We start from the raw sequence: 56508 nt of genomic DNA, 5'->3' as shown, positions 1-56508 counted from the left end.
CCAGGACCGTCGGGTGCGTCCGCGCGAACTCCTCCAGGGTCACGTTGCCGTCGGTGGTCTCGAACGGCAGCCACGGCAGCACGACGCGCAGCAGCTCGTCGTCGTACCGGGCCAGGGCCTTGACCGCGAGGTGGTGGGTGTCGATGAAGCGGTGGAGCAGGGCCGGATCGCTGGCGGCGAGCCCGGTGAGCCAGTCGCGTATCCGGTCCCCCAGGGCGTCCCGCACGGCGGACAGGGTGCCGTCCTCGTACAGCGCCTCCCGCGAGGCGGTGGGCCGCAGGCTGGTCGTGTCGACCACGCAGCGCACGAAGAACGCCCACTCGGGCAGGAGTTCGGGTGCCTTGTCGGTGAGCAGCATGCCCTTGAGGTGGACCCGGTGCCCCGCGCGCTGCGCCGGGCTCACCGCCGTCGGCAGCACGTACGCGACCCCGCGCAGACCGGCCGCCGGGAGGTCCAGCTCGATGCTGTCGAGCGGGGTGAAGTCGAACAGGTCGCGGCAGTACGCGGTGAGGGCCTCGCGGCGCGCCAGCGGGGAGCGGTGGCTCCGCTCCCACGGCGGCGCCTCGTCGATCCGGTGCGCCTCGCCCCGGGAGCCGACGACGGTGACCTCGTGCCGCAGGAGCCCGCCGTAGTGCCGGGCCAGCCGGACGACCTGCTCCGGGCTCGTCCACTCGGCGTTGTCGGCGCGCGGGACGAGCCGGACGGTGGTGCCCGGCGCGGGCGCCTCCGCGGCGGGCAGGTTCCGGATGGTGTAGCGGCCGTCGGAGTGGCCGCGCCACTCCACGGCGGGCGCCGACGGGTCCGCAGCGGACCGGCTGACCACCGTGATCTCGTCGGCCACGACGAAGCAGGCGAGCAGACCGATGCCGAACTGGCCGATGAACTCCCCGCGCGCGGCGTCGAGTCCGGCGCCGTCCAGGACGCCCTCGGCGGTCCGCTTGGAGCTGCGCCCGATGGTGGCGAGGAACCGGTGGACGTCCGCCTCGGTCAGGCCGACGCCGGTGTCCGTGACGGTGAGCGTGTCACCCGTGCGCACGGTGATGGTGCCGGGCGCGGCGGGGTCGAGCGCCTGCCGGGCGGTGATGGCGTCCACGGCGTTCTGGAGCAGTTCGCGCAGGTAGACGCGGGGGCTGGAGTAGAGGTGGTGGGAGAGCAGGTCGACCAGGCCGCGCAGATCGACCTGGAAGGTGTGCGCCGACTCGGAAGGAGGCACTGGGGAAGTCCTTCGGTGAACACGCCCGTGCCGACGGGCGGGAGGAGGGGACGGGGGTACGGAGGGGACAGGGGGGAGCGGAGGGAGGGACCGCGCCGCGCGCCGCCCGCCCGCCGGTTCAGCGTCCGGCGGCCGAACGCCGCTCGCGGTAGGCCGCGACGGGGTCGGAGCCGTTCAGGTAGGACCAGGGGAACTCGGTGACGCGCCCCCCGGTGGCGCGGAAGCACTCCCGCGCGGCCTCGCGGTCCCCGGCGAGCGAGAAGGCCATGGCGAAGCTGTTGAGCACCTGGAGCCGGCCGCTCCGGCGGACGGAGTCCGGGTGCCGGTAGGAGTGGTCCGCGGCCTCGTGCAGGGACGCCACCACGTCGGGCCGGCGGATGTAGGCGGCGTCCGGTCCCGGGTCGAGGGAGAGCCATTCCTCCAGGTGCGCGACCGCGACGAGCTGGCCGAGGAGCGTCCCGGCGGGCGCGCCGAACGCCGACGCGCGCGCGAAGGCGTGCATCTCCTCGTGCGAACCGCCCCACTTCTCGCAGACCTGCTGCAACTGCTGCTGGTGCGCCTCCAGGTGGTGCGGGGCGCGCCGCACCGTCGCCTCGAACCGGCGCCGTGCGACCTCCGGCCCGACCTCCAGGCCGCGCCCGCTGACCTGGAGGCAGTACCAGGGCGAGGCCCATCCCGGTTCGCGCTCCGCCGCCTCGTACAGATGGCGTTCGGCCGTGCGCAGCCGCGCGTGGAAGGTCTCGAACCGCTCCCGCGAGACGTCCTTGGCGCGGGCCCCGGTCCGGGCCTCCCAGCCCCAGCTGACGTGGCGGAGGCCCGCCACGAGCCGGGGCAGCGCCGCCTCCGGCTCCGCTTCGACCACCCCGGTGATCCACTCCTCCACGCCGGCGGTGTCGCAGACCGCCCACAGGAGGTCCGTCCGGCCCTCGCTCTCGGGGCGCGCTTCGAGCACCTCCCGCACGGTGGCCCAGTCCGCCGCCGCGGCCGCCTCGCGGGCGCGGGCCGCCTCGGGGCCGCCTTCGTCCTTCTCCAGCCGCGCGACGGGCCGTCCCGCCCTCTTCCCCAGCGCGAGCCCCCATTCACGGAGCAACGCCATGTCCCCACCCCTTGCCGTGTGCGAACGGGGCGGCCGGTGATCGTCCGCCCCGTGGGGGTAGTGACTATCACGCGGGTATGACAATCGCACATCCGTTTCCCCCCGGGCCCGGGACGCCCGCCGCCCCCGGTCACCCCCTCCGTCACCGGCCGCCCGGCGACCCCTCTCCGTGCGGGGTCTTGCGCGGGACCCCCGCCCTCTCTACTCTCCGCCGTTGGTTAGGAAATATTCCTAACCAACATCCCTGAAGAGAAAGGGAGTTGCCATGCGTCGACGAAGCGCCTCGCTTCTCGGGCTCGCGGGTCTGCTGGCGTTGCCCCTGACGGTCCTGCCGCAGGCGCGGGCCGCCGACGGCCCGGTGTCCACCGGAAAGCCGGTGACGGCCTCGTCCGTCGAGACCCCGGCCTTCGGCGCCGGGCTCGCGGTGGACGGGAACACGGCCACCCGCTGGGCGAGCCTCGAAGGGGTCGACCCGCAGTGGATACGTGTCGACCTCGGGGCCGAGCACACGATCTCCCGCGTGAAGCTCACCTGGGAGGCCGCGTACGCCAAGGCGTACCGCGTCCAGACCTCGGCCGACGGGTCGACCTGGACCGACGTCTACTCCACCGGCACCGGCGACGGAGCGGTCGACGACCTGACGGTCTCCGGCAAGGGCCGGTACGTCCGGATGTACGGGACCGGGCGGGGCACCCCGTACGGCTACTCCCTCTGGGAGTTCGAGGTGTTCGGCACGCCGTCCTCCGGGGGCGGCGGCGGTGGCACGGCCGTCCCCTTCGGCAGCCACCTCAGGCCGTACACCGCCGGCACGCTGAAGCCCTCCGGCTCGCAGGCCGTGCTCGACCAGAAGGTCGTCGACTACTACAACAAGTGGAAGGCCGCCTTCGTCCGGCAGAACTGCGGCAACGGCTGGTACCAGGTGTACTCGCCCGACGCCGACCACCCGTACGTCGCCGAGGCCCAGGGGTACGGCATGGTCGTGACCGCCACCATGGCGGGCGCCGACCCGGACGCGCGGAAGATCTTCGACGGACTCGTCAAGTGGAAGATCGACCACCCGTCCTCCGTCAACCCGGACCTGCTCGCGGCGGAACAGAACGAGGACTGCGTGAGCGTCTCCGGCGGCGACGGCGCCACCGACGGCGACATGGACGTGGCCTACGGCCTGCTCCTGGCCGACAAGCAGTGGGGCAGCGCCGGCACGTACGACTACAAGGCCCTCGCGCTCAAGCACATCGCCGCGATCAAGAAGGACGAGCTCAACCCGGCGACCAGGCTCCTCAAGCTGGGCGACTGGAGCAGCTCCGGCGACCAGTACTACTACGTCTCCCGCACCTCGGACTGGATGGCCGACCACTTCCGCGCCTTCCGCACGGCCACGGGCGACACCACCTGGGACGCCGTGCGCACCGCGCACCAGACCCAGATCGCCCGTCTCCAGTCCACGTACGCCTCCGGCACCGGGCTCCTGCCCGACTTCGTCGTCAACACCGACACCACGCCCAAGCCCGCCCCGGGCAAGGTCCTGGAGCACGACAACGACGGCTTCTACTGGTGGAACGCCTGCCGCACGCCGTGGCGCATCGGGGACGACGCGGTGACCAGCGGGGACGCCACGTCCCTCGCGGCGGCGCGGAAGCTCAACGGCTGGATCAAGGCGAAGACCGGCGGCGACCCGAACAGGATCGGCATCGGCTACAAGCTCAACGGCACCCAGATCTCCTCCGGCGGCGAGGCCGCCTTCTTCGCCCCGTTCGCCGTGGCGGCGATGACCGACCCGGGAAGCCAGGCCTGGCTGGACGCCCTGTGGAGCAAGATGCTGAACACCCCCGTCGACACGAGCAGTTACTTCTCGGCGAGCATCCAGCTTCAGGTCATGATCACGGCCTCGGGCAACCACTGGGTCCCGTAGGACGCGGGCCGGGAACACGGCGAGGGGGTGGGCCCCGGCACCGGCCGGGGCCCACCCCCTCGCCCCCCGCGGGTCAGACGAGCACCACCGGCCTGCCGCTGAGCTCCACGCCCGCCGCCCGCAGCTCGTCGAGCGCGCGCTCGGTGGTGGCCTCCGTGACCCCGACCGTGTGGTCGAGGAGGACGCGCACGGCGAAGCCCGCCCGGACGCCGCCGAGAGCGGTGGCCTTCACGCAGTGGTCCGTGCCGATCCCGACGACGTCGACGGCGTCGACCGCGCGGGCGCGCAGCCATTCGTCCAGCGGCGTGCCGCTCTCGGTGGCCCCCTCGAAACCGCTCTTGGAGGCGGAGTGGGCCCCCTTGAAGAAGACCTCCTCCACGGCGCCGGAGGCGACGACGGGCGCGAAGTCCGGGTGGAACTCGGCCCCCTCGGTTCCGGCGACGCAGTGGACGGGGAAGGAGTCCTCGAAGTCGGGCTCGTCCGAGAAGTGGTCGCCCGGGTCGACGTGGTGGTCCCGCGTGGCGACGACGTGCGCGTACCGGCCGTCCGTGCTCCGGATCAGCTCGGCGATGGCGGCGGCCCGGTCGGCCCCGCCCCTCACGGGGAGGACGCCGCCCTCGCACAAGTCCTTCTGTACATCGACGACGATCAGGGCACGGCGCACGGGAGCGGCCTTTCCTCAGGGGGTGGAAGAAGTCGCTCCATGATCGCGTCCCCGCCGGTCGCGGTGCGAGGCGCGCGCCCGCTGTTCACCCGATGGGGATCATGGAAAGGGGTGCCCGTCCGGAGGACCGTTCCGCCGCACTCCGGAGGGGGCCGCCCGGCGCCGCCCGCCACGGCCGGCGCCGGGCCGTGACCGGCCGCCCCACCCGTGACGGAGGTGGTGTGGTTGGAGGTCAGTGGTCCGTGGGGTTGTCGGTGAGGAGGGCGGTTTTGAGGTCTTTGAGGATGCGGGTGAGGAGGCGGGAGACTTGCATTTGGGAGAGGCCGATGCGTTGGCCGATTTCGGCTTGGGTGAGTTCTTCGCCGAAGCGGAGTTGGAGGATGTGGCGGTCGCGGGGGTGGAGGTGTTGGAGGAGGGGTTGGAGTGAGGTGAGGGTTTCGATGAGTTCGTAGGCGGGTTCGGTGGTGGCGAGGTGGTGGGGTTGGGTGGTGGGGGTGGTGTCGTGGTCGGTGGTGGGGGTGTCGAGGGAGCGGGTGGTGTAGCCGTGGGCGGCGAGTTGGCCTTGGGTGATTTCTTCTTCGGTGAGGTGGAGGTGGTGGGCGAGTTCGGTGCGGGTGGGGCGTCGGCCGAGGTGTTGTTCGAGGTGGTCGGTGGTTTTGGCGAGGTCGATGCGTAGTTCCTGGAGGCGTCGGGGGACGCGGACGGCCCAGCTGGTGTCGCGGAAGAAGCGTTTCATTTCGCCGGTGATGGTGGGCAGGGCGAAGGCGGAGAAGTCGGTGTTGCGGTGGGGGTCGTAGCGGTTGATGGCTTTGATGAGGCCGATGGTGCCGACTTGGATGATGTCTTCGGTGGGTTCGGCGCGGTTGCGGAAGCGGCGGGCAGCGAATTTGACGAGGCTGAGGTTGAGTTCGACCAGGGTGTTGCGGACGTAGGCGTGTTCGGGGGTGCCTTCGTCGAGTTGGTTCAGTCGGGTGAGGAGGGCGGCGGAGAGGGGTTGGGCGTCGTCGGTGGAGATGGTGGTGGGGCGGGTGAGTTCGGGCAGGCCGGCCAGCGCCGCCCGACGCACCGCGGCCCCCGGAGCCGCCGGAGCGTCGCTCGCGGTGGTCGATCGGACTCTGACGGTGGACATGAGACTCCTTCGACGATGCGGGGGACCCGTGCGGCTCCCGTGGAGGGGCACGGCCCGGGTCCGTCGGTCGGGCGTCCTGGACCAGGATGCCCGCTCACCCATGGTTTGGCACGATTTACGGGGGAAGCCGAACAGCAGGACGGACCCGTCCGGACCGAGAGGAGCGAACGATGCCGCGTGGATCGAGCCCCAAGCGGGAACGGCAGTACGAACACATCAAGGAGAGCGCCCGGGACCGGGGCGAGAGCGAGAAGCGCGCCGAGGAGATCGCCGCGCGCACGGTCAACAAGGAGCGGGCCCGCGCGGGCGAGTCGAAGACCGCGAGCAGGAGCTCGACGCAGGACATGTCCTCGTCGCGCCGCGGCGGCAAGCGCTCGCACAGCGGCGCGCAGGGCCCGACCTACGACCAGCTCTACGCCGAGGCCAAGCGCCGCAACGTGCACGGCCGCTCGTCCATGGACAAGGCGGAGCTGAAGCGGGCCCTGGGGGAGTGACGGCCCCCGCCCGGGGGAGCACCGCGCCGGGCCGGGAGGAGACGCGCCCGCACCCCGCTTCCGGCCCGGACGGCGGGGGCGGGCGGACCCGGCCGTGAACACGGCCGGTCCCCGGTCCGTATCCGCCGGTCCCCGGCCCGTACCGCCGGTCCCCGGCCCGTACCGCCGGACGGCGCCCCGTACCCGCCGGACCGCGCCCAGGACGTCCGGACCGCGTACCGGACGTCCTGGGCGCCGTCCGGTACGGCGGGGTGCCGTCCGGCCGGGCGGGGCGCCGGGCCGACCGCCCCCGGGCCCCCGGGGCGACGGACGGCGACGGCCCTTCACCGGGGTGCGGGCCCGGCCTCCACGATCCCGCGCGCGATGCCGAGGTCCACCAGGTCGCGCGGCCGCAGCCGGAGCTGGTCGGCGGTCGTGGCCGCCTCCCCGGGGGCGCGCTTGAGGATGGCCGCAGCGGCCTCGGGCGCGATGACCGAGAAGTACGCGTCCGGCGTGACCCAGGTGTTCCCCGGTGCGGCGAGGGCCAGCGCGCCCCCCGACCCGCCCTCCCCGACGAGCAGGGAGGTCACCGGGGTGCGCGCGGAGGCGACGGCGGCGAACAGGTCCGCGATCGCGCTCCCCGCGCCCTCCCGCTCCGCCGCCGGGTCGTTGGCGGCGCCGGGGGTGTCCACGAGGGTGAGGACCGGCAGGCCCAGCCGGCCGGCGAGCCGTACGAGCCGGGCGGCCGTGCGGAAACCGGCCGGCCGGGTCGCCGTGCCGCACTGCGCGGCGTAGGCGGCGGTGCGGCCGTCGGGGAGCCGCCCGAAGCCGCACCGCACGCCCGGATCGACCCCGCCGCAGCGGTCGCCGGAGATCTCCTCGCGGAGCGTGAAGTGGGCGTCGAGGTACGCGCCGGCCCGGGGCCGCCCGGGGTGCCGGGCCCGGGCCACGGCCTCCCGCCCGCTCGCGGAGGGAGGCGCGCCGGGGTCCCCGAGCGCGTACGGCGGCGGGACCGGCCCTTCGGCGGGACGGGTGAGCAGGGAGAGCCAGCGCCCCAGAGTGGCGCGCAGCGCCTCCGGGGGCACGACCGCGTCGACGTGGCCGTGGGCGAACTGCGCCTCGGCCGTGTACGCGGCCGGGTCCGCGTCCGGCGGGCGCACCCGGGACCCGGCGAAGCCGACCTGGGCGCCGGGCAGGGCGAGGACCACGTCGGAGCCGGCGCCGAGCGTGGCCCAGCCGCCGCCGGTCGTCGGATCGCGCAGGACGGCGATCTGCGGCAGTCCGGCGGCCCGGGTGAGCGCCGACTCGCGGGCCAGGTGCTGGAGCTGGAGGAGGGCCCGCATGCCCTCGTGCATCCGGCTGCCCCCGGTGGCCGGGAGGACGACCACGGGCAGCCGCCGCTCGCGCGCCAGGGCGTGGGCCGCGACGACCCGCGCCCCGGTCCGCTCGCCCAGGGAACCGCCGAGGAACCGGAACTCGAAGGAGATCACGACCACCGGCACCCCGCCCACCGCGCCCGTGCCGCAGACCACCGACTCGGTCTCGCCGGTACGGGCGGCGGCGCGGGCGTGCGCGGCCGAGTAGCCGGGCCAGCCGATCGGCCCGTCACCGGTCAGGGGCCCCTCGGAGAAGGGGAGTTCGGTGAACTCGTCGGTGGCGAGGGCGATCGCCCCGCGTGCCGTCGTCGGGTCGGTCATGAGGCCTCACAGCCGGTCGCCGGTGCATGCGTACGGGTGGATCAGCGGTGCGCCCCACCGTACCGCCCGGCCCCGGCCGCGCTCAGGCCAGGACACCGCTCCCGTGCGGGGCGTACAGGTCCAGGAGCCGGACCCGGTTCACCTGGAGGCGGTGCGCCAGGACCGAACCCATCCAGAACAGGACCGCGGAACCGAACTCCAGGTCCGAGCGGCACAGGGAACGGACGGCCGGGGCGTCGAACTCGAACGCCCGCACCGGCGTCATCGCCTCCGCCCCCGACTGGCACAGGTACGGCGGGAACATCCAGGAGACGCCGACCAGCTCGCCGTGGCGCAGGGTCTCGATCACGGGGGCCCCGCGCCCCGGCACCTTCGCGTCGAGCGTCACCGCCCCCGTCTTCACGATCCAGAAGCGGTCGGCGCGCTGCTGCTCCTCGAACAGACGGTGACCGGACTCGAAGAACACGTCCTCGGCGAAGGCCATCAGGCGCTCCCGGTGCTCCGGGGGCAGCGAGCTGACCTTGGGCGCGGCACTGCTCATGGCAGACCCTCCTCGCACACTCGGCTCCCACCCCCAGTGTCCGCCAGGCGGCCGCCGTGCGCAGATCTCCCCCTCCCCGCCGGGGAGGACGGGCCCGGGAGCCGCGCCGGAGGGCCGCCGGTGGCGCCGGAGGGCCGCCACGGACGCCGGCGGGGCCCGCGGCACCGGCCGGACCGTCCGCGCGACCGTCCCGCGCGCCACCGGCGGCACCGGTCCCACCGCCGGACCCCGGCCCCGGCCGCCGTGACGCCCACGGCGGCCGGGGGTGGTCACGGCGGTCGCGGACGATCACGGCGGTCGCGGACGGTCGCGGGCACCGCCGGGAACCCGCCGTCGTGAACGCGTAACGAAGCGGCTCCGCCCGCCCGTTCGGCGGAACCATGGGGGAGACTGTCCCCGTGCGTGGACATCTGCCGGACGAGAACCCCGGTTTCGTGGGACGCCGCGCGGAACTGGAGCGCGTGTCCGCCGCGTTGGCGGGGCACCGCCTCGTCACCGTGACCGGCGCCGGGGGCGTCGGGAAGACCCGGCTCGCGCTGCGCGCCGCGCACCGCGCCGCCGGCCGGTACCCGGACGGGGCCTGGTGGGCCGACCTCGGCCGGCTCGACGGCGAACGGCTGCTCGTGGCGCTCGTCGCCGACTCCGTGGACCTCGCCGACCACACCCCCGGCACGGACACCACCGGTCTCCGCCGCCGCCTCGCCGACGACCGGCTGCTGCTCGTCCTGGACTCCTGCGAACACCTGGCCGGACCCTGCGGACGGCTCGTCGCCGAACTCCTCGCCGCCGCGCCCGGGCTCACCGTCCTCGTCACCGGCCGCCGTCCCCTCGGCCTCGCGGGGGAGGAGGTGATCGTCCTCGACCCGCTGCCGCCCGCCGGGCGCGACGCCCTGGACCTGCTCCGCCGGGCCGCGGGGGAGGAGCTTCCCGCCGCCGGACCCGCCGGGGAGATCTGCGTACGCCTGGAGGGCATCCCGCTCGCCCTGGAGCTGGCCGCCGCGCAGATCCGCCTCCGGGGCGCCGAAGCGGTGCGCGACCGGCTCGGCTCCCGGTTCGACGCCCCGCCCGGGGCCCGCTTCGACCTGCTCGCCCACACCGAGCGGGTCTGGCCGGGCCGCCACCAGACGCTGCGCGCCGCCATCGGCTGGAGCCACGAGCTGTGCACCCCGCCCGAACGCCTCCTCTGGGCCCGGCTCTCCGTCTTCCGGGGCCCCTTCGACCTGGCCTCCGCGACCGCCGTGTGCGCGGGCGGGCCGCTGGACCGCGCGACCCTGCCGGAGGCGCTCGACGGGCTCGTCCGCTCCTCCGTGGTCGGTCCGCCCGACGCCGGCGGACGCCACCGGATGCTCGACACGATCCGCGCGTACGGGGCGACCTGGCTGGACCGCACCGGAGGCACCGGAACCGTCGCCGACCGTCACGCCGCCCACTTCCGGGGCCTGGCCCGCCGGGCCGGGACCGAGTGGCACGGTGCCCGCCGGCTCCGTTGGCACCGGGCCGTCGACGCCCACCACGCCGACCTGCGCACCGCCCTCGACCGGCTGCTGCGCACGGACCCGGACGCGGCCCTCGACCTCGTCGGCTCCGTCGCCTTCGCCTGGTCCTGCCGGGGCCGCCTCCGCGAGGCCCGCGACGGCCTCGAACAGGCCCTGCTCCTCAGCGGGGCCCGTGGCCGCGTCCGGGCCCGCGCCCTGTGGGCGCTCGGCGTCACCCTGGTCCTCCAGGGCGAGTCGGGCCCCGCCCAGGACGCCGCCGAGCGGTGCGCGCGCGAGGCCCGGTACGCCGAGTGCGCGGAGCCGGCCGGGACCGGGGCGGGGCGGGACCGGCCCGGTGACCTCACCCTCGACGCCGCCGCCCTCGCCGGCCTCCTCGCCCTCACCACGGGCCGGCCCAAGGCCGCGTACGTCGTCGTGGGTCACGTCCTCGACGACGCGGGCGGCGGACCGGGCGAATCCGCCGCCCGGCTCCGCTGCCACCTCGTGCGGGTCTTCGCCCTCACCGGCCTCGGCCGGCTCGCCGAGGCCCGGGAGCGGGCGCTCGCCCTGCACGCCCTGTGCGAGGAGCTGGACGAGCACGAGACCCGCACCGCCCTGGAGTACCAGCTCGCCCTCACCGGCCTCCTGGAGGGCGACCCCGAAGCGGCCGCCGGGCACGCCCGCGCCATGCTCGAAGGCACCCGCCGCCTCGGCGCGAGCCTCGGCGTCGCCCTCGGTCTCGACGTCCTGGCCACCGCACTCGCGGCGGCCGGCGAGAGCGAGCGCGCGGCGGACGTCTCCGGGACCGGGGAGGCGTACTGGCGCTCCACCGGCCGGCCCCGGCGCGGACTGCCCGGCCTGCGGGCCCTGCACGAGAAGTACACCGAGACGGTCCGCGCGTCGATCGGCGGACCGGCCTACGAGGAGATCTTCGTCCGCGCCCTCACGGGCCCCCCGCAGGACGGGCTCGACCGGGCCCTGCGCGGCCACCGGCACGTTTGAACCCGCCGGCCGGGGACAGCCGGACCACGGGTCCGGCGTACGGCACCGGCCACCGCGACCGCGCTCCGTCCCGCCCGGCCGGAACGGGCCGCGGGGGACCGGCCGGACCGGGCGGCGCGAGGCGGCGTCCCGGCGTCCCGGTGCGTAGAGTCGACCCCTGTACAGCCGCCGTACCGGCCCGTGCGACCCGCGCGGGGCCCGCACGGCGGACCGGCGCACCCCACCGGTGCGCCGCCGACCGATCCCGACGAGGAGACTTCACGTGACCGACCCGGTGTCCACCGCCCTCCAGCAGCAGATCGCCCGGACCCTCCAGGTCTCCGGGTCCTTCGACCCGGCGGCGGAGATCGAGCGCCGGGTGGCCTTCCTCACCGAGCAGCTCACCTCCAACGGACTGCGCGCCCTCGTGCTCGGCATCAGCGGCGGCGTCGACTCCACCACGGCGGGCCGGCTCTGCCAGCTCGCCGTGGAACGTGCCCGCGCCGCCGGCCACGACGCCACCTTCTACGCGATGCGCCTGCCGTACGGCGCCCAGGCCGACGAGAAGGACGCGCAGGCCGCCCTCGACTTCATCCGCCCCGACAAGGTCCTCACCGTGGACGTGAAGCCGGCGAGCGACGCGGCCCTGGAGGCCTGCGTCGCCGCCGACGTGGCCTTCCGCGACGCCCACCACCGGGACTTCGTCCAGGGCAACATCAAGGCCCGGCAGCGGATGATCGCCCAGTACGCCGTCGCCGGCGCCCACAACGGCCTCGTCGTCGGCACCGACCAGGCGGCCGAGGCCGTCTCCGGCTTCTTCACCAAGTTCGGCGACGGCGCCGCCGACGTCGTCCCGCTGACCGGCCTGACCAAGCGGCGCGTCCGCGCCGTGGCGGCCGAGCTGGGCGCCCCGGACGAGCTGGTGCGCAAGGTCCCCACGGCCGACCTGGAGACCCTCGACCCGGGCAAGCCCGACGAGGAGGCGCTGGGCGTCACGTACGACGAGATCGACGACTTCCTGGAGGGCAAGCCGATCGGGCAGCAGGCCTTCGACACGATCGTCCGCCGCTACGAACTCACCGAGCACAAGCGGCAGCTGCCCATCGCTCCCTGAGCGGTGCGCGGGGAGGGGCGGAGGCCGTCCGGACACCGGACGCCGCCCCTCCCGGGCCCGCCGCCCGTGACGACATCCGGGGCGGGCCGCCCCGCGCGGGACGTGACGCGGAACCACGTCCGCGAAGAAGGCCCTGTGGCGCACCGACGCCAGGGCTCCTCCGGCACGGCCGATTTCCAGCCCGCTGAACAGCGTCTCCCGTCATGACCCTTGCGGGACGGTCCGGAGCCCTGCTATCCATCCGTTAGGAAGGTTTCCTTCCAGTCTCGGAGACGCCTTCTCGCGTCCAGCCCCTCGTTCGTCGTTCCGTGGAGACCCCCATGACTTCCGCACGAACCGTACGACTCCGCTCCCGCCGCCTCGGCGTCGCCGGCACCGCCCTCGGCGCCCTGCTGTTCGGCGTCACCGCCGCCCCGCCCGCCGTGAACGCCGCCCCCGCCCCCACGGCCCCCTCGCCCTCCCGGGCCGCCGCCACCCCGGCCTCGGTCAACGGCCAGCTCGAGGTCTGCGGCACCAAACTGTGCAACCAGCACGGCAAGCCGATCCAGCTGCGCGGCATGTCCTCGCACGGCACCCAGTGGTACAGCCAGTGCCTGACGGGCGGCTCCCTCGACGCCCTCGCCAAGGACTGGAAGGCCGACGTCCTGCGCGTCTCCACGTACGTCCAGGAGGAGGGCTACGAGACCGACCCGCGCAAGTACACCGACCTCGCCCACTCCCTCATCGAGCAGGCCACCGCCCGCGGGATGTACGTGATCGTGGACTGGCACATGCTCGACCCGGGCGACCCGCACCACAACCTCTCCCGCGCCAAGACCTTCTTCACCGAGATCGCCAAGCGCCACGCGGGCAAGACCAACCTGCTGTACGAGATCGCCAACGAGCCCAGCGGCGTCTCCTGGTCCAGGATCAAGAGCTACGCCGAGCAGATCATCCCCGTCATCCGCGCCAAGGACCCCGAGGCCCCCGTCCTCGTCGGCACGCGCGCGTGGTCCTCGTTCGGCGTCTCGGAGGGCGCGACCGAGTCGGAGGTCGTCTCCAAGCCGGTGAACGCGTCCAACATCATGTACACCTTCCACTTCTACGCGTACTCGCACCGGGACGAGTACCTGAAGACCCTCTCCCGCGCCGCCGACAAACTGCCGGTCTTCGTCACCGAGTTCGGCACCCAGAACTACGCCGGCGAGGGCAGCAACGACTTCGCCATGTCGCAGAAGTACCTCGACCTGATGGCGGCCAAGAAGATCAGCTGGGTCAACTGGAACTTCTCCGACGACGAGCGCAGCGGCGCGGTCTTCAAGACCGGCACCTGCGACAAGGGCGGCCCCTGGACCGGCACCACCTCCCTCAAGCCCGCCGGCGTCTGGATCCGCGACCGGATCAGGACGGCGGACGACTTCCCGACCTCCTGACACCCCGACCCCCGACCCCCGACCCCTGACACCCCGACCCACCCGGCCGGCCGGTCCGCACCGGCCGGCCGGTCCCGGTGCGCATCCGCCCCGCGCCCCCGCGCCCGGCGGGCGCGCACCGGCCCGCCGCCTACGGGTAGCCGATCTCCGCGAGGTCCCCGGCCAGGTCCGCGAGGGCGACCTCCGGGTTCAGCGACGCCACGAGCTCCCGGTCCAGCGGTTCCAGGGCGTACACCCGGCGCACCGCCTCCAGGTCCACGGGGACCTCGTAGTACTCCTCGGCGAAGCGCCGGAACGCCTCCGGCGAGGGATCGAGCAGCAGGGGGAACAGGGTCGCCGCCCCGTCGGGATCGGCGCGGCCGGCGGGGAAGTCGATCGCGCCGTGGTGCCACCGGTCGTCCGCCGCCTCCCGCCACAGGCAGACCGTCACCGCCGGCACGCCGTCCTCGTCGGCGAACGCCGGATCCTCCACGAAGCGCCGGAAGACCTCCGGTACGCCGTCGAGCACCCCCGGCCAGGGCTCGCCGTCGTGGACGTACGGACTCATCGGCGCCTCGTGGGCGAAGCCGCGGACGCAGACCCCGGAGGCGGAGAACAGGACGGCGTACTCGTCCCCCGAGCCGTCGCGCATCGAGGCCATCTCCTCATCCTCGCCCCAGCCCGCGTCGAAGGAGTGGTGACGGCCCTCCCAGTCCGGACTGAGGACGGCGTCGAGGAGGGCGAGCGAACGGCACAGGTCCCGCAGACGGGCGGGAGAAGGGAGCCGGCGGGCCAGGTCACGGACGGTCATGCCCCCATCCAAGCGGACGCCTCCGACAACGGGACCGCCGACGGCCGGACACGAAAGTCCAAGGGGTGCGCGCGCATCGTGCGTGGCGCACCCCGGCGGGCGGCGGTAGAACTCGCTCCGGGGCCCCGAGGGCCCCCGCGAGGAGAGGACCCGGACATGAGCACCCACGCCGAAGCGGAGATCGCCGCACAGCCCGACTGCTGGCGCCGCGCCGCCGAGGCCGCCGGCCGGCACGCCGGCCTGCTGCCGGCCCCGGGCGAGCGCGTCGCGGTCGTCGGCTGCGGCACCTCCTACTTCATGGCCCGCGCCTACGCCGCCCTGCGCGAGTCCCTCGGTGCGGGCGAGACCGACGCCTTCCCCGCCTCCGACGGGACTCCCCTCGGACGCGGCTACGACCGGATCGTGGCCCTGACCCGTTCGGGCACCACCACGGAGGTCGTGGACCTCCTGGCCCGCGCCGCCGGCCGCGTCCCGGCCCTCGTCCTCACCGGCTCCCTCGGCAGCCCGGCGGGACGGCTCGCCGACCGGGTCCTCGACCTCGGCTTCGCCGACGAACGCTCCCTCCTGCAGACCCGGTTCGCCACCACCGCCCTGCAGCTCCTGCGCGCCGGACTCGGCGTGGACCTCGCCCCCGCGATCGCGGACGCCGAACTCGTCCTGTACGAACGGCTGCCCGCCCTCTGGGAGCGGCGCGGCCAGTTCACCTTCCTCGGCACCGGCTGGACCGCGGGCCTCGCCGACGACGCCGCCCTCAAGCTGCGCGAGGCGGCCCGCGCCTGGACCGAGTCGTACACGGCGATGGAGTACCGCCACGGACCGATCAGCGTCAGCGACCGGAGCAGCCTGGTCTGGTGCCTCGGCCCCGCCCCCTCGGGGCTGCGCGACGAGGTGGAGTCCACCGGCGCCCTGTTCGCCGCCGACGCGATCGACCCGGTCGCGGCCCTCGTCCGGGCCCAGCGGCTCGCGGTCGCCCTCGCCGCCCGGCGCGGCCTCAACCCCGACCGGCCCCGGCACGTCTCGCGTTCGGTGATCCTCGCCGGTGCGTTCCGCCCCGCGGTCCCGGAGGCGGCCCGTATCCTGCGCCCATGACCGGAACGGACACCGTCGGCCTCGCGGAGATGCCCGGCGACTGGCGGCGCGCGCTCGCCGTCGTCGCCCACCCCGACGACCTGGAGTACGGCTGCGCGGCCGCCGTCGCCGCCTGGACGGACGCCGGGAAGGAGGTCGTCTACGTCCTCGCCACCCGGGGCGAGGCCGGGATCGACACCCTCGCCCCGGACGTCTGCGGCCCCCTGCGCGAACGGGAGCAGCGCGACAGCGCCGCCGTCGTCGGCGTGGACACCGTCGAGTTCCTCGGCCACCGCGACGGCGTGATCGCGTACGGGACGGAGCTGCGTCGCGACATCGCGGCCGCGATCCGCCGGCACCGGCCCGAACTCGTCGTCACGCTCAACCACCGCGACACCTGGGGCGGGGGACCGGGCGCCCCGTGGAACACCCCCGACCACCTGGCCGTCGGCCGCGCCACCCTCGACGCGGCGGCCGACGCGGGCAACCGCTGGATCTTCCCCGAGCTGCGGGAACGGGGCCTGGAGCCGTGGGACGGCGTCCGCTGGGTCGCGGTCGCCGCGTCCGCCACCCCGACCCACGCGGTCGACGCGGGCCCGGGCCTCGAACGCGCGGTCCGCTCGCTCCTCTGCCACCGCACCTACATCGAGGCCCTGACGGACCGGGACCCGGAGGAGTACGTCCGGTCCTTCCTCGCCGGGGCGACGGGCCGGGCCTCCGGACGCTTCGGCGGCCGTCCCGCCGTCGCCTTCGAGCTGTTCCCGCGCTGAGAGGGGCGCCGGGGGCGTACGGCTCAGCCGTGCGCCCCGCCGTCCGCGGCCGCCTCCAGGTCGCCGAGCAGCAGTTCGGTGTTGATCGTGACGCCCGCCCGGTAGCCGGCGCTCACCGCGTTGACCACCTGCTCCTGCGGGCCCGTCACGTTCCCCGCGGCCCACACGCCGGGTACGCTCGTCCGGCCCGTCCCGTCCACCGCGACGAACGCGCCGAACGGCGTGTCGTTCATCTCCGCCCCCAGTTGCCGCAGGACGCCGTCCCGGGCCGCGAGGCGCGTCGCCCCGACGAAGACCACGGAGCGGGGGACGAACCGGCCGTCGGCGAGCCGGACCCCGGTCAGCCGGTCGTCCTCCACCGCGAGTCCGGCGACCTCGCCGGTCACGACCTCCACCCCCGCCGCGTCGAGCAGCGCCGCGTCCCGTTCGGAGAGCCCGTCGGCGGTGTGCAGGAAGAGGGTCACGTCCGGGGACCAGTGGGAGACCATCAGCGCCTGGTGGGCCGGCATCGCCGGATGGGCGATCACCCCGAACGGGCGGTCGCGGACCTCCCAGCCGTGGCAGTACGGGCAGTGCAGCACGTCCCGGCCCCACCGCTCGGCCACCCCGTCGATCTCCGGCAGTTCGTCGACGAGCCCGGTCGTCACCACGAGCCGCCGCGCCCCGACGGCCGTGCCGTCCGCGAGGGACACGGTGAAACCGTCCCGCCCGTCCGGCTCCGTGCCGGTCACCCGGCCGGACCGCCACTCCACCCCGTACGCGGCGATCTCCTCCCGGCCCGCCGCCAGGTACGCGGCGGGGTCCATCCCGTCCCGGGACAGCACGCCCTGCATGTGCGAGGTGGGGGCGTTGCGGGGCTCGCCCGCGTCGACCACCAGGGTGCGCCGCCGCGACCGGCCCAGGACCAGGGCCGCGCTGAGCCCGGCCGCGCCGCCTCCGACGACCACCACGTCGTACCGCTCGTCCGTCTTCGTCGTGTGTGCGTTCATGGGACCGAGATTCGCCCCGGCACCGCAATGGACGCAAGAAAACTTGCCGGTTCTGCAACACTGGACCCATGACCGAAGACGACCGCATCGACGCCGTACTGAACGAGGTCGGCCCCCGGCTCCGCCGCGTCCGCCGCGAGCGGGGGGTGACCCTGGCCGAACTCTCCGCCGCCACCGGCATCTCCGTGAGCACCCTCTCCCGGCTGGAGTCCGGACAGCGCAGGCCCAGCCTCGAACTGCTCCTGCCGCTCGCCCGCGCCCACCAGGTCCCGCTGGACGAACTGGTCGGCGCGCCGCCCGTGGGGGACCCCCGGGTCAAGTCCAGACCGATCGTGCGGCACGGGCGCACGATGTACCCGCTGACCCGGCAGCCCGGCGGGCTCCAGGCGTACAAGGTGATCCAGGAGAAGCCGTACGAGGCGCCGGAGGGCCGGGTGCACGAGGGGTACGAGTGGCTGTACGTGCTCTCGGGCAGGCTCCGGCTCCACCTCGGCGGGCAGGAGGTCGTCCTGGGGGCGGGGGAGGCGGCCGAGTTCGACACGCGCGTCCCGCACTGGTTCGGGCCGACCGCCGACGGGCCGGTGGAGTTCCTGAGCCTGTTCGGGCCGCAGGGGGAGCGCATGCACGTCAGGGCCCGCCCCAAGAAGTCCGGCCGATCCGTTCCCCGGGGGCAAGCGACCGCTTAGTATGCACCCGACCGCTCGGTACGGAGGAGGCTTCCGGATGCAGGCATGGCGTGTGTACGAGAACGGTGAACCGGGCGCGGTGATGCGCCGCGAGGAAGTGGAGCCGCCCGAGCCCGGCGACGGCCAGGTCCTCCTGAGGGTCCGCGCCGCGAACGTCAACTTCCCCGACGCGCTGCTCTGCCGGGGCCACTACCAGGTGCGCCCCCCGCTGCCCTTCACCCCCGGCGTGGAGGTCTGCGCCGAGACCGGGGACGGACGCAGGGTCGTCACCACCGCCGCCCTCCCGCACGGCGGCTTCGCGGAGTACGCCCTCGCCGACGCCGCCGGGCTGCTCCCCGCCCCCGAGTCGCTCGACGACGCCGAGGCCGCCGCCCTCCACATCGGCTACCAGACCGGCTGGTTCGGCCTGCACCGCCGCGCCGCCCTGAAGGAGGGCGAGACCCTCCTCGTCCACGCGGCGGCGGGCGGTGTCGGCAGCGCGGCCGTCCAGCTCGGCAAGGCGGCCGGCGCCACCGTCATCGGCGTCGTCGGCGGACCCGGGAAGGCCGCCGTCGCCCGCGCCCTCGGCTGCGACGTGGTGATCGACCGGCGGTCCGAGGACGTCGTCGCCGCCGTCAAGGCCGCCACCGGCGGCCGGGGCGCCGACGTGATCTACGACCCCGTCGGCGGCGACGCCTACCGGCAGTCCGCGAAGTGCGTCGCCTTCGAGGGCCGGATCGTGGTCGTCGGCTTCGCGAGCGGCACCGTCCCCGAGCCCGCCCTCAACCACGCCCTGGTGAAGAACTATTCGGTCCTCGGCCTCCACTGGGGCCTGTACGCGGCGAAGGACCCCGCCTCGATCGGCCGCTGCCACGAGATCCTCACCGCCTACGCCGCCAAGGGCCTGATCAAGCCGCTCGTCGGGGAGCGCGTCCCCTTCGCGGGCGCCGCCGACGCCGTCCAGCGCGTCGCCGACGGCACCACCACCGGCCGCCTGGTCGTCCTCCCGGAAGGGGCCCGCGCGTGACCGGCCCGCACCCGGCCCCGCCCGGCGCCGGCGAACTCCGCGCGCTCACCCGCGCGTTCCTCGACGAGCACCCGCCCGCCACCACCGGCCGCACCGACTTCCTGCGCGCACGCTTCGACGCCGGACTCGCCTGGGTGCACTACCCCGTGGGCCTCGGCGGACTCGGCGCGCCCCGCGCCCTCCAGGCCGTCGTGGACGCCGAACTCGCCGCCGCGGGTGCCCCCGACAACGACCCGCGCCGCATCGGCATCGGCCTCGGCATGGCCGCCCCCACCCTCCTGGCGTACGGCTCCGAGGAGGTCAGGCACCGTTTCCTCAAGCCGCTGTGGGTCGGCGAGGAGGTGTGGTGCCAGCTCTTCAGCGAACCCGGCGCCGGTTCCGACCTCGCCGCCCTCGGCACCCGGGCCGTCCGGGACGACGGGGGCGACTGGGTGGTCGACGGGCAGAAGGTGTGGACCTCCAGCGCCCACACCGCCCGCTGGGGCATCCTCATCGCCCGCACCGACCCGGACGCCCCCAAGCACCGGGGCATCACCTACTTCGTCTGCGACATGACCGACCCCGGGGTGGAGGTCCGGCCGCTGCGGCAGATCACCGGCGAGGCTGAGTTCAACGAGGTCTTCCTCACCGGCGTCCGCATCCCCGACGCCCACCGCCTCGGCGAGGTCGGGGACGGCTGGCGGGTCGCGCGGACCACCCTCATGAACGAGCGGGTCTCCATCGGCGGAGCCCGCCTCCCCCGCGAGGGCGGCATGATCGGGAAGGCCGCCGCCACCTGGCGCGAGCGCCCCGGACTGCGCACCCACGCACTGCACCGGCGCCTCCTCGGCCTCTGGACGGACGCCGAGGTGGCCCGGCTCACGGGGGAACGGCTCCGCCAGCAGCTCGCCGCCGGCGAGCCGGGACCCGAGGGCAGCGCGACGAAGCTCGCCTTCGCCCGGCTCAACCAGGAGATCAGCGGCCTGGAGGTCGAACTCCTCGGCGACGAAGGACTGCTGTACGGGGAGTGGGCCATGCGCCGCCCCGACCTCGTCGACTTCACCGGCCGCGACGCCGGCTACCGCTACCTGCGGTCCAAGGGCAACTCGATCGAGGGAGGCACCAGCGAGGTGCTCCTCAACATCGTGGCCGAACGGGTCCTCGGCCTGCCGCCGGAGCCCCGCGACGACAAGGACGTCCCCTGGAAGGACCTCGCGCGATGACGGACCGGCTGGACCTCCTCTACTCCGACACCGAGGACGACCTGCGGGCGGCCGTCCGCGCCCTGCTCGCCGACCGGGCCGGCCACGCGGTCCTGCTCGGCCGGATCGAGACGGACGACCCGTACGTCCCCGGCCTCTGGACGTCCCTGGCGTCCGGCATCGGGGCCGCGGGCCTCCTCGTCCCCGAGCGGTTCGGCGGCCAGGGCGCGAGCCACCGCGAGGCCGCCGTGGTCCTGGAGGAACTGGGCCGCGCGGTCACCCCCGTCCCCTACCTCACCGGCGCCGTGACGGCCGCCGAGACCCTGCTCGCGCTCGCGGAGGAGAGCGGCCCGGCCGCCGAACTCCTCGCCGCCGTCGCGGGCGGCCGCACGGTCGCGGTCCCCGCCGTCCCCCTGTCGACCGCGCCGTACGACCCCGTCCCGCCGCACGGTCCCGCCGTGCCGGCCGTCGCCGACGCCGTCGCGGCCGACGTCTTCCTGGTCCCGCGCGCCGACGGGCTGTACGCCGTGCCCGCCGACGCGGTGGCGGTCGAGCCGCAGACCCCGCTCGACCTCACCCGCCCGCTCGCCCGGGTCACCGCGGAACCCGGCACCGGCACCCTGCTCGCCGGGCCCGGGGCGGCCCGCGCGGCCCTCCGGCGCGGACTGCTCGCGGGCGCCGGGCTGCTGGCCTCCGAACAGCTCGGCCTCGCCGAACGGTGCCTGGAGGAGACCGTGCGGTACACCCGCGAGCGTCACCAGTTCAACCGGCCCGTCGGCTCCTTCCAGGCGCTGAAGCACCGCATGGCCCGGCTCTGGCTGGACGTCGTGGGAGCCAGGGCGGCGGCCCGCGCCGCCGCGGACGCCCTCGCCACGGGCCGCCCGGACGCCCCGCTCACCGTGGCCGTCGCCCAGGCGTACTGCTCCGGGGTCGCCGTCCGCGCGGCCGAGGAGTGCGTCCAGCTCCACGGCGGGATCGGCATGACCTGGGAGCACCCCGCCCACCTGGCGCTGAAGCGCGCCAAGTCCGATCAGGCCGCGTTCGGCGCAGTGGGCCGGCACCAGGACGAGATCGCCGCCCTGGCGGACCTCCCGGCGCCCGTGTGAGCTTCCCGAGGGCCCCTCACCCGGCAGGCGGGTGGGGGGCCCGCTTGTGCCCGCCCCGCATGCGTACTGTTTAATTGCGACCTGTTCGCAAAAGCAGTTGATCTTCAAAAGGGGTGTGGACGGAATGACCGCCCGATCCATCCGCGGCGTGGTGGCCGCGACGGCGGCGGGGGCCCTCGCCCTCACCGCCGCGGCCTGCTCCCCTCCCGGCTCCACCACCGCCGGGGGAGCCGGACCCAAGGATTCCGCGGTCGTCGGCATCGCCTACGAGCCCGACAGCCTCAGCCCCCTCCTCGGCTACGGCAAGGACGGCAACGCGAAGATATTCGACGGCCTCCTCGCCTTCGACGCCGACATGAGGCTCAGGCCGGCCCTCGCCCGCGAACTGCCCCGCGTCAGCGACGACGGCCTCACGTACACCTACGCCCTCCGCAAGGGCGTCACCTTCAGCGACGGCGCCCCCTTCACCGCGAAGGACGTCGTCTTCACGTACCGGACGATCCTCGACCCGAAGACGAACAACCCCTCCCGCGCCGAACTCGACGCCCTCAAGAGCGTCGACGCGGTCGGCGACGACACCGTCGTCTTCCGGCTCAAGTACCCCTACGCGCCCTTCGCCGAGCGCACCGTCCACGCCATCGCCCCCGAGCACGTCGCCGCGAAGCAGGACGTCAACACCGGCGCCTTCACCACCAGGCCGATCGGCACCGGCCCGTACGTCCTCACCGGCTGGTCCAAGGGCGAGAAGCTGAGCTTCACGGCCAACCCGACCTACTGGAACGGCGCGCCGGAGGTCAAGAAGTTCACCATGGCGATCATCAAGGACGACGACGTCCGCGCCACCCGGCTGCGCGCCGGCGACCTCGACGGCGCCATCCTGCCGCCCAACCTCGCCGCCGGCTTCAAGGCCGACAAGAACCGGAAGACCTGGACGGCGAAGACCTACGACTACCGCACGGTCACCCTCCCCACCCACAACCCGGTGACCGGCGACACCGCCGTCCGCCGCGCCCTCGACCTCGCCGTCGACCGGCAGGCCATGGTCGACAAGATCCTCGAAGGCGCCGGAAAGCCCGCCTACGGGCCCGTCCCCACCGACAGCCCCTGGTTCACCAAGGGCACCGAGCGCCGCCACGACCTCGCCGGGGCCCGGAAGATCCTCGACGAGGCCGGCTGGAAGCCCGGCCCCGACGGCGTCCGCGTCAGGAACGGCGTCCGCGCCGCCTTCCCGCTCTGGTACCTCTCCGGGGACAAGCTCCGCCAGGACCACGCCCTCGCCTACGCCTCCGACGCCAAGAAGGCCGGCATCGACGTCACGACCCAGGCCGGCACCTGGGAGGTCATCGAGCCCCGGATGAAGACCGATGCCGTCCTCGCCGGCGGCGGCTCGCCCGGCGACCCCGACTTCGACCAGTACCTCCTCCTGAAGTCCTCCCTCGCCGGCGACGGCTTCAACAACATGGCTTGGTACGACAACAAGACCGTCGACCGCGCCCTGGAGGACGGCCGCCGCACGAACGACCCCGCCGGACGCCGCGCCGCCTACGACACCGTCCAGCGCGAACTGGTGAAGAACCCCGGCTACACCTTCCTCACCCACATCGACCACCTCTACGTCCTGAACGACTCCTGGGACGGTCCGAGCACCCAGACCGAGCCGCACGACCACGGCCTCGCCGCCGGCCCCTGGTGGAACGTCGAGACCTGGAAGCCCCGCGACACCGGAGCGGCGAAGAAGTGAAGCGCCGCCTTCCCTGGGGGGCCATGGCGCGGATGACGGGACGGCGCGCCCTGGCCGCCGTCCCCGTCCTGCTCGCCGTCACCTTCGCGGTGTTCGCCGTGGCCGAGGCGTCCCCCTTCGACCCCGTCAAGGCGTACGCCGGCACCGCCGGACTCACCGCCTCGCAGGAGAACCTCGACCAGCTCCGCGCCAACCTCGGCGCCGACCGCCCCCTGCTGTCCCGCTGGTGGGAATGGCTCACCTCCGCCCTCACCGGCGATCTCGGCGACTCCGCCGTCATGCGCCGCCCCGTCGCGGAGGTCATCACCGAACGCCTCGGCTGGTCCGTCCTCCTCGCCGCCACCGCCTTCGCCGTCGCCATCGTCCTCGGCACCCTCCTGGGCGTGCTCGCCGGACGCCGCCGCGGCGGCCTCCTCGACCGGGCGGTCAGCTCCGCCGCGTACACCCTGGAAGCCGCCCCCGCCTTCTGGCTCGGCCTCCTCGCCATCTGGTTCTTCGCCCTGAAGCTGGGCGCCCTGCCCGCCGGCGGACTCACCGACACCGCCAGCGACACCGTCACCCCCGGCCAGGTCGCCCACCACCTCGTGCTGCCCGCGCTCGTCCTCGGGACCTCCCAGCTCCCGTGGTTCTTCCTGTACGTCCGCCAGGGCGTCGGCGACGCCCTCGAAGAGGACCCCGTGCGCGGCGCCCGCGCCCGCGGCCTGCGCGAACGCACCGTCCTCACCGGCCACGCCCTCCGTTCCGGAATGCTTCCCGTGCTCACCCTCGTCGGCTCCCGCGTCCCCGAACTGATCACCGGAGCCCTGCTCGTGGAGACCGTCTTCAGCTGGCCCGGCATCGCGGCCGCCACCGTCACGGCCGCCACCTCCGTGGACTTCCCGCTCCTCGCGGCGCTCACCGTCCTCGCCACCGCCGCCGTCCTCCTCGGCAACCTCCTCTCCGACCTGCTGTACGGCCTGGCCGACCCCCGGGTGGGCTTCGATGGCTGACCCGCGCACCCACCGCCTGCGGCTGTGGACCTCCGCCGTCACCGTCGCGGCCGTCCTCCTCGCCGTGCTCCTCGTGCCCCCGCTCGTCCAGCTCGACGAGCAGGCCGTCGACCTCTCCCGCAAGCTCCTCCCGCCGACCTGGGACCACCCCTTCGGCACCGACGACCTCGGCCGCGACCTCCTCCTGCGCTGCGTCTACGGACTGCGGGTCTCGCTCCTCGTCGGACTGGTCGCCGCGCTCGTCGCCACCGTCATCGGCACCGCCGTGGGAGCCGCCGCCGGCGCGCTCGGCGGCTGGGCCGACCGCGCCCTCATGCGGCTCGTGGACACCTTCTCCTCCGTGCCGCACCTGCTCCTCGGCATCTTCGTAGTCGCCCTCTTCCGGCCCGGCGTCTGGCCCGTCATCGTCTCCGTCGCCGTCACCCACTGGCTCTCCACCGCCCGGATCGTGCGCTCCGAGGTCCTCTCCCTGCGCACCCGGCCCTTCGTGGACGCCGCCGTCTCCGGCGGCGCCACCCGGTGGCGCGTCGCCGTCCGGCACCTGCTGCCCGCCGTCCTGCCCCAGGCCGGCCTCGCCGCCGTCCTGATGGTCCCGCACGCCATGTGGCACGAGTCCGCCCTCTCCTTCCTCGGCCTCGGCCTCCCCAGCCACCAGGCCAGCCTCGGCAACCTGGTGCAGAACGCGCGCTCCTCGCTCCTCGCCGGGTCCTGGTGGCCCACCCTCTTCCCCGGCCTCCTCCTCATCGTGCCGACCCTCGCCATCGCCGGACTCGCGGGCGTGTGGCGCGACCGGCTCAACCCGCGCCGCCGATCGGAGCTGATGCTGTGAGCGCCCCGAACCTCCCGGCGCGCCGGGTCCTGCGCGCCCTCGACGCCGTCACCGCCGAGCGGGCGGAGGACGCCGTCCTCAGCGTCCGCGACCTCACCGTCCGCTTCCGGCTGCGCGGCGGACGCACCGTCGCCGCCGTCACCGGCGCCGGCTTCGACCTCGCGGCGGGGGAGTGCCTCGCCCTCGTCGGCGAGAGCGGCTGCGGCAAGTCCGTCCTCGCCTCCGCCCTCCTCGGCCTGCTCCCGGGCAACGCCGAGGCCTCCGGCACGGCCCTGCTCGCGAGCCCCGACGGCGGAGACGGCACCGACCTGATCACCGCCGGCGAGAAGACCCTCGCCCGCACCGTACGGGGCCGCCGCGTCGGCCTCGTACCGCAGAGCCCCGCCGCCCACCTCACCCCCGTCCGCACCGTGCGGTCCCAGCTGGAGGAGACCGTCCGGGCCCTCACCGGCACCTCCCGCCGCGACCGGCGCGAGGCCGCCGAGGCCGCCGCCGGACGGGCCGCCTTCCCCGCCGACCACCTCGACCGGTACCCCCACGAGCTCTCCGGCGGCCTCGCCCAGCGCGCCGCGACCGCCCTCGCCCTCATCGGCGACGCCCGGCTGCTGCTCGCCGACGAGCCCACCACCGGCCTCGACCGCGACCTGGTCGACCGGACCGTGGACGAACTGCGCCGCCACGCCGACGACGGCCGCGCCCTCCTCCTCATCACCCACGACCTGGCCGCCGCCGCGCGCATCGCGGACCGCGTCGCCGTCATGTACGCGGGCCGGATCGTCGAGATCGCCCCCGCCCACCGCTTCTTCGGCCCCGCCGGCCCCCGCCACCCCTACGCCCGGGGCCTCCTCGACGCCCTGCCCGACCGGGCCTTCACCCCCATTCCCGGCATGCCCCCGGAGCTGTCCGCGCTGCCCGAGGGGTGCGCCTTCGCCCCGCGCTGCCCCCGCGCCACCGGCCTCTGCGCCACCCTCCCCGAGCCCGTGGCCGGGGTGGCCTGCCACCACCCGGAGCACCCCCGTGCTTGAACTCGACGCCGTCACCGCCGGATACGACCGCCGTTCCCCCGTCTTCCGGGGAGCCTCCCTCACCGTCGCCCCGGGGGAGTCCGTGGGCCTCCTCGGCCCCAGCGGCTGCGGCAAGTCCACCCTCGCCCGGGTCGCCGCCCTCCTCCACCGTCCCGACGCGGGCCGCCTCGTCCTCGACGGCACCGAGGTGCGGGCCTGGCGCCACCGCGCCCCGCGCGAGCTGCGCACCGCCGTCGGCGTCGTCTTCCAGCAGCCCCGCACCGCCGCCGACCCCCGGCTCACCCTCGCCGACCTCGTCGTGGAACCGCTGCGCGCCACCGGCCGCCGCGCCGAGGCCCCCGAGCGCCTGGCCGCGCTCGCCCCGGCCGTCGGCCTCACCCCCGACCTGCTCGTCCGCCGCCCCCACGAGGTCAGCGACGGCCAGCTCCAGCGCGCCTGCCTCGCCCGCGCGCTGTGCCTGCGCCCCCGCTGGCTGATCTGCGACGAGATGACCGCCATGCTCGACGCCTCCACCACGGCCGCCCTGGTCGCCGCCGTCGACGCCTACCGCGCGGAGACCGGCGCCGGCCTCCTCGCCGTGGGCCACGACCGCGTCCTCCTGAACCGCTGGTGCGACCGCACGGTGGACTGGAGGGAATGCCTGCCCCCCGGGGGGAACCCGTGACCGCCCCGTGGGCCCCGGCCCCCACCGGCGACCCCCTCGACGGACTGCGCGCCGCGCTCATGGACGCTCCCTGCGGGTACGAGCCCACGAGCGGGTACGAGGACCACTGCTGGCTCCTCCACACCCTTCACGACGGACCGGTGCGCCTCCGCTGGGACGAGGTCCTCGCCCGGTCCGGCCGACGCCTCGCCGACTGGCCGGGGCCGCCCTCGTACCTCGTCTTCGAGGGCGTCGCGGGAGCCGGTGCACTCGACGGCCCGGAACCGGCCGAGATGGACCGCGCCTGTCTCGCCCGCCTCGTGCACCACCTCGTACGGCACAGCCCCCGGGGCCCCCGCACACCGTGCGGCGCGGCGCAGGCACCCGTGGAGAACCCTCCCGGCGAAGACCTCGCGGCCCGGCGCGGGCGCCTCGGCGACGCCCTCGCCCACTACGACGCCTGCAACGGCCCCGGGGCCGTGCTGGAACGCCGCTTCCCCGCCACCTGGTGGGCGGCGGACGGACGCTGGTTCGTGCTCACCAGCTGGGACCTGAGCGCCACCCGGGTCCTCGGCCCCGCCGCGCTCGTCGCCGATCTGCTCGCCGACCCGGAGCTCGACGCCGTGCGCCGCCCGGGCATCGCGGAATCGCACGGCCTCACGGGCTGATCCGCCCGCACGTCCGGGCAGGCCCCGGCCGCACGGGCCGGGCGGGCGGCGCGGGAGTCCCCGGTCGCGCGGTCCGGTCCGTCCGGCCGAGGCTCCGCCCCGATCTCACCCGTATGGCCGCCCCGCCATACGCCCGGATGAAGCGCTCATTCCGCAACACTGTCCGCCGAAAGCCGCAATTCCGGTGCGGCGTCGGAGGGACGTGAAGGCGATGGCCGTTTCCATTTCTGTTGTGCTGCTCCTGCTGATCCTGGCCGTGATCTTCCTGCGGAACGGCGGGCTCAAGCTCTCGCACGCGATCGTCTGCGCCCTGCTCGGATTCTTCCTCGCCGGCACCAGCATGGCGCCCACCATCCACGACGGCGTCGCCGCCACCGCCGACGTGGTCTCCGGCCTCAGGCCGTGACCTCCGGGCGCGGGCCGGGTCACTCCATCTCGGGCACGTCGCCCGTCGTGGTCCCCGGGTCGATCACGGCGAAGGGGGCGCCCTGCGGGTCCAGGATCGCCGCGAACCGGCCGAACGGGCTGTCCATCGGGCCGAAGACCGTGCGCCCGGACAGGCGCTCCGCCGCCTCGACGGCCCTGTCGCAGTCGTCGACGGCGAAGTAGACCTGGACGTACGGGGGGACCTCCGGAGGGAAGTCCCCGGCCGGCATCACCATCCGGCCGAGCACCGGTCCGCCCCCCAGATCGAAGACCCGGTAGTCCACGTGGTCGTCCTTCATCTTCTTCGAGCCGTAGCCGAAGACGGCCGGGAAGAAGGCGTCGGACTTCTCCGGCTCCCGGGTGAACACCTCCGCCCAGATGTACGAGCCGGGCTCGCCCTCCCGCTCGAAGCCCTGGTGCGTCCCCGACTGCCAGACGCCGAACACGACGCCCGACGGGTCCCGCGCGATGCACATCGAGCCGAACTCCCCGACCCGCATCGGCTCCATCAGGACGGTGCCGCCCGCCTCCCTGATCCGCTCCGCCGTGGCGGCGACGTCCGGCGAGGAGAGGTAGAGGCACCAGGCCGACCGCGGCGGGGTGTCCTGGCCGGGCATCGGCGGCACGACGGCCGCGACCGCCTTTCCGTCCTTGTAGGCCTGCGTGTAGTTGCCGAACTCCGTGGACGCCTCGGCGAAGGTCCAGCCGAGCACGTCGCCGTAGAACGCCTTGGCGCCCTCGGCGTCGGTGAACATCGCGTCGGTCCAGACCGGCGTGCCTTCGGGTCGTGAGGCCATGACGCTGACTCTTTTCCGGTCGATGACGGGCTTCCTGGAAACCACGCTAGCCAGAGCCGTCACGTCCCGCTCGGCGGCGCGGAAAGCTGCGATCATGGACGGATGGAAACGGTCGCGGGGGACGGGACGATCGCCGTCCGGCGGGGGCGGGTCACCCTGTCGGACCGGCGCACGGAGCGGAGCTGGACGGTGGAGGTCGGGCCGTACGCCCTGGCCGCCGCCCCCGTCACGCGGGAGCTGTACGAGCGGGTCACGGGGGAGCGGCCGGGCGCCGCGCACGGCGACCGGCTCCCCGTGGAGGGGGTCTCCTGGAGTGACGCGGTCCGCTTCTGCGACGCCCTCTCGGCCCGCGAGGGCCTCACCCCCGCCTACCGGACGCGGGCCGGGGACGGGGAGGGCGCGGACGGGACCGCGTGGGACCGGACCGCCGACGGTTACCGGCTGCCCACCGAGGCCGAGTGGGAGTACGCCTGCCGGGCCGGCACCACGGGGGCGCGGTACGGCCCGCTCGACGAGATCGCCTGGTACCGGGGGAACTCCGGGGAACGCCTCCGCGCGGTGGGCGGCCGGCGCCCCAACGCCTGGGGCTTCCACGACATGCTGGGCAACGTCTGGGAGTGGTGCTGGGACCTGTACGACCCCGAGGTCTACGGCGGCTACCGGGTGCTGCGCGGCGGCGGCTGGTTCGACGAGCACTGGAGCTGCCGCGCCTCGGTGCGCCGGCGCAGCCACCCCGCCCTCCGCATCGACGACGTCGGCTTCCGCGTGGCCCGCACCCTGCCGGGCTGAGCCGCCGGGCGTCAGCCGGGCAGCCGGCCCAGGGCGTACCGGTGGAACGGGCCGCCCGGGATCGGGAGGTCCGGCCGCCACATCCGCAGCACCTGCGCCGAGGGCAGGAACAGCGCCTCCGGCAGCCGGTCCGGGTCCGTCCACTCCCAGCGCTCGATCTTGTCGGGCTCGGTCACGGCCGGCACCCCGCCGAAGACGCGCAGGGCCGTGGCCGCGGTCAGCCGGGTCATCCGGCCGGAGGTGACCGAGTCCAGGATCAGCCCGAGGACCTCGACGTCGGCGGCGTCCGCCACGAGCGACGTCTCCTCGGCCAGCTCGCGGACCGCCGCGCCCTCCACGGACTCACCCGGTTCGACCTGGCCGCCGGGCAGCTCCCACACCCCGGAGCGGTGGAGGCCGAGGAGGACCCGGCCGTCCGCGTCCACGACGACGACACCGGCCCCGAGGGAGGCCCTGGCGGCCGGCGGCCGGACGTTGCGTTCCGCCGCCGCGGCCTGCTCCGCGCTGGTCATGGGGTTCCTTCCGACGGAGGCCGCCCGCCCGTCACGCCCGGAGGGCGGGAGAGGACGGGGGAACGGGGGAGGGGACGAGGGGAACGGGGCCGGTCAGTCCTCCTGCGTGCGCCGCGCCCGCTCCTCGTCGCGCTCCTTGATCCGGAGCGCCTCCTTGCGGACCTCCGCCTGGGTGGCGCGCTCCTTGCGCAGCCACTCCGGGAACTCCTCCTTGAGCGCGTCGATCTGCGCCGTGGTGAGCGGCTCGGTGATGCCGCCGCGAGCGAGGCCGGCGATGGAGACGCCCAGCTTCGACGCGACCACCGGGCGCGGGTGCGGGCCGTTCTTCCGCAGCTCCTGGAGCCAGGCGGGCGGGTTGGCCTGGAGCTCGTTCAGCTCGGTGCGCGAGACGACACCCTCCTGGAACTCCGCGGGTGTGGCCTCGAGGTACACACCCAGCTTCTTCGCCGCGGTCGCGGGCTTCATCGTCTGGGTGTTCTGGTGCGACGTCATGCGTCAAGGGTATCGAGCGTGCGGACGACCTCCGACCACGGCGGCTACCGGTAGCCTGGCGGGGTGACAGGCTCGGACGCTTCTCCCTCGGACTCCTCCCCGGACCGCTCCCCGGATTCCCCCGCGGACCCCTCCCCGGGCTCACCCTCGTTCCGGCTCGCGTACGTGCCGGGCGTCACCCCCTCGAAGTGGGTGCGGGTCTGGAACGAGCGCCTGCCCGACGTGCCGCTGTCCCTCCTCTCCGTGACCCCCGCCGAGGCCTTCGGCGCGCTCCGGGGGGGCGCGGCCGACGCGGGACTCGTCCGGCTGCCCGTCGACGGGGACGACCTCAGCGCGATCCCGCTCTACACGGAGACGTCGGTCGTCGTGATCCCCCGGGACCACCTGTTCGCGGCGGCCGAGGAGGTCGCGGCGGAGGACCTCGCCGAAGAGCTCGTCCTGCACCCCCTCGACGACACCCTCGGCTGGGAGCGCCCGCCGGGCCGCCCGGCGTTCGAGCGCCCCGCGACCACCGCCGACGCGATCGAACTCGTCGCGGCCGGGGTGGGCCTGCTCGTCGTCCCCCAGTCGCTCGCCCGCCTGCACCACCGCAAGGACCTCACGTACCGGACGCTCACCGGCGTTCCCCAGTCCCGCGTGGCCCTGTCGTGGCCGGCCGCCGACGAGGCCCCCGACCTGGTGGAGGAGTTCATCGGGATCGTGCGCGGCCGGACGGTGAACAGCACCCGGGGCCGCCGCGCCGAGGCGAAGAAGGGCCTGAAGGAGCAGAAGCCGGCCAGGGCGGGGAAGCCCGCCTCCTCCGGGAAGTCCGCCGGGGCCCGCACCCCGGGGCGGTCCGCGGCCCGCAAGGGCGGCGGCGCCGGGGGCTCCGCGCGCGGGGGCCGGAGCGGGAAGCCCCGCCGCAGGTCCTGACCCCTCTTCCGGGGGCGGGCGGCGCGTCCACCGGGTGAGCTTTTCCGCGTCACCGCGTCACCGCGTCACCGCGTCACCGCGTCACCCTCTCCCCGAGTGCCCGAGTGCCCGAGTGCCCGAGTGCCCGAGTGCCCGCTCCCCGTCTCACCGCGTCCGCCGGGCCGGTCCTCCCGGCCCGGCGGACGCGGCCGGGAAGGCCTTCCGGTTCCGCGTACCGGCCGGGAACCGCCCCGGGTGCTCAGACCGGCCGGCGCCGGCCGGTCCTCGCCGCCGCGACCAGTTCCGGCACCGTGGCGAGCTTGACCCGGGGGCGGCCCGTCTCCCGGCCCCGCGCCCGCTCGGTCCGGTCGATGGCCGCGAGGCCGCGCGCGTCGACGAGACCCGCGCTGCGGCTCCGGGCCAGCCGGCGGAACTCCGCGGCCGTGCCCGTCGGCTTCGGCAGCGCGCCGGCCACCGCGTCCGCGAGCAGCGTCCCGACCGTCTCCTCCGCGCAGACGCGGTTGGCCCCGATGCCGCCCGAGGGCCCGCGCTTGATCCAGCCGACGACGTAGCCGCCGGGCAGGCCGGTGATCCGGCCGGCCTCGTGCGGCACGGTGCCGGCGGCCTCGTCGAACGGAAGCCCCGGGATCGGCACGCCCCGGTGGCCGACGGCCCGGACGAGGAGCCCCGCCCCGATCTCCGTGCCGGACTCCGTCCCCTCCTCCGTCACGCGGACCGCCCGGACCGCGTCGGTGCCGAGCGCCTCGACCGGCGCGGAGTGGAAGCGCAGGACGATCCGGCGCCGGTCCGGCGCGGGCGGCCGCGTCCAGTCCACCGTCTCGCGGGCCGCGTCCCGCAGGAGCGCGGCCTTCTCCCCGGGGGCCGCCGCGTCGATCGCCGCGCCGGTGCGCGGGTCCCGGTCGTCCACGACCAGGTCCACGCCCGGGAGGTGCTTCAGGGCGAGCAGCTCGGAGGCCGTGTACGCGGCCTCCCCGGGGCCCCGGCGGCCGAGCAGCACCACCTCGCGGGCCCGGGTGCCGCTCAGCGCGGCGAGGGCGTGGTCGGCGATGTCCGTACCGGCGAGGGCGGCCGGGTCCATGAGCAGGACGCGGGCGACGTCGAGCGCCACGTTGCCGTTGCCGACCACGACGACGCGCTCGGCGGAGAGCGGGACGGCGTCCGCGCCGGTCTCCGGGTGCGCGTTGTACCAGGAGACGACGGTGGTCGCCGGGACGCTGCCCGGCAGGTCCTCGCCGGGGATGCCGAGCCGCCGGTCGGAGGGCGCGCCCACCGCGTAGATCACCGCGTCGTGGTGGGCGGCCAGTTCCCCGGCGGTGACGTCCCGGCCGACCTCCAGGCCCAGCCGCACGCGGACGCGGGGGTGGGAGTGGAAGCGGGCGAAGGACTCCCCGACGCCCTTGGTCGCCGGGTGGTCGGGCGCCACGCCGTAGCGGACGAGCCCGCCGGCCACCGGCAGCCGGTCGATCAGCGTCACCTCGGCGTTGGTGTGCAGGAGCAGGTCCTCGGCGGCGTACATGCCGGCCGGTCCCGTGCCGACGACCGCGATCCGCAGCGGCGCGAAGTCGGACGGGAGCGAGCGCGGGAAGGAGGGCTCGCCCCAGGGGTGGAAGTTCGGCGAGGCCACGGCCGGCGGGTCCGCGCGGTCCGCGTAGTACGCGGCGTTGATCGCCTCGTACTCCCGCAGCCGTCCGGTCAGCCGGTCCGCGGGGAAGATCGCGTCGGCCGGGCAGGCGTCGGCGCAGGCGCCGCAGTCGATGCAGGCCCGGGGGTCGATGTACAGCATCTCCGTGGTGCCGAAGTCCGGTTCCCCGGGCGTCGGGTGGATGCAGTTGACCGGACAGACGGCGACGCAGGTGGCGTCGTTGCAGCAGGTCTGGGTGATCGCGTAGGTCATCTCGTCGACTCGGCTCGGGGTGCGGGTGCGGGATCAGATCAGGTGGGCGCGCTTGTAGACGAAGAGCGCGGGCCGGGTGAGCAGGCGCGCCGAGGCCAGGAACTCCATGAGTCCGGCGCAGCTGGAGCGCAGCTGGGACTTGTAGTGCTCGTTGGCCGCGGCCTCGCGGCGGGCGCGCTCCGGGTCCAGGCCGGCCTGCGCGTACACGTCGGGGCTGACCATGCTGGTCACGATGTAGTACGAGGCGATGGCGACGACCAGGGCGTGGAAGTGGCGGCGGGCCGTGCTCGCCCGCGTGAGGCGGCGGCGCGTCTCGTCCCGGGCGAACTTCATGTGGCGGGACTCCTCCACGACGTGGATGTTGCTGATGGTGCGGACGAAGGGGACGACCCGCTCGTCGCGCATCCAGTCGCGCTGCATCACGTCGAGGACCTCCTCGGCGACGAGGATCGCGGCGTACGCGGCTTCGCCGAAGCCCACGGTCTTGAAGGCGCGGCCCAGTTCGAGGACCGCGCGGCGCGGGCGGTAGGCGGGGGCGCCGAGCTTCGCGGAGCCGCGGCCGAACATGATGGAGTGGCGGCACTCGTCCGCGATCTCGGTCAGGGCCCACTGGAACCGGGGGTCGGTGGGGTCCTTCGCGTACATGTCGCGCAGCACCATCTGCTGCAGGATCATCTCGAACCAGATGCCGGTGCTGGCGACCGAGGCGGCCTCCTGCCGGGTCAGCTCCTTGCGCTGGGCGTCGGTCATCTCGTTCCAGTACGCCGTGCCGTAGAGGCTGTTCCACTCCGGGCTCTGGCCGTGGAAGTCCTTGTCGAGGGGGGTGTCCCAGTCCACCTCGACGGCGGGGTCGTACGAGAGCCTGGCGGAGGACCGGAGCAGCCGCTCGGCGACGTCCGAGTCCGGGACGCCCCTGTCCTCGGCCCCGTCGTGGCTGTCCGGGCGAACGGTGCTGCTTGCCATGGTGCGGCTCCTTGGGTCGCTGTCGACTCGGAGACTTGTTAGACGTCCCGTCTAGCAAGCTTGTTAGACGGAACGTATAGCAAGCGGCCGGGGTAGGCCAGACCCGCGCGGGGACTTGTTTCCGGGACGTTCCCGGCGTACGCGCGCGAGCGCTCCGGCGCCGGGCACGCGAACGGGGCCGGAGCCCGGTCGGCTCCGGCCCCGTCCCGGGGGCGCGTCCTGTCAGAAGGTCAGGTTCCAGGCGTCGATCCTGCCCGTGTCCTGACTCGCGTTGTCGCTCACGCGGAGCTTCCAGACCCCGTTCGCCACCTCGGACGAGGCGTTGACGGTGTACGTCCGGGCGATGTTGTCCGTACCGCTGCCGGTCCGGTTGTGCAGTGTGTAGACGCTGCCGTCCGGGGCCACCAGATCGACCTTCAGGTCACCGATGTAGGTGTGCTTGACGTCCACGCCCACCGTGAGCGCGGCCGGCGCGTTGCCCGTCACGCCGGTGACCGTGATCGGGCTCTCGACCGTGGTGTTGTCGGGGACCGCGACGTCCGCGGTGTTCTCGAAGTACGTTCCGGCCGGCGGGGTCGAGCCGCCGACGGCCTTGAGGGCGTCGACCGCGCCCTCGCCGAAGAAGCCGTTCCTGGCCGTGGTGCCCGTGCAGCGGGTGTCCGACGGGCAGGCCCTGTCGGTCGCCTGGACGGCCAGCCGGTCCCGGATCTGCGCCGGGGTGAGGGACGGGTCCACGCTCGCGATCAGCGCCGCGACGCCGGTCACGTGCGGGGAGGCCATCGACGTGCCGCTCATGGTGCCGTACTTGCCGCCCGGGAGCGTCGAGTAGACGCCGGAGGAGCCGTCGCCGCCGGGGGCCGCGACGTCGATGACGCCGTTGCCGAAGTTCGAGTACGAGGCCTTGGCGCCGCCGTTGCCCTGCGCGGCGACGGTCACGACGCCCGGCAGCTCGGTCGGGATGTCGACGCAGGCGTTGGTGATCGTGCGGGTGACCGGCGTCGAGTCGTTGGGGCTCGCCGTGTCGGTCGTCTTGTTCGCCAGGTCGTAGTTGGAGTTCCCGGCGGCGGCGACCTGGAGCGATCCCTTGTTCTCGGCGTACTCCTGCGCCCGGCGGACCCCCTCGACGATGGCGGCCTGGTCCAGGTTGTCCGGGCAGTTGAACTGCCACGGGTCCGTGTAGTAGCTGTTGTTGGTGACCTTGAAACCGTGGTCGCCGGCCCACACGAAGCCGCAGATCGTGTTCTCCGCGAAGAACAGCGTGCTGCCCGGCTCCGCGATGCGGACCGAGGAGATCCGCACGCCCGGCGCGACGCCGATGACGCCCTTGCCGTTCTTGGCGGCCGCGATCGTGCCCGCCACGTGCGTGCCGTGGGTGTCGACGTCCCGCCAGGCGCCCGCCCGGGTGTCCGCCCTGCCGTAGGCGCAGGAGGCCGAGTCGGCGGCGTTGAAGTTGGGCGCGATGTCCTGGTGCCGGTCGTCCACGCCGGTGTCCAGGACGCCGACCTTCACCGACGCCGAACCGGTGGTGACCGCCCAGGCCTGGTCGGCCTTGATCTGCGTCATGTCCCAGCGGTTCGACTCGGTGAGCGTCGTCGCCGACTGGGACGGGTCGGCCGGGAGGGCCGGGCTGTAGGCGTCGGCCGGGACGTCGGACGTCCGGGTCGCGCCCACCTGCTGGACGCCGCCGACGGCGCGCATCGAGGAGGCGAACGACGCGGACGCCGAGTGCGCCACGATCACGCCGATCGCGTCGTACGCGGCGAAGACCGAACCGCCGTTGCCCGTGACGGCTCCGGTCACGGCGGCGGTGCCGCCGGGGGCCGTGATCACCAGGTACGCGCGGGTCCCCGCGGCCCAGGCGGCCGGGGCCGCCGCCTTCGTGGTGGCGGCCGTGGCCGTTCCCGCCGAACGGGCCGCGACGGGCGCGGTGTCCGACGGTGCCGCGTGGGCGAGTCCGGCGGGGGCGGCGAGCGCCACGATCGTGCCGAGCACCGCGACGGCCGTGGCAGAGGTTCTCGGCCGGCCGGCCGTCCGGCCGGATATGAGGGGAAACATCGCGTCCTCCGACGGCCCGGTGGCGCCTGTGGCGCCGGCCGGGCCCTGAGATGTGTGGGGTGGACGCAAGATCCCAGAACCCCTCTCCGGAAGGAAGCGTTCTGTCCGAGAAGCCCGTTCGCGTTACGCACTTTTGATCGGACGGCCCCGGGGCGGCGAAATTTCATGGACACCTGTCCAGGTAAGCTGGACGCCTGTCCGGGAAGTGGGAGCGACAGGAGACGGTGATGGAGACGACGGCGAACGTGCTGGTGGGCCTGGTGGCCGCCCTGCACCTGTACATCCTGGTGCTGGAGATGTTCCTGTGGGAGAAGGCGCCGGGGCGCGGACTGTCCGGATTCGACGCCGAGTTGGCCCGCGCGACCGCCCCGCTCGCCGCGAACCAGGGCCTCTACAACGGCTTCCTGGCCGCCGGCCTCGTCTGGGGCCTGGTCGCCGGCGACCCGACGGGCCACCGGGTCCAGGTCTTCTTCCTCTCCTGCGTCCTCGTCGCCGGCCTGTACGGCGGCCTCACCGCGAACCGCCGCATCCTGGCCGCCCAGGCGCTGCCCGGCGCACTGGCCCTCGGCGCCGTCCTGCTCGCCCGGTGACCCCGGCCGCGGAGGATCCCCGCGCCGCCCGCACCCGGGCCCGGCTGCGCCGCTCCCTCCTCGACGCCTGCGCGGAGACCCCGCTGGACCGGGTCACCGTCGCCGCCCTGGTGCGCCGGGCGGGGGTCGGCCGCGCCACCTTCTACCTCCACTACGGAGACCTGGAGGCGCTGGCCGTCGACGCCTGCGCCGACGTGGTCCGCGACGCGGTCGACGCCCTGCACGCCTGGCGCGGCGTGCCCGACCCGGCGTCCCCGCCGCCCGCGCTGACCGGCTTCTTCACCGGACTCGCCCCGCACGCCGGGCTCTACCGGGAACTGCTGAGCCCGGGCGGCGGAGGACCGCTCGGCCGCGTGCTCCACGAGGACCTGCGCGCCCGCGGCCTCGCCGAACGGGTCCTGGCCGGCGCCCCGGAGCCCGGCCTCGTCGCGTCGGCCGTGGCGGCGGCCTTCGCCGGGGTGCTCGCCGACTGGCTGCACGGCCTGGTCGAGGGCGCTCCCGAGGAGATCGCCCACCGGGTCTGGCGCCTCCTGATCGCCCTGCACCGCGCGCCGCTGCCGTAGCCGCCGGCCGGGACCCCGCGCGGGGCCCCGGCCGGCGGTTCGGGGCGGGGCTACTTGAGGTACGGTCCGGCGGTGCCGATCCGGCCGGGACCGTTCAGGACGTACACCCGCAGATTGCCCTTGCCGGGCGCGGCCACCGTGAGGGTGCCGTCCGTGACGGTCCGGACGTCGCCGGTGACGGCGTCGGCGTACGTGCCGTTCGGGACACCGGTGTAGGTGGCGCCGCCCGAGACCGTGACGAGCGCGAAGCTGTCCGTCTCCGCGTCGGTGTAGCGGCGCTTGAACGCCATGCCGCCCGAGACGCCCTCCGTGGAGTACTGGCCCGTCTGGAGCGCGGGGACCGCCCGGCGGATCTGGTTGAGCCGCTGCACGTGCCGGACCAGGGGCTGCTGGAGGGTGGTGGCGACCGCGCCGGACGCCGACGCCACCGTGGAGAAGCCGGAGGCCGTGACGGAGCCGGCGAGGTGCGCGCCGAAATAGGCCCGGCCGGTGTCGGCGAGCGGGCAGGACGGCCCGCAGTCGATCTTCTTCCCCTTCTGGAACTCGATCTCGGAGCCGTAGTACAGCGTCGGGATGCCGCGGAAGGTCCACATCAGGGACATGTTCTCGGCCCAGGCGTCGGTGCCGCCCGCGTACCGCTCGTTCGACTTGTTGGGGCCGTAGTCGTGGCTGTCGACGTAGACGACGTTGTAGGTGGCGTCGTTGTAACTGTCGTCGGAGTCCTTGCCGTTGGAGAAGGCGTTCTGCGCGTCACCGAAGTTCATGTGCATGCGCATGTCGATGACGTTCATGCCGGAGAACCGGCTGTGGTCGGGGGCGTGGTAACCGTTGCCGTTCAGGAAGGCGTTGGTGGAGACGGGCTGGTTTCCGGTGCCCTGCCGCTGCTCGTGGTCGTACATCTCCAGGGCGGCCTTCGCGTCGTCGAGGGCGTACTCCTCGCGCTCCTTCCACGTGTAGAACTGCGCCGAGTGGTTCACCGAGTTCCGGTTCCACTTGTCGTTCACGAAGGCGGCGACCTCGCCGAAGACGAAGAAGTTCTTCGCGGCCTCCGCGCCGTGGCGCCGGGCCACCCTCTCCTGGATCGCGGGCAGGAAGCGGCGGTTCCAGGTGGTGCGGGGGACGTGCACGGCGGTGTCGACGCGGAAGCCGTCGACGCCCATGTCGATGTACTTGTCGTACGCGCCGATCAGGTAGTTCTGGACGGCCGGCTTCTCCGTGTCGAAGTCCGCCAGGTCCTCGTGGAGCCAGCAGGAACGGGAGTCCTCGCCCTCCCAGTTGCCGATCCAGCACGGGTGGTAGAGCGACGCGGGGAACATGCCGGACGTGGGGCTCGGCCACTGGCAGTTGTAGACGGTGTAGCCCTCGGCGCTCTTGCCGCCGGTCGGCTTCCCCCAGTTCACGCAGGTGTTCCCGCTCGGTTCCGCCGTCGACCACAGGTCACCGTTGTAGTACGACTTGCCGCTCTTCGGGTCGACCGTCAGGCCGTCGTACTCGAAGCCGGGCTGCTTCTCGTCGTAGTACCGGCTCCACTGGCCGTCCCGCACGCCGTACACGGTCGGGACGAACAGGCCCTTGGCGCCCCAGCGGGAGGAGTGGTTGTAGACGACGTCCTGGTAGATCTTCATGCCCTTGGCGTGGGCGGCGTCGATCAGGTCCTGGTAGGAGGCGCCGGCGGACTCCAGGCGGGGGTCCACCCTGTAGAAGTCCCAGCCGTGATAGCCGTGGTAGTCGTAGTCCGAGCGGTTGAGGACGACGGGGGTGACCCAGATCGCCGAGAACCCGAGGCCCTTCACGTAGTCGAGCTTCTGGATCAGGCCCTTGAAGTCGCCCCGGAACATGGGGTCGTCGTGGGCGGCGTTGCCCGACGTGACGTGCTGGGAGCCGCCCCGGTTGTTCGACGGGTCGCCGTCGTTGAAGCGGGCGGTGAGGACGAAGTAGATCGGGTCCTTGCGCGGGTCCGTGCCCAGCGGTCTGCCGGTCGCCGGGACCGTGGGCGCCTCGCCCGTGGTCACGGTGGCGGGGGAGGAGGCGGCGGAGACGTTCCCGGCCGCGTCCACGGCCCTCACCGTGTAGGTGTACGCGGTCCGTTCGGCGAGGCCGGTGTCGGAGAAGACCGTGGAGCCGACGTCCGTGACGCGCGTGCCGCCGCTGCCGCCGGTGCGGGTGAGCTGGTACGAGGTGACCCCCCGGTCGTCGGTGGACGGGTTCCAGGCGAGCAGCACCGAGGTGCCGTCGGCCTTCGCGGTGAGACCGGCGGGGACGGTGGGGGCCCGGGTGTCGGGCGGGGTGGAGGCGCAGGGATCGGCGGCGTTCGCGGTGGTCACGCGGTCCCGGACGGTGGAGACCCCCGTGCCCAGGGCGTAGTCCCCGCCGCCGTTGTTGTCCCAGGTGCCGTTGCCGTTGTTGAAGGCGGCCCTGAACCCGGTGGCCGTCCCGAGGTCGACCTCCCGCTTCCACCAGCCGGTGCAGGCGGCCTCCATGCCGACGCCGGGAACGGTGGTCCAGGAGCCGCCCGCCGGCTGGTAGTGGACGTTGACGGTGGACCAGCCGAGGGACGCGGTGGAGTAGTAGACGGTGGCCTTGCGGGACTCGGGCGGCGGGGTCCCGGCGCAGGGGTCGGAGTGGGCCACCACCCCGTCCTTGACGGTGACTGCTCCCGTGCCCAGGGCGTAGTCCTTGCCGCCGTTGTTGTCCCAGGTGCCGCCGCCGTCGTTGAAGGCGGCCTTGAGGCCGGTGGCCGCGCCGAGAGGGACGGTGCGCTTCACCCAGTCCGCGCAGGCGGCCTCCATGGCGACGCCGGGGACGGTGGTCCAGGAGCCCCCGTCGGGGGCGAAGTGGAGGTGGTACCGGGACCAGTTCTTCGTCTTCGTCCAGTAGTAGACCGTCGTCGTGCTCCCGGCGGCGGCCGCCACCGGGGCGGCGGGCGGGGAGGAGGAGGCGGGGGGTGCGGCGACGAGGCCGAGGAGGCCGGAGGCGAGGAGCAGACCGGCGACGGGGCGCGCCGCCGGCCGTGGGCGGATGCGTGTCATCTGGATCTCCAGGTGGGGGGCCGCGCGTTCGGGCATGCCTCCGCCCGGGGGCGGGAGGCGACGTCCGGGGGAAACGCGATCGGAAAGTTTCTGAAACTCTTTGCGCCGGGCGGAAGTTACCGCCGCCCGTCCCGTGCGTAAAGGGTTCCGGCACGGCGTGACGCGCACCGGTCGCCCATGCCCGCGCGGTCCTCGGCACCCGTGCCTGCCCCGGCGCTCACGCCCGGCGCCCGTGCCTGTCCCCGGCCGTCACGCCCGTCTCCGGCACCCGCACCCGCCCCCCCGCACCCGCGCCCGCCCCCGGCGCCCGTGCCGCTCCCGGGGCCGTGCCCGCGCCGCCCCGGTGTCCGCGTCATCCCGGCGGACGGCCGCCCCTCCTGGGCGCCCTCGTGCCGCGCGTGGCCGGGGCGCCTTCGTCCCGTCTGCTCACGGGCGCGGCCAGGGGCGTCCCTCCAGGCGCTCGATGTCGCGGTTGAAGCGTTCGAGGAAGGCGGCGAAGCGGGCCACGTCCTCGGGGGTCCAGTGCTCCACCACGCGTTCCAGGCCCTCGATGTTCGAGGCGCGGTCGGCCTCCAGGCGGCGCTCCCCCTCCGCCGTGATGCGGAACTTGCGGGCGATGCCGCCGTCCGGGTCGGGGATGCGCTCCACGAGCCCGGCGCGCAGCATCGCGGCGGTCTGCCGGTTGAGGGTGGACGCGTCGAGGCCGAAGGCCTCGCTGAGCTGCCCGATGGACATCGGCCCGTGCATGCTGACGCGGCTCAGCAGGACGTACGCGCTCCGGTCCAGCGGGTGGCCGCCGCCGGCCCGGGCGCGGGGCGCGTACAGGTGCGCGTGCCGGCTGAGCAGCATGGTCTCGAACTCGACCAGGCGCGTGGGCTTCTCCACGGGCTTCTCCACAGGCTTGTCCATGGGGGTCATTCTCTCCCGCGACGCCCTCATGTGCATCATGCACAATTTGTGTATCGAGCAATTGATATGCATGATGCACAAGCGTCGTCGTGGAGACCGAGCACGACCGAAGACCGAGGGAGAACACGTGGACGGCTCCAAGCCCGAGGCCCGGCCGGGAGGTGTCGTCGGCGTCCTCGCGCTCGCGGGCATCGTGGCCGCGCTCATGCAGACCCTGGTGGTGCCGCTCATCGGCGACCTTCCGGAACTGCTCGGCACCAGCGCGTCCGACGCCTCCTGGGTGATCACCGCGACCCTCCTCGCGGGAGCGGTCGCCACCCCCGTCGCCGGGCGGCTCGGCGACACCCTGGGCAAGCGGCGGGTCCTGCTCGCCTCCATGGTCCCCCTCGTCGCCGGCTCGGTGGTCTGCGCGCTCGCCTCCTCCGTCGTCCCGATGATCGTCGGACGCGGACTCCAGGGCCTCGGCATGGGCGTCGTGCCGCTCGGCATCAGCCTGCTGCGCGACATCATGCCGACGGAGAGGCTCGGCGGTTCCATCGCCCTGATGAGCGCCTCCATGGGCGTCGGCGGCGCCCTCGGCCTGCCCTTCTCCGCCGCCGTCGCCGAGAACGCCAGCTGGCGCGTCCTCTTCTGGGTCGCCGCCGCGCTCAGCGCCCTCGTCGGCGCCCTGATCTGGCGCGTCGCCCCCGCCGGGAGCCGTGCCGCCGCCCCCGGCCGCTTCGACCTGCCCGGCGCGCTCGGCCTCGGCACCGGACTCGTCGCCCTGCTGCTCGCCGTCTCCAAGGGCGCCGGCTGGGGCTGGGGCAGCGCCACCACCCTCGGCCTCCTCGCCGTCGCGGCCGTCGTCCTGCTCGCCTGGGGCGCGTGGGAACTGCGCACCACCGACCCGCTCGTCGACCTGCGGGTCACCGCCCGCCCGGTCGTCCTGATGACCAACGCGGCCTCGGTCCTGGTCGGCTTCGCCATGTACGCGCAGTCCCTGGTCGTTCCCCAGCTGTTCCAGCTCCCCGAGACCACCGGCTACGGCCTCGGCCGGTCGATGACGGCCATGGGCCTGTGGATGGCCCCGGCCGGCCTGATGATGATGGTCCTGGCACCGCTCGGCGCCAGGCTGTCGGCGGCCCGGGGCCCCAAGGTCACCCTCTCCGCGGGCGCCCTCGTCATCTCCGCCGGATACGGCTCCTCCCTCGCCCTGATGGGCTCCACCTGGGGCCTGCTCGCCGTGACCCTCGTCTGCAACACGGGCGTCGGGCTCGCCTACGGCGCCATGCCCGCCCTCATCATGGGGGCGGTGCCGCGGGAGGAGACGGCCTCGGCCAACAGCTTCAACACCCTCATGCGTTCCCTCGGCACCTCCGTCTCCGCCGCCGTGATCGGCGTCGTCCTCGCCCGGATGACCACCACCCTCGGCGGCCACGCGCTCCCCTCCGAGGACGGCTTCCGCGTCGCCGTGCTCATCGGCTGCGGGGTCGCGCTCGCGGCCGCCGCCGTCGCCGCCCTCGTCCCGGCCCGGTCCGGAACCGGCGGCTCCGGCGACACGGCCGGCGCGGGGACGGACGCCGGGGCCACCGCCCCCGGGGCCGTCGCCGGAACCGGCGCCTGACGGCGCCCGGGACCGCCACGAAGCGGGGCGGGCCCGGCCGGGGACGTGGGGACGGTCCCGAGCCGGCGCCACCCCGTCCGGCGAACGGCCGAGGAGGCCGAGCCGGACCCCGAAGGGCCCCGGCCACCGCGCGGACGCGGCGGCCGGGGCCCTCACGGACGCGGTCTACTCCTCCGCCTCCACCGTGAACAGGGCCCCGTCCGGGTCCCGTACCACCACGCGCCGCTCACCGCCGGCCGCCGGACGCACACCGCCCCACTCGCCGCCCGGGACCACCGAACCGCCGTGCTCCACGACCGCCGCCTCCGCCGCCTCCAGATCGCGCACCCGGAACCGGACGAGCCAGCGCGGCCGCAACTGCGGCCGGGGGGAGGCGGACTCGACCGGACCGCTGTTGAGCCGGGCGACGGCCTCGCCGGCGTGCCGCAGCACCACCTGGTCGTTCTCGTACGACACCTCGGAGCCGCCCGGGCCGCCCTCCGCCCACCTGAGCACCCCGCCGTAGAAGACGGCCGCGTCGAACGCGTTGCGGGTGTGCAGCTCCACCCAGGCGGGCGCCTGCCGTTCGCCGACCTCCCAGCGCGACACGAGCCGCCCCTCCCACACCGCGAACGCCGCCCCCTCCGGGTCGGTGGCGAGCGCCGCGCGGCCCCGGGGCGGAAAGGCGACCGGGCCCACGCCGACGGTGCCGCCGCGCTCCCGGATGCGCCCGACCGCCGCGTCGGCGTCGTCCACGGCGAAGAAGACCGTCCAGGCCACCGGCACCGCCATCTCGGCGGCCACGGCCGCGATGCCGGCCACCGGCACCCCGTCCCGCTCACCCACCGCGTACGCGTCGCCGAGGGCCCCCCTCCGGAACGTCCAGCCCAGCACGGCCCCGTAGAACCGTTCCGCCGCTCCGAGATCCCGTGCGGAAAGATTCAGCCAGCACGGTGCTCCCAGTGCCTCCCCGGTCGTCGGCCCCGACACCGGCACCACCTCCTCGTCGTCTGAGTGCGCCGTGCGCCCCTTCCCCGTCCCGCCCCCTCCCATGCGCGGACTCACCCGTCCGCCGCCGATCACCACACGCCCGGGCCCCCGGATCGGGCGTGTGCGCCCCGGTCCCGTGCCGGAGCGCGACGACGCCGTCGACGGCCCCGCGCGACCGGCCCGCGCCGCGCCGGTCAGACCGCGTGCACGAGGCGCCCGCCGACGTAGGTCCGCTCCACCCGGGCCCCGGCGATCTCCTCCGGGGGAGCGGTGAGGACGTCGCGGTCCAGGACCACGAGGTCCGCGAGGTGACCGGGGCGCAGGCTGCCGGTGTCGTCGAGGCCGTTCACGTACGCGCTTCCCGCCGTGTAGGCGGCCAGGGCCGTGGTGAGGTCGAGCCGCTGCTCCGGGAGGAAGACCCGGTCGTCGTCGGTCCCGGGCTCCCGGCGGTTGACGGCGACGTGGAGCCCGGCGATCGGGTCGGGGCTGCTCACGGGCCAGTCGCTGCCGGCGGCGAGGGTGGCCCCGGCCCGCACCAGGTCCCCGAACGGGTACTGCCACGCGGCCCGTTCGGGGCCGAGGAAGGGGATGGTCAGCTCGTCCATCTGCGGTTCGTGCGCGGCCCAGAGCGGCTGGATGTTCGCGACGGCCCCCAGCCGGGCGAAACGGACGAGGTCGTCCGGGTGGACCACCTGGAGGTGCGCGAGGTGGTGGCGGTTGCCGCGCCGCCCGTTGACGGCGACCGCCGCCTCCACCGCGTCGAGGGCCTCGCGCACGGCCCGGTCGCCCAGGGCGTGGAAGTGCACCTGGAAGCCGAGGGCGTCCAGCTCGGTCACGTACCCGCGCAACGCCTCCGGATCGACGAAGCTCAGACCGCTGTTGGCGGTGGCGCAGCCGCAGCCGTCCAGGTACGGGGCGGTCATGGCGGCGGTGAAGTTCTCCGCGATGCCGTCCTGCATGATCTTCACCGACCCGGCGCGGAACCGGCCGGAACTCAGCTCCTCCCGGCGGGAGACGAGTTCGGGGATCTGCTCGGCGCCCCGCGCCCGGTCCCACCAGAGCGCCCCGCGCACCCGCGCGGTGAGCGAACCGTCCCGGGCGGCCGTCGCGTACGCGTCCGACGGGTCGGGCTGTCCGTTGAAGGCGCCGAGCAGCGCGTCCTGCCAGCCGGTGATCCCCAGCGAGTGCAGCAGTTCCTGCGCCCGCAGCAGTCCCGCCAGCCGGTCCGCGGCGGTGCTCGCCGGCGCCACCCGGGACACCAGGGCCGTGGCCCCTTCCTGGAGCATCCCGCTCGGGGTGCCGTCCGGCTCCCGCTCGATCCGTCCGTCGGCCGGGTCGGGGGTGTCCGCGGTGATCCCGGCGAGTTCGAGGGCCCGCGTGTTGGCCCAGGCGCCGTGGTGGTCCCGGTTCGACAGGAACACCGGCCGGTCCGGGACGACGGAGTCCAGCAGCTGCCTCGTCGGCAGGCCGCCCTCGAAACTCTCCATCGACCAGCCGCTCCCGGTGATCCAGGCGCGGTCCGGGTGGGCCCGGGCGTACGCGCCGATCCGCGCGAGGCACTCCCCGGCGCCGACGATGCCGGTGAGATCGCACTCCGCCAGCTCCACGCCCCCGTACACCGCGTGGACGTGGGCGTCCTGGAAGCCGGGGAGCAGCAGCTTGCCGGTCAGGTCGACGACCTCCGTACGGGGGCCGATCAGCTCCCGCACCTCGTCGTGGCCGACGGCCGCGATCCGTTCGCCGACGACGGCGAGGGAACTCGCCCGGGTGCGGGCCGGGTCCGCCGTGAAGACGGGACCGCGGGTGAAGACCAGATCGGCCGTGGCCATGGAAACTCCAGAACAGGTGACACCGGTGGACGGGCCCATGCAAGCGGGCGCCCGTTTACACGTCAATGGTGTTGTCATAAGGTCCCGGCATGGCCGGACGCGTGGTTCCCGAAGAAGACCGGCGGCGTCGCCGCCCCACCAAGCGGGGCGCCGTGCTCTCGGAACGGCTCATCGTCGACACCGCGCTGCGCCTGGTCGCCCGGCACGGGGCCGACGCCCTCTCGGTGCGGAGGCTGGGCGCCGCGCTCGGCGCCGACCCCAGCGCCCTCTACCGCTACTTCCGCAACACCGACGCCCTGCTCCTCGCCCTCGCGGACGAGATGATCGGCCGCGCCCTGGAGGGGTGGACGGCCACCGGCGACTGGCGGACCGACCTGCGCGCCCTCGGCGTGCGCATCCACGCCGGCTACCAGACGAACCCGCAGGCCGCGCTGCTCGCCGCCCACCGCACCACGGGGCGCCCGCACGAGACCAGGGCGGTGGAGAACATCCTCGGCATCCTGCGCTCGGCGGGCTTCCCCGACGCCCTCGCGGTGCGGATCTACCACGCCTTCGTCGACCAGGCCCTGGCCTTCGCCGCCCAGGACGCCGCCGCCCTGGCCCTGCCGCCGTCGGCGCGGGAGAAGGAGGCGGAGGTCTGGCACGAGGTGTACGGCAGGCTGCCGGCCGACACCCATCCGAACATCGCCGCCACCTTCCCGCTGCTCGCCGACGACATGCGCGGCAGCGGTCATCCCTTCGCCCTGGAGCTGATGCTCGACGCGGTGGCGGCGCTGAGGCCGGGGGCCGGGACCTCCTGAGGGGCCCGCCGGGGTCCGGACGGGCGCCCGTCCGGAGGGATCAGGGGGAGACCGTCTCGCCGGTGATCAGCTCCACCAGCGCCGGCAGGCCGCCCTCCGCCAGCGCGCGGCGCTGCCGGTCGGCGGACGTGCCCTCCCGGAGCAGCCGGTGCAGCAGCGAGGTCACCTCGCGGGTGTCGCCCGCCTCGTCCAGGGCGGGCGTGATGTGTTCGAGCAGAGAGCACAGCACGTCGCCCGACCGGCGCGACCGCCCCTCCGGATCGACGAGCAGGCCGCTCAGGCCGTGCCGGGCGGCGTGCCAGTTGGACGCCTGCAGGAGTTCGGGCGCGCAGTCGGGGAGCGGGACCCCGGCCTTCTCCTCGTCGATCGCGGTGGCGACGAGCGCGCGGACGATCCCGGCGAACATGACCGCCTCGTCGGCGCGCAGCTGGACGTCCGCGCAGCGCACCTCGACCGTGGGGTAGCGGTCGGACAGACGCGCCTGCCAGTAGAGCTGGCCGGTGTCGGTGATGACGCCGGTGTCGAGGAGCGACCGGACGCGCTCCTCGTGGTCCGCGAGGGAGGTGAAGCGGGGCGGGGGCCCGCTGACCGGCCACCGGCCGAAGATCACCGTGCGCCAGCTCGCGAACCCGGTGTCCCCGCCGTCCCACAGGGGCGAGTTCGCGGACATGGCCACCAGGGTCGGCAGCCAGGCCCGGACGCGGCTCAGGACGGCGACGCCCATCTCGCGGTCCGGCACGGCCGCGTGCACGTGCATGCCGTTGACCAGCTGTTCGGCCACGAGCTGGGGGGCCTGGGAGGACATCGCCAGATAGCGGGCCTTCCGGGTCACCGGTACGGGGGCCGCCTCCCGGTAGGGGGCCGTCGCGCAGGCGGCGAGCCGGCAGCCGTGCTTCTCCGCCGCCATGCCGAGCGCGTGCCGCAGCCGCAGCAGGTGGCCGCCGACCTCCTCCAGGTCGGTGCACACCGGTGTGGCGACCTCCACCTGGGCCTGCAACAGCTCCGACTGGACCTCGGAACCCTCGACGATCGGCTGCAGTCCGGCCGACGCGCGCACCTGGTCCCCGAGGGGTACGGGGAGGCACGTGTCCGGATCGAGCAGCAGGTACTCTTCCTCGACCCCAATAGTGATCATGTCTTCCCGGTACCCACGATCGGCCGGGGGAATCGCTTCCCCGCCACGTCGTCTTCACGTTTTCGGCACACATCGGCGGCGCGTTCCGTCCGGACGGTTCAGCCGCCGAGGTGGCGCTCCAGCCAGTCGGCGGCGGCACGGCGGAACAGGCGTCGGTTGTCCGCCCGGCGGAACTCGTGCCCCTCGTCGCGCAGCGTGAGCATCTCGGCGGGCAGCCCCCTCTCCCGCGCGGCCCGCACCATCCGCTCGGACTCGCCGGGCGGGACGTTGGTGTCGTGCTCGCCGTGCACCGCGAGCAGCGGTACGCGCAGGGCGTCGACGCGGCTCATGGGGGAGAGGGAGCGCAGCAGCTCCCGGTCGCGCACCGGGTGCCCGTACTTGTGCGCCGCCGACTCGGCGATCCACGGCTCGGTCTCCGCGAAGAACGTCGTGAAGTCCGACATCCCGCACACCGCGACGCCCGTGCGGAACAGCTCCGGGTGCCACACGAGGGAGGCCATCGTCAGGTAGCCGCCGTAGGAACGGCCCATCACCGCCAGTCGCGTCGGGTCGGCCAGCCCCTCCAGGACCACGTGCGCCGCGCAGTCGGCGACGTCGTCGAGGGCCGCGAACCGTCCCGTGCCGAGGTCGGCGTCCACGAACGACCGTCCCCAGCCGGAGGAGCCGCGCACGTCGGGCGCGAAGACGTCCAGGCCCCGGCCCAGCAGCTCGTGGTACAGCGGATCGAGCACGGGCCGTTCCTGCTCCTCGGGCCCGCCGTGCAGATGGATCACGCACGGGGCGGGACGGCCGGCGCCGCGACCGGGCGCCCGGTAGTACCAGCCGCCCAGGCGCAGCCCGTCGCGGGCCACCGGCCGCAGCGGCACGGGGCGCACGGGCGGCCTGCCCGGCGGTACGGCGTCCTCGTCCCGCGACGACCAGGGCGTGCGCGCCGACAGCGCCCCCGGGGGCATCCACCACACCCCGGGGCGGCGCTGCGACCCCGACAGGGCCAGCACCATTCCGCCCGGCCCGGCGCGGGTGATCCGGGTGACCACCTCGTGCGGCAGCGGCACGCGCCGGGGCGGCACGGTCCCGGTGGCCGCGCCGGCGGGGGAGGGGCCGCCCGCCGGGAGTCCCAGGGTCTGCAGCTCGCTCGCGCCCCGCACGTTCCACGCGAGCGCGGCCGTGCGGCCGTCCTCGGCGAACGCCAGGAGCTCCAGGTCGCTGTCCTCGCGCTCGGTCACCACGGACACGCCGAGCCCCCCGCCGTCCTCGTCGAGGCCGACGGCCAGGAGGGCGGCGAACTGCCGCTCGTGGTCGCTCCGCAGCCACACCGTGCGGCCGTCGGACGAGAACCGGCCGATCCAGGGGTCCCCGTCGCCGACCCGCAGGACGGCCCCGGTCGTCAGGTCGGCCGTGCGCACCACCACCGCCTCCCGCCGGCCGCGCGGCCCCCGGCGCACCAGGGCGAACCGCCCGTCCTGGCTCACGTCGCAGACCCGCAGGGTCGCGGCCCCCGACTCGGCGGCGGCCAGCACGGGCGACCGGAGGCCGTCCGGATCGACCAGGTAGGCGGTGAGCCGGTCCCGCGCGCCGCCGTCCGTCCCGTCCGGCCCGGGGTGTGCCGGGCCGGACGGGCCGACGTCCCCCCGGCGGGCGCCGCCGAGCAGCGTGGCCGGGCCGTCGCGGTCCGCCCAGCCGGCGGGCAGGTCGGCGAAGGCCGGATCGTGGTCGGGGACGGCCGCCTCCTGCCGGGCTGCGCGGGACGGCGGGGCCGGCGGCTCGGCCACGGTGACCGCCACGGCCGAGCCGTCGCGCGTCCAGCAGCCGAGGTACGCCGAGCTGTCCGCGTCGGCGCCCGCCACGATCCGGCGGCCGGTGCCGTCCGGACGCACGCACAGCACCCGGGTGTGCTCGCCGCCGCCGGGCGCGACCGTGTAGGCGATCCACCGTCCGTCGGGGGACCAGGACACCTCCGTGACCGGGTCGGGGTCCGCGTCGAGGAGGTGGACCTCCGGGCCGTTCACCGGCCCGGTCCACAGCTGGGGGACGCCCGTGCGGTCGCAGATGAACGCCACCCGCTCGCCCGTGGGGTCGGCGGAGGGGTACCAGCAGCCGTGCGCGACCAGGGGCTGGGGCACGTCGCGCAGCCCGGCCGCGCCGGCCAGCGGCACCGGGGCGGGTGCCGCTGACAGGGCTCCGTTCAGTCGATCCCGTGCGTCTGCAGCCATATCTCCAGCAACGCTACGTGCCACAGGGCGTTCGCTCCTCGCTTCGTCCGGTGCCGGTCGGGGGCGGAGAGGAGTTCGGCGACGTACTCGTCGCGGAAGACGCCCCGTGCCCGTGCCTCCGGCGCGGACAGGGCCTGGCGCACCCGTTCGAGGACGGGCCCCGCCATGTGGCGGATCGCCGGCACCGGGAAGTACCCCTTGGGCCGGTCCACGACCTCGCGCGGCAGCAGCGCGCGTCCCGCGTCCTTCAGCACGCCCTTGCCGCCCTGGGCCAGCTTCAGCTCCGGCGGGCAGGCCGCCGCGAGTTCGACCAGCTCGTGGTCCAGGAACGGCACCCGGGCCTCCAGGCCCCAGTCCATGGTCATGTTGTCCACGCGCTTCACCGGGTCGTCCACGAGCATGACGTGCGTGTCGAGCCGCAGCGCCGCGTCGAGCGCGGTCTCGGCCCCCGGCGCGGCCATGTGCTCCCGGACGAACAGGCCGGACTCGTCGCGACCGGTCAGCAGGTGCGGCTGGAGCATCCGGGCGAAGTCGGAGTGCGGACGGTCGAAGTACACCTCCGCGTATCTCTCCGGTTCCCGTTCGCGCGGGACGCCGGCCAGGTCCGGGTACCAGTGGTAGCCGGCGAACACCTCGTCGGCGCCCTGGCCGCTCTGGACGACGCTCACCTCCTTGGAGACCAGCTCCGAGAGCAGGTGGAACGCGACCACGTCGTGGCTGATCATGGGCTCGCTCATGGCCCGGACCGCGCTGTCCAGGGCGGTCGACACCCGGTCCGAGGGGACCATCAGCTGGTGGTGCTCGGTGTCGTAGTGCCGGGCGACCAGGTCCGAGTAGAAGAACTCGTCGCCCTCCTCGCCGCCCTCCGACTCGAACCCCACGCTGAACGTCGCCAGGTCCTTCTGGCCCTCCTCGGCGAGGAGCCCCACGATCAGGGACGAGTCGAGCCCGCCGGACAGGAGGACGCCGACCGGTACGTCGGCGACCATCCGGCGGCGCACCGCCGTCCGCAGCGAGTCGAGGACCGCGTCGCGCCAGTCGGCCGCGTCCATGCCCGCGTGCGCGTCGCGGCGGGTGTAGGAGGGCTGCCAGTAGCACCGGTCGCGGTACGAGCCGTCCCGCTCCACCACGCGCACCGTGGCGGGCGGCAGCTTGCGGACGCCGTTGAGCACCGTGCGGGGCGCCGCCACCGTGGCGTGCCAGCTCAGGTACTGGTGCAGGGCGACCGGGTCCAGGGACGTGTCGACGCCGCCGGCCGCGAGCAGCGCGGGCAGGCTGGAGGCGAACCGCGTCCAGCCCGGGCCGTGGGAGAGGTACAGCGGCTTGATGCCCAGCCGGTCGCGGGCGAGCACGACCCGGCCGGTGTCGTTCTCGACGATGACGAACGCGAACATGCCCATGAAGTGGTCGACGCAGTCCGTGCCCCACTGGAGGTAGGCCTTGAGGACCACCTCGGTGTCCGACGTGGAGAAGAACCGGTGCCCGAGGCCCTGCAGCTCCCGCCGCAGCTCCTGGTAGTTGTAGACGCACCCGTTGAACACGCCCGTCAGCCGCGCCTCGGCGTCGGACATGGGCTGCGCGCCGCGTTCGGACAGGTCGATGATCTTCAGGCGGCGGTGTCCCAGGGCCACGGGCCCCTGCGACCAGATGCCGTGGCCGTCGGGCCCCCGGGGCGCCAGCCGGTCGGTCATGCGCTCCACCGCGGCCACGTCGGGCCTGCGGTCGTCGAACCGTATCTCGCCGCTCAGGCCGCACATGTGGCACCTGCCCGCACCGCTCCGGCCGCCCCCGGCACCTCCGGGGCCTCGCAGCCCTCCTCGACCTCATGTGAATCAGTCACGACAACTCCTCGAAGACGGGGAGCGGACGCCCGCGCGCCCTCCGGTCCGGGACTGCACGGCGGCCCGCTCCGTTGGGCGGGTTCCCGCTCCACCGGGGATCATGCCTTCCGGAGGGTCAGATTCCGTGTACGGGGAGTCCTCCGCCGCCGGGGTTTTTGCCCCTTTTCCCTGGGAAGTCGCACCGTCATGGACCATTCACAGGCACCCGTGCTCGACGCGATGACCGCGTACCACGCGGAGAACCAGACCCCCTTCACCCCGCCCGGCCACAAACAGGGACGGGGCGCTGACCCCCGTGTGCGCGCCGTCCTCGGCGACGCCGTCTTCCGTTCCGACATGCTGGCCACCAGCGGCCTGGACGACCGCACCTCCTCCCGGGGCGTCCTCTCCAGGGCGCAGGAACTGATGGCCGACGCCGTGGGCGCCGAGCACACCTTCTTCTCCACCTGCGGCAGCTCGCTCTCGATCAAGGCCGCCATGCTGTCCGTCGCCGGGCCGCACGAGAAGCTGATCGTGGGACGGGACGCCCACAAGTCCGTGGTGTCCGGCCTCGTCCTCGCCGGGATCGTGCCGGTCTGGGTGGACCCCCAGTGGGACCCCGAGCGCCACCTCGCCCATCCGCCGTCCGCCGACGCCTTCCGCGCCGCCCTCGCCGAGCACCCCGACGCCCGGGGCGCCCTGGTCACCACGCCGACTCCGTACGGCACCTGCTCGGACCTGCCCGCCATCGCCGAGGCCTGCCACGAGCACGGCGTGCCGCTCATCGTGGACGAGGCGTGGGGAGCCCACCTGCCGTTCCACCCGGACCTGCCGACCTGGGCCATGGACGCCGGAGCGGACGTCTGCGTCACCTCCGTCCACAAGATGGGGTCCGGCCTCGAACAGGGCTCGGTCTTCCACCTCCAGGGCGACCTGATCGAGCCGGAGGTCCTCAAGAACCGCGAGGACCTCCTGGGCACCACCAGCCCCTCCGTGCTCGTGTACGCCGCCCTCGACGGCTGGCGCCGCCAGATGGTCCAGCACGGCCACGCCCTCTACGACGACGCGCTCGCCCTGGCCAAGACGGTGCGGGCGCGGATCGCCGAGATCGACGGCATGCGCGTCCACGGACGCGACGACTTCTGCGGACCCGGCCGCGCCGCCGACCTCGACCCCCTCCAGGTCATCGTCGACATCAGCGGCCTCGGCACGACCGGCTACCACGTCGCCGACTGGATCCGCGAGCACCACCACGTCAACCTGCACCTGTCCGACCACCGGCGCGCCAGCGCCCAGCTGACCCACGCGGACGACAGCCGCAGCGCCGCGGTCCTCCTCGACGCCTTCCGCGACGTGGCCCGGCACGCCGGCGAACTGCGGCCCGCCCCCCGGGTGGAGGTCCCGGACCCGGCCGACCTCCGTCTCGAACAGGTCCTGCTCCCGCGCGACGCGTTCTTCGGCCGGGTCGAGCAGGTGCCGTGGGAGAAGGCCGTGGGCCGGGTGACCGCCGAGATGCTCACGCCCTACCCGCCCGGGATTCCCGCCGCGCTGCCCGGCGAGAGGCTGAACGCGGCGGTCCTGAACTACCTGCGCAGCGGCGTGGACGCCGGCATGGTCGTCCCGGACGCGGCCGACCCGGAGGTCAGGACCGTGCGCGTGTCCGTCGAGGACTGACGGCGGCCCCCCTCGCCGGCGGGGGCCTCCCCTCCCGGTGGGAGCCTCCCCCTCCCCGGCGGGGACGCGCCCCGGACGGACGGGGACGGTCCCGGGCGGGGCGAGGCCCGGGTCCCGGGCGGGGGCCGGGAGGGCCGCTCACCGCCCCGCCGCCTTCTCGTGGAAACGGGCCCACGCCCGTTCCCGCACGTCCGCCCCCAGAATGACGTCCGCCGCCGTGCACGCCAGGGCCTCCGCCGCGGCCGTCAGCACCCGCCGGGCCCGGGGACCGGCCGCGGCCTCCGCGAACTCGGGCGTGTGGTCCGACGCCTCCGCGCCCATGATCGCGACGAACGGATGGATCGCGGGCACCCGCGTGCTGACGTTCCCGATGTCCGACGACCCCAGGTACACCCCCGGCGCCGGCTCCGTCAGCCGGATGCCCGCCCGCTCCAGGTGACCGGCGAAGAGACCCGACAGCACGTCGTTGTCGCGGAAGTGCTCGTACCGCCCGCCCACGTCCGTGACCTCCACCGTCGTACGGGTGGCCAGCGCCACGCCCCGGGCACAGGTGCGCACCTCCTCCACCAGCTCCTCCAGGGCCGCCGTGGTCCCGCCGCGCAGCCCGAACAGCCCCTCCGCGTACTCGGGGACGATGTTCGTGGCCCGGCCCCCCTCCGTCACGATCCCCTGGACGTGCGAACCGGACGGCAGGCGCTTGTGCAGCACGCCCAGCGCGTTGAAGAGCTGGATCAGGGCCCCCAGGGCGTCGATGCCCTCCGTGGGACTGCCGGTCGGGTGCGCCGCCCGCCCGTGGAACCCCACCCTGATCTGCGCGCTGGCCGTCAGCGGGGCCCACGTCCAGTCGTGGACGCCCGGATGGAACATCAGCGCCGCGTCCACCCCCTCGAACAGGCCCGCCGCCACCTCCGCGACCTTGCCCCCGCCGCGCTCCTCGGCGGGCGTCCCGACGGCGAGCAGCGTCCCGTCCACCTCGCCGAGGGCCGCCCGCACGGCGAGCGCCGCGCCGAGGCCCGCCGCCGCGATCAGGTTGTGCCCGCAGGCGTGACCGAGGAGCGGCAGCGCGTCGTACTCCATCAGCAGGGCGACGCGGGGTCCCCCGCCGGGACCGGCCGCCGAGCCCGCCCGCGCGACGAAGGCGGTCGGGAGCCCGGCCGCGCCGCGCTCCACCGAGAAGCCCTCCCGCTCCAGCTCGCCCGACAGCAGGGCGGCGGCCCGGTGCTCCTCGTAGGCCGTCTCGGGGGCGCGGTGCAGGGCGAGGCCCACCTCCCAGAGGCGGTCCGCGCGGGCGGCCACCTCCTCCCCGACGCGGGCGTACACCGATTCCTGGTTCTCCGGCACGGAGGCCTCCTCCGACGTGGGCGGTCGCTGTCACCCCACGTGTTCCACGGTCGCCGCCGGGGATTCCCCGAACGGCCGCCCCTCCCCCGGAAGCGCCACCGGCGCACACGTACATCCCCGCGGGGCGGGTAGGCGGGGCCGGTACGGGGAGCGACGACGGGAGAGGCGTGCACACACGGATGTCCGGGGCGGGGAACTGGTGCAGGCGCCGGTGGAGCACCGCGCGCGAGACCGCGGAGGAGGCGATACGCGGGCCGGGCGAGGCACGCGACGGCATACTGCTCCAGGCGAAGGGAGCGGCCGCCGCGACCGTCGCCTGGTGCTTCTCCTCGCTGCTGCTGCCCACCAACGTCACGGGATTCGCCCCGTTCACCGCGCTGCTCGCCCTCCAGTCCACGGTCTACCGCTCGTTGTGGGACTCCGCCCAGTACCTGGGGGCCATGGCCGTGGGGACGGCGGTGGCCGCGGCGTTCGGCACCACCGTCGGCGTCCACGCCTGGGCCCTCTGCGTCCTGGTCTTCGTCGCCCTCCTGGTCGCCCGCCTCCACCTGTTCGGAGGCCAGGGCACCCAGGTGCCGGTGGTGGCCCTCTTCGCGTTCGCGGGCGGCGGGGGACGCATCGACTACATCGGGCACCTGGTGGCGTCCGCCGCCATCGGCGTGTGCTGCGGCCTCGCCGCCCACTTCGCCGTCGCCCCCTCGCCGCACCTGGCCACGGCACGGCGCCAGGTCGAGGAGCTGGCCGCCCGCACCGGGGACCTGCTCCGCGACCTGGCGCGGACCGCCGCCGGGGAGGCCCCCGACGAGGACGCGCGGAAGGACTGGCCCCGCCGCTGCGAGGAGCTGGCCGCGCGAGCGTCGCGGGCGCGCGCCGCGCTGGAGAAGGAGCAGGAGAACACCAAGCTCAACCCCCGCCACTCGTGGAGCGCCGCCAGGGAGTCGATACGGCGCTGTCACGAGACCATCGGCATGGTCGAGCGCATCGGCACCCACATCCGCTCCCTCGCCCGCGCCCTGGCCCACGAACCCCCCGGCCGGGTCCCGGACGCCGGACCGGCCGGACCGCGCCGGTTCTCCGAGGTGTCCGTCTCCGCGGACTTCTCCACCTCCTACGCCGAACTCCTGCACGCCACCGCCGAGGGGTTCGAATGCCTCGCCCCTCCCGGCGGGCCCGAGGACCCCGAGCGGCTCCGGTGCCGCGTCGAGGACGCCGAACGCCGCTACGAGGAGGTGGCGGCCACCGCGCGCGACGGCCGCCTCGGCCGCCCGGGGGAGTGGCCCGTGCACGGCACGGCCCTCGTGGAGGCGGCGCGCATCCTGCAGGAGATCAAACACGCCTCGGACCTCACCGCCGAGAAGCACGCCTGAGGGAGGGGAGGGGAGGCGGGAAGGGCGGCTGGGGGAGGGGCGGCGGTACGGGCCTCCCGGCCGGACCGGCGGCGACGGGACGTGAACCCCGTGAACGCCCCGCACGCCCGCGTGCGGGCGGAGCCCGGCGCCGCCCCGGTGACGGCGACGGTGACGTCCGAGTCCGGCCCCGGCACGACGGGCAGGCCCGGCGCCGGCCCCTGGAGGAAGGGGGCCGGCCCCGACGGAACCGGCCGGTCCGGCACGGGCACGCGCCCGGGGCCGCGCGGGGACGTTAGCGGAACGTGAGCGAGACGTGAGCGGCGGGCGGCAGAGTGATGCCGACCGGCCGGTCACCGGCCGGCCGGACCGCCCGACCGGCTCCCGCCGGTGGAGCGAACCGGAACGAAGAGGGCGCCCGGCGCCGTCGCAGCGGGTGCCGCGGAGGGGGCGGCATCCGCGCGGAGCGGGGCACCGGTGCGCCGGGAACCGGCCCGAAGGGGCCGGTGGGGCACCGGCACCGACCGGACGGGGCCCGGGCGGGGGCGGCGGGGCGCGGGCGTGCGGGCCGGCGCGGCGGGCCCGGCGCGGGGCGGGCCCGCTCGGGCGGGGGTCGCGGTCGGGAGGGCGGGGGGGAGGGGAAGACGGG

48 protein-coding genes (1 of these 48 only partly in view) are annotated in these 56508 nt (G+C 74.7%); 26 read left to right on the top strand and 22 right to left on the bottom strand.

From position 1 onward, the window contains the following. Both ACZ3IL_RS12845 and ACZ3IL_RS12840 read right to left on the bottom strand, forming a co-directional pair. Window positions 1-1213 carry the 5' portion of an HSP90 family protein gene (locus tag ACZ3IL_RS12845; RefSeq protein WP_467389542.1) on the bottom strand. Its footprint begins 650 nt before the window's first position, so only the first 1213 of its 1863 coding nucleotides appear in the window; the start codon lies at window positions 1211-1213; its stop codon lies off the left edge, out of view. Between the two features lie 118 nt (window positions 1214-1331). Then, window positions 1332-2309 (bottom strand): hypothetical protein, encoded by a 978-nt coding sequence (locus ACZ3IL_RS12840; protein WP_467389540.1) that lies wholly within the window; start codon window positions 2307-2309, stop codon window positions 1332-1334. Between the two features lie 265 nt (window positions 2310-2574). On the opposite strand from ACZ3IL_RS12840, the gene ACZ3IL_RS12835 reads away from it, so the two are divergent. Then, window positions 2575-4221: a glycosyl hydrolase family 8 gene (locus tag ACZ3IL_RS12835; protein ID WP_467389538.1), complete on the top strand. Its 1647-nt coding sequence runs from the start codon at window positions 2575-2577 to the stop codon at window positions 4219-4221. 73 nt (window positions 4222-4294) lie between these two features. On the opposite strand, the gene ACZ3IL_RS12830 is transcribed toward ACZ3IL_RS12835, so the two are convergent. Then, window positions 4295-4885, bottom strand: coding sequence for an isochorismatase family protein (locus tag ACZ3IL_RS12830; protein ID WP_467389536.1), 591 nt, complete (start codon window positions 4883-4885; stop codon window positions 4295-4297). 232 nt (window positions 4886-5117) lie between these two features. Further along, entirely contained in the window at window positions 5118-6014 is an 897-nt protein-coding gene (locus ACZ3IL_RS12825; protein ID WP_467389534.1) for a SigB/SigF/SigG family RNA polymerase sigma factor, read from the bottom strand. 170 nt (window positions 6015-6184) lie between these two features. Here ACZ3IL_RS12825 and ACZ3IL_RS12820 point away from each other — a divergent pair, with 170 nt between their 5' ends. Next, complete coding sequence (locus tag ACZ3IL_RS12820; RefSeq protein ID WP_467389532.1) at window positions 6185-6508, top strand: plasmid stabilization protein; 324 nt, start codon at window positions 6185-6187, stop codon at window positions 6506-6508. A gap of 323 nt (window positions 6509-6831) precedes the next feature. On the opposite strand, the gene ACZ3IL_RS12815 is transcribed toward ACZ3IL_RS12820, so the two are convergent. Both ACZ3IL_RS12815 and ACZ3IL_RS12810 read right to left on the bottom strand, forming a co-directional pair. Beyond that, a complete protein-coding gene (locus ACZ3IL_RS12815) occupies window positions 6832-8184 on the bottom strand; it encodes a carboxyl transferase domain-containing protein (RefSeq protein WP_467389530.1) in 1353 nt (450 codons plus the stop codon). Between the two features lie 82 nt (window positions 8185-8266). Beyond that, window positions 8267-8725, bottom strand: a complete 459-nt coding sequence (locus ACZ3IL_RS12810) for a cyclic nucleotide-binding domain-containing protein (protein WP_467389528.1) — start codon at window positions 8723-8725, stop codon at window positions 8267-8269. 380 nt (window positions 8726-9105) lie between these two features. Between ACZ3IL_RS12810 and ACZ3IL_RS12805 the strand changes: the two genes are divergently transcribed. From ACZ3IL_RS12805 to ACZ3IL_RS12795, 3 genes are all read left to right on the top strand, one after another. Continuing rightward, window positions 9106-11202: an ATP-binding protein gene (locus ACZ3IL_RS12805; RefSeq protein WP_467389526.1), complete on the top strand. Its 2097-nt coding sequence runs from the start codon at window positions 9106-9108 to the stop codon at window positions 11200-11202. A gap of 262 nt (window positions 11203-11464) precedes the next feature. After that, window positions 11465-12295 (top strand): ammonia-dependent NAD(+) synthetase, encoded by an 831-nt coding sequence (gene nadE / locus ACZ3IL_RS12800; protein WP_467389524.1) that lies wholly within the window; start codon window positions 11465-11467, stop codon window positions 12293-12295. Between the two features lie 320 nt (window positions 12296-12615). Beyond that, window positions 12616-13707 carry a glycoside hydrolase family 5 protein gene (locus ACZ3IL_RS12795; protein WP_467389522.1) on the top strand — a complete coding sequence of 364 codons (1092 nt, stop codon included), beginning with the start codon at window positions 12616-12618 and terminating at the stop codon, window positions 13705-13707. 130 nt (window positions 13708-13837) lie between these two features. Here the strand turns inward: ACZ3IL_RS12795 and ACZ3IL_RS12790 are convergent, their stop codons facing one another. Continuing rightward, window positions 13838-14497, bottom strand: a complete 660-nt coding sequence (locus ACZ3IL_RS12790) for a hypothetical protein (protein ID WP_467389520.1) — start codon at window positions 14495-14497, stop codon at window positions 13838-13840. Between the two features lie 156 nt (window positions 14498-14653). Between ACZ3IL_RS12790 and ACZ3IL_RS12785 the strand changes: the two genes are divergently transcribed. After that, a complete protein-coding gene (locus ACZ3IL_RS12785; RefSeq protein WP_467389518.1) occupies window positions 14654-15586 on the top strand; it encodes an SIS domain-containing protein in 933 nt (310 codons plus the stop codon). After that, complete coding sequence (locus tag ACZ3IL_RS12780) at window positions 15583-16335, top strand: PIG-L deacetylase family protein (RefSeq protein ID WP_467389515.1); 753 nt, start codon at window positions 15583-15585, stop codon at window positions 16333-16335. Before ACZ3IL_RS12785 ends, ACZ3IL_RS12780 begins: the two co-directional genes overlap by 4 nt. Before the next feature lie 23 nt (window positions 16336-16358). On the opposite strand, the gene ACZ3IL_RS12775 is transcribed toward ACZ3IL_RS12780, so the two are convergent. Continuing rightward, window positions 16359-17324, bottom strand: coding sequence for an NAD(P)/FAD-dependent oxidoreductase (locus tag ACZ3IL_RS12775; RefSeq protein ID WP_467389513.1), 966 nt, complete (start codon window positions 17322-17324; stop codon window positions 16359-16361). A gap of 68 nt (window positions 17325-17392) precedes the next feature. Between ACZ3IL_RS12775 and ACZ3IL_RS12770 the strand changes: the two genes are divergently transcribed. The 11 genes from ACZ3IL_RS12770 to ACZ3IL_RS12720 all read left to right on the top strand — a co-directional run bounded on the left by ACZ3IL_RS12770 (window position 17393) and on the right by ACZ3IL_RS12720 (window position 27604). Next, entirely contained in the window at window positions 17393-18010 is a 618-nt protein-coding gene (locus tag ACZ3IL_RS12770) for a helix-turn-helix domain-containing protein (RefSeq protein WP_467389511.1), read from the top strand. 37 nt (window positions 18011-18047) lie between these two features. Then, entirely contained in the window at window positions 18048-19016 is a 969-nt protein-coding gene (locus tag ACZ3IL_RS12765) for an NADPH:quinone oxidoreductase family protein (protein WP_467389509.1), read from the top strand. After that, window positions 19013-20218 carry an acyl-CoA dehydrogenase family protein gene (locus ACZ3IL_RS12760; RefSeq protein WP_467389507.1) on the top strand — a complete coding sequence of 402 codons (1206 nt, stop codon included), beginning with the start codon at window positions 19013-19015 and terminating at the stop codon, window positions 20216-20218. The genes ACZ3IL_RS12765 and ACZ3IL_RS12760 overlap by 4 nt, the downstream gene beginning before the upstream one ends. Beyond that, a complete protein-coding gene (locus tag ACZ3IL_RS12755) occupies window positions 20215-21303 on the top strand; it encodes an acyl-CoA dehydrogenase family protein (RefSeq protein ID WP_467389505.1) in 1089 nt (362 codons plus the stop codon). The genes ACZ3IL_RS12760 and ACZ3IL_RS12755 overlap by 4 nt, the downstream gene beginning before the upstream one ends. 124 nt (window positions 21304-21427) lie before the next feature. Further along, on the top strand, window positions 21428-23044 hold the full coding sequence (locus ACZ3IL_RS12750; protein WP_467389503.1) for an ABC transporter substrate-binding protein: 1617 nt from the start codon (window positions 21428-21430) through the stop codon (window positions 23042-23044). After that, entirely contained in the window at window positions 23041-24033 is a 993-nt protein-coding gene (locus tag ACZ3IL_RS12745; RefSeq protein WP_467389501.1) for an ABC transporter permease, read from the top strand. The genes ACZ3IL_RS12750 and ACZ3IL_RS12745 overlap by 4 nt, the downstream gene beginning before the upstream one ends. Further along, entirely contained in the window at window positions 24026-24862 is an 837-nt protein-coding gene (locus ACZ3IL_RS12740) for an ABC transporter permease (protein ID WP_467389499.1), read from the top strand. The genes ACZ3IL_RS12745 and ACZ3IL_RS12740 overlap by 8 nt, the downstream gene beginning before the upstream one ends. Next, the gene (locus ACZ3IL_RS12735) at window positions 24859-25887 is read left to right on the top strand and encodes an ABC transporter ATP-binding protein (RefSeq protein WP_467389497.1); all 1029 of its coding nucleotides are present in this window, start codon (window positions 24859-24861) and stop codon (window positions 25885-25887) included. Before ACZ3IL_RS12740 ends, ACZ3IL_RS12735 begins: the two co-directional genes overlap by 4 nt. After that, window positions 25880-26551: an ABC transporter ATP-binding protein gene (locus ACZ3IL_RS12730; protein WP_467389495.1), complete on the top strand. Its 672-nt coding sequence runs from the start codon at window positions 25880-25882 to the stop codon at window positions 26549-26551. The genes ACZ3IL_RS12735 and ACZ3IL_RS12730 overlap by 8 nt, the downstream gene beginning before the upstream one ends. Further along, window positions 26548-27198 carry a hypothetical protein gene (locus ACZ3IL_RS12725; protein ID WP_467389493.1) on the top strand — a complete coding sequence of 217 codons (651 nt, stop codon included), beginning with the start codon at window positions 26548-26550 and terminating at the stop codon, window positions 27196-27198. Before ACZ3IL_RS12730 ends, ACZ3IL_RS12725 begins: the two co-directional genes overlap by 4 nt. 211 nt (window positions 27199-27409) lie before the next feature. Then, on the top strand, window positions 27410-27604 hold the full coding sequence (locus ACZ3IL_RS12720; protein ID WP_467389491.1) for a hypothetical protein: 195 nt from the start codon (window positions 27410-27412) through the stop codon (window positions 27602-27604). Between the two features lie 19 nt (window positions 27605-27623). On the opposite strand, the gene ACZ3IL_RS12715 is transcribed toward ACZ3IL_RS12720, so the two are convergent. Continuing rightward, the gene (locus ACZ3IL_RS12715) at window positions 27624-28421 is read right to left on the bottom strand and encodes a VOC family protein (RefSeq protein ID WP_467389489.1); all 798 of its coding nucleotides are present in this window, start codon (window positions 28419-28421) and stop codon (window positions 27624-27626) included. Between the two features lie 102 nt (window positions 28422-28523). Between ACZ3IL_RS12715 and ACZ3IL_RS12710 the strand changes: the two genes are divergently transcribed. Continuing rightward, the gene (locus tag ACZ3IL_RS12710) at window positions 28524-29210 is read left to right on the top strand and encodes a formylglycine-generating enzyme family protein (protein WP_467389487.1); all 687 of its coding nucleotides are present in this window, start codon (window positions 28524-28526) and stop codon (window positions 29208-29210) included. 11 nt (window positions 29211-29221) lie between these two features. Here the strand turns inward: ACZ3IL_RS12710 and ACZ3IL_RS12705 are convergent, their stop codons facing one another. Both ACZ3IL_RS12705 and ACZ3IL_RS12700 read right to left on the bottom strand, forming a co-directional pair. Next, a complete protein-coding gene (locus ACZ3IL_RS12705; RefSeq protein WP_467389485.1) occupies window positions 29222-29722 on the bottom strand; it encodes a nucleotide triphosphate diphosphatase NUDT15 in 501 nt (166 codons plus the stop codon). A 93-nt stretch (window positions 29723-29815) separates the two neighbouring features. Then, a complete protein-coding gene (locus ACZ3IL_RS12700) occupies window positions 29816-30214 on the bottom strand; it encodes a DUF5997 family protein (RefSeq protein ID WP_467389483.1) in 399 nt (132 codons plus the stop codon). Window positions 30215-30379: 165 nt separating this feature from the next. Between ACZ3IL_RS12700 and ACZ3IL_RS12695 the strand changes: the two genes are divergently transcribed. Continuing rightward, the gene (locus tag ACZ3IL_RS12695; protein ID WP_467390456.1) at window positions 30380-31126 is read left to right on the top strand and encodes a LysR family transcriptional regulator substrate-binding protein; all 747 of its coding nucleotides are present in this window, start codon (window positions 30380-30382) and stop codon (window positions 31124-31126) included. Between the two features lie 238 nt (window positions 31127-31364). Here the strand turns inward: ACZ3IL_RS12695 and ACZ3IL_RS12690 are convergent, their stop codons facing one another. From ACZ3IL_RS12690 to ACZ3IL_RS12680, 3 genes are all read right to left on the bottom strand, one after another. Next, window positions 31365-33020, bottom strand: a complete 1656-nt coding sequence (locus ACZ3IL_RS12690) for an FAD-dependent oxidoreductase (protein ID WP_467389481.1) — start codon at window positions 33018-33020, stop codon at window positions 31365-31367. 33 nt (window positions 33021-33053) lie between these two features. Next, window positions 33054-33983, bottom strand: coding sequence for an AurF N-oxygenase family protein (locus ACZ3IL_RS12685; protein WP_467389479.1), 930 nt, complete (start codon window positions 33981-33983; stop codon window positions 33054-33056). 222 nt (window positions 33984-34205) lie between these two features. After that, complete coding sequence (locus ACZ3IL_RS12680; RefSeq protein WP_467389476.1) at window positions 34206-36038, bottom strand: S8 family serine peptidase; 1833 nt, start codon at window positions 36036-36038, stop codon at window positions 34206-34208. A 227-nt stretch (window positions 36039-36265) separates the two neighbouring features. Here ACZ3IL_RS12680 and ACZ3IL_RS12675 point away from each other — a divergent pair, with 227 nt between their 5' ends. Both ACZ3IL_RS12675 and ACZ3IL_RS12670 read left to right on the top strand, forming a co-directional pair. Next, window positions 36266-36628, top strand: a complete 363-nt coding sequence (locus ACZ3IL_RS12675) for a DUF1304 domain-containing protein (RefSeq protein ID WP_467389475.1) — start codon at window positions 36266-36268, stop codon at window positions 36626-36628. Further along, the gene (locus tag ACZ3IL_RS12670) at window positions 36625-37191 is read left to right on the top strand and encodes a TetR/AcrR family transcriptional regulator (RefSeq protein WP_467389473.1); all 567 of its coding nucleotides are present in this window, start codon (window positions 36625-36627) and stop codon (window positions 37189-37191) included. The genes ACZ3IL_RS12675 and ACZ3IL_RS12670 overlap by 4 nt, the downstream gene beginning before the upstream one ends. A 50-nt stretch (window positions 37192-37241) precedes the next feature. On the opposite strand, the gene ACZ3IL_RS12665 is transcribed toward ACZ3IL_RS12670, so the two are convergent. Beyond that, a complete protein-coding gene (locus ACZ3IL_RS12665; protein ID WP_467390454.1) occupies window positions 37242-40220 on the bottom strand; it encodes a carbohydrate binding domain-containing protein in 2979 nt (992 codons plus the stop codon). Window positions 40221-40646: 426 nt separating this feature from the next. Next, window positions 40647-41129 (bottom strand): MarR family winged helix-turn-helix transcriptional regulator, encoded by a 483-nt coding sequence (locus ACZ3IL_RS12660; RefSeq protein ID WP_467389471.1) that lies wholly within the window; start codon window positions 41127-41129, stop codon window positions 40647-40649. 127 nt (window positions 41130-41256) lie between these two features. Here ACZ3IL_RS12660 and ACZ3IL_RS12655 point away from each other — a divergent pair, with 127 nt between their 5' ends. Then, window positions 41257-42732, top strand: a complete 1476-nt coding sequence (locus tag ACZ3IL_RS12655) for an MFS transporter (protein ID WP_467389469.1) — start codon at window positions 41257-41259, stop codon at window positions 42730-42732. 165 nt (window positions 42733-42897) lie between these two features. Here the strand turns inward: ACZ3IL_RS12655 and ACZ3IL_RS12650 are convergent, their stop codons facing one another. Beyond that, window positions 42898-43764 carry a VOC family protein gene (locus ACZ3IL_RS12650; RefSeq protein ID WP_467389467.1) on the bottom strand — a complete coding sequence of 289 codons (867 nt, stop codon included), beginning with the start codon at window positions 43762-43764 and terminating at the stop codon, window positions 42898-42900. Between the two features lie 131 nt (window positions 43765-43895). Then, on the bottom strand, window positions 43896-45530 hold the full coding sequence (locus tag ACZ3IL_RS12645) for an amidohydrolase (RefSeq protein ID WP_467389465.1): 1635 nt from the start codon (window positions 45528-45530) through the stop codon (window positions 43896-43898). An 89-nt stretch (window positions 45531-45619) separates the two neighbouring features. Between ACZ3IL_RS12645 and ACZ3IL_RS12640 the strand changes: the two genes are divergently transcribed. Next, a complete protein-coding gene (locus tag ACZ3IL_RS12640; protein WP_467389463.1) occupies window positions 45620-46330 on the top strand; it encodes a TetR/AcrR family transcriptional regulator in 711 nt (236 codons plus the stop codon). 40 nt (window positions 46331-46370) lie between these two features. Here the strand turns inward: ACZ3IL_RS12640 and ACZ3IL_RS12635 are convergent, their stop codons facing one another. The 3 genes from ACZ3IL_RS12635 to ACZ3IL_RS12625 form a co-directional block, all read right to left on the bottom strand. Continuing rightward, entirely contained in the window at window positions 46371-47465 is a 1095-nt protein-coding gene (locus ACZ3IL_RS12635) for a carboxylate-amine ligase (RefSeq protein ID WP_467389461.1), read from the bottom strand. A 98-nt stretch (window positions 47466-47563) separates the two neighbouring features. After that, window positions 47564-49678 carry a prolyl oligopeptidase family serine peptidase gene (locus ACZ3IL_RS12630; RefSeq protein WP_467389460.1) on the bottom strand — a complete coding sequence of 705 codons (2115 nt, stop codon included), beginning with the start codon at window positions 49676-49678 and terminating at the stop codon, window positions 47564-47566. After that, window positions 49651-51435, bottom strand: a complete 1785-nt coding sequence (locus tag ACZ3IL_RS12625; RefSeq protein WP_467389459.1) for an N-acetylglutaminylglutamine amidotransferase — start codon at window positions 51433-51435, stop codon at window positions 49651-49653. The genes ACZ3IL_RS12630 and ACZ3IL_RS12625 overlap by 28 nt, the downstream gene beginning before the upstream one ends. 270 nt (window positions 51436-51705) lie before the next feature. Here ACZ3IL_RS12625 and ACZ3IL_RS12620 point away from each other — a divergent pair, with 270 nt between their 5' ends. Continuing rightward, window positions 51706-53172 carry an aminotransferase class I/II-fold pyridoxal phosphate-dependent enzyme gene (locus ACZ3IL_RS12620; protein ID WP_467389456.1) on the top strand — a complete coding sequence of 489 codons (1467 nt, stop codon included), beginning with the start codon at window positions 51706-51708 and terminating at the stop codon, window positions 53170-53172. A 138-nt stretch (window positions 53173-53310) separates the two neighbouring features. On the opposite strand, the gene ACZ3IL_RS12615 is transcribed toward ACZ3IL_RS12620, so the two are convergent. After that, a complete protein-coding gene (locus tag ACZ3IL_RS12615; protein WP_467389454.1) occupies window positions 53311-54513 on the bottom strand; it encodes an amidohydrolase in 1203 nt (400 codons plus the stop codon). A gap of 167 nt (window positions 54514-54680) precedes the next feature. Here ACZ3IL_RS12615 and ACZ3IL_RS12610 point away from each other — a divergent pair, with 167 nt between their 5' ends. After that, window positions 54681-55880, top strand: a complete 1200-nt coding sequence (locus ACZ3IL_RS12610; protein ID WP_467389453.1) for an FUSC family protein — start codon at window positions 54681-54683, stop codon at window positions 55878-55880. The last annotated feature ends 628 nt before the right edge of the window (window positions 55881-56508 follow it).

This window comes from Streptomyces sp. NPDC014907, from assembly GCF_055562975.1.
This window is presented reverse-complemented; position numbering and strand designations above follow the sequence as displayed.

Coding starts and splice junctions, on each gene's coding strand:
- ACZ3IL_RS12620 (WP_467389456.1), top strand. CDS start 51,706: ATGGACCATTCACAGGCACCCGTGCTCGACGCGATGACCGCGTACCAC.
- ACZ3IL_RS12835 (WP_467389538.1), top strand. CDS start 2,575: ATGCGTCGACGAAGCGCCTCGCTTCTCGGGCTCGCGGGTCTGCTGGCG.
- ACZ3IL_RS12810 (WP_467389528.1), bottom strand. CDS start 8,725: ATGAGCAGTGCCGCGCCCAAGGTCAGCTCGCTGCCCCCGGAGCACCGG.
- ACZ3IL_RS12840 (WP_467389540.1), bottom strand. CDS start 2,309: ATGGCGTTGCTCCGTGAATGGGGGCTCGCGCTGGGGAAGAGGGCGGGA.
- ACZ3IL_RS12650 (WP_467389467.1), bottom strand. CDS start 43,764: ATGGGAGGGGGCGGGACGGGGAAGGGGCGCACGGCGCACTCAGACGAC.
- ACZ3IL_RS12710 (WP_467389487.1), top strand. CDS start 28,524: ATGGAAACGGTCGCGGGGGACGGGACGATCGCCGTCCGGCGGGGGCGG.
- ACZ3IL_RS12705 (WP_467389485.1), bottom strand. CDS start 29,722: ATGACCAGCGCGGAGCAGGCCGCGGCGGCGGAACGCAACGTCCGGCCG.
- ACZ3IL_RS12765 (WP_467389509.1), top strand. CDS start 18,048: ATGCAGGCATGGCGTGTGTACGAGAACGGTGAACCGGGCGCGGTGATG.
- ACZ3IL_RS12805 (WP_467389526.1), top strand. CDS start 9,106: ATGGGGGAGACTGTCCCCGTGCGTGGACATCTGCCGGACGAGAACCCC.
- ACZ3IL_RS12700 (WP_467389483.1), bottom strand. CDS start 30,214: ATGACGTCGCACCAGAACACCCAGACGATGAAGCCCGCGACCGCGGCG.
- ACZ3IL_RS12685 (WP_467389479.1), bottom strand. CDS start 33,983: ATGGCAAGCAGCACCGTTCGCCCGGACAGCCACGACGGGGCCGAGGAC.
- ACZ3IL_RS12640 (WP_467389463.1), top strand. CDS start 45,620: ATGGCCGGACGCGTGGTTCCCGAAGAAGACCGGCGGCGTCGCCGCCCC.
- ACZ3IL_RS12780 (WP_467389515.1), top strand. CDS start 15,583: ATGACCGGAACGGACACCGTCGGCCTCGCGGAGATGCCCGGCGACTGG.
- ACZ3IL_RS12825 (WP_467389534.1), bottom strand. CDS start 6,014: ATGTCCACCGTCAGAGTCCGATCGACCACCGCGAGCGACGCTCCGGCG.
- ACZ3IL_RS12675 (WP_467389475.1), top strand. CDS start 36,266: ATGGAGACGACGGCGAACGTGCTGGTGGGCCTGGTGGCCGCCCTGCAC.
- ACZ3IL_RS12770 (WP_467389511.1), top strand. CDS start 17,393: ATGACCGAAGACGACCGCATCGACGCCGTACTGAACGAGGTCGGCCCC.
- ACZ3IL_RS12660 (WP_467389471.1), bottom strand. CDS start 41,129: ATGGACAAGCCTGTGGAGAAGCCCGTGGAGAAGCCCACGCGCCTGGTC.
- ACZ3IL_RS12720 (WP_467389491.1), top strand. CDS start 27,410: ATGGCCGTTTCCATTTCTGTTGTGCTGCTCCTGCTGATCCTGGCCGTG.
- ACZ3IL_RS12680 (WP_467389476.1), bottom strand. CDS start 36,038: ATGTTTCCCCTCATATCCGGCCGGACGGCCGGCCGGCCGAGAACCTCT.
- ACZ3IL_RS12635 (WP_467389461.1), bottom strand. CDS start 47,465: ATGATCACTATTGGGGTCGAGGAAGAGTACCTGCTGCTCGATCCGGAC.
- ACZ3IL_RS12740 (WP_467389499.1), top strand. CDS start 24,026: ATGGCTGACCCGCGCACCCACCGCCTGCGGCTGTGGACCTCCGCCGTC.
- ACZ3IL_RS12755 (WP_467389505.1), top strand. CDS start 20,215: ATGACGGACCGGCTGGACCTCCTCTACTCCGACACCGAGGACGACCTG.
- ACZ3IL_RS12690 (WP_467389481.1), bottom strand. CDS start 33,020: ATGACCTACGCGATCACCCAGACCTGCTGCAACGACGCCACCTGCGTC.
- ACZ3IL_RS12750 (WP_467389503.1), top strand. CDS start 21,428: ATGACCGCCCGATCCATCCGCGGCGTGGTGGCCGCGACGGCGGCGGGG.
- ACZ3IL_RS12630 (WP_467389460.1), bottom strand. CDS start 49,678: ATGGCTGCAGACGCACGGGATCGACTGAACGGAGCCCTGTCAGCGGCA.
- ACZ3IL_RS12790 (WP_467389520.1), bottom strand. CDS start 14,497: ATGACCGTCCGTGACCTGGCCCGCCGGCTCCCTTCTCCCGCCCGTCTG.
- ACZ3IL_RS12665 (WP_467390454.1), bottom strand. CDS start 40,220: ATGACACGCATCCGCCCACGGCCGGCGGCGCGCCCCGTCGCCGGTCTG.
- ACZ3IL_RS12645 (WP_467389465.1), bottom strand. CDS start 45,530: ATGGCCACGGCCGATCTGGTCTTCACCCGCGGTCCCGTCTTCACGGCG.
- ACZ3IL_RS12775 (WP_467389513.1), bottom strand. CDS start 17,324: ATGAACGCACACACGACGAAGACGGACGAGCGGTACGACGTGGTGGTC.
- ACZ3IL_RS12625 (WP_467389459.1), bottom strand. CDS start 51,435: ATGTGCGGCCTGAGCGGCGAGATACGGTTCGACGACCGCAGGCCCGAC.
- ACZ3IL_RS12785 (WP_467389518.1), top strand. CDS start 14,654: ATGAGCACCCACGCCGAAGCGGAGATCGCCGCACAGCCCGACTGCTGG.
- ACZ3IL_RS12795 (WP_467389522.1), top strand. CDS start 12,616: ATGACTTCCGCACGAACCGTACGACTCCGCTCCCGCCGCCTCGGCGTC.
- ACZ3IL_RS12820 (WP_467389532.1), top strand. CDS start 6,185: ATGCCGCGTGGATCGAGCCCCAAGCGGGAACGGCAGTACGAACACATC.
- ACZ3IL_RS12715 (WP_467389489.1), bottom strand. CDS start 28,421: ATGGCCTCACGACCCGAAGGCACGCCGGTCTGGACCGACGCGATGTTC.
- ACZ3IL_RS12815 (WP_467389530.1), bottom strand. CDS start 8,184: ATGACCGACCCGACGACGGCACGCGGGGCGATCGCCCTCGCCACCGAC.